Origin of the sequence: Paramaledivibacter caminithermalis DSM 15212, from assembly GCF_900142245.1 — a bacterium.
Classification (GTDB): domain Bacteria; phylum Bacillota; class Clostridia; order Peptostreptococcales; family Caminicellaceae; genus Paramaledivibacter; species Paramaledivibacter caminithermalis.
In genome coordinates this window covers 57672-115342 of sequence record NZ_FRAG01000005.1, presented here as the reverse complement: position 1 = coordinate 115342, position 57671 = coordinate 57672, and the positions used below count along the sequence as shown (strand labels likewise).

General features: G+C 30.1%; 56 protein-coding genes and 1 riboswitch (1 of these 57 only partly in view). Of the genes, 3 read left to right on the top strand and 53 right to left on the bottom strand.

Going from position 1 to position 57671, the window contains the following annotated elements; all coding sequences use genetic code 11:
* Window positions 1–147 precede the first annotated feature (147 nt).
* The 50 genes from hpf to recD2 all read right to left on the bottom strand — a co-directional run bounded on the left by hpf (window position 148) and on the right by recD2 (window position 50040).
* A complete protein-coding gene (hpf, locus tag BUB36_RS03430) occupies window positions 148–675 on the bottom strand; it encodes a ribosome hibernation-promoting factor, HPF/YfiA family (protein ID WP_073147011.1) in 528 nt (175 codons plus the stop codon).
* Window positions 676–1479: 804 nt separating this feature from the next.
* Window positions 1480–1983: a hypothetical protein gene (locus BUB36_RS03425; protein WP_073147009.1), complete on the bottom strand. Its 504-nt coding sequence runs from the start codon at window positions 1981–1983 to the stop codon at window positions 1480–1482.
* Window positions 1984–2063: 80 nt separating this feature from the next.
* Window positions 2064–2555 (bottom strand): hypothetical protein, encoded by a 492-nt coding sequence (locus BUB36_RS03420; protein ID WP_131821205.1) that lies wholly within the window; start codon window positions 2553–2555, stop codon window positions 2064–2066.
* Between the two features lie 53 nt (window positions 2556–2608).
* The gene (locus tag BUB36_RS03415) at window positions 2609–2803 is read right to left on the bottom strand and encodes a putative motility protein (RefSeq protein ID WP_165613017.1); all 195 of its coding nucleotides are present in this window, start codon (window positions 2801–2803) and stop codon (window positions 2609–2611) included.
* 26 nt (window positions 2804–2829) lie between these two features.
* A complete protein-coding gene (locus BUB36_RS03410; protein WP_073147003.1) occupies window positions 2830–3297 on the bottom strand; it encodes a hypothetical protein in 468 nt (155 codons plus the stop codon).
* A gap of 1 nt (window position 3298) precedes the next feature.
* Window positions 3299–3679: a flagellar export chaperone FliS gene (fliS, locus tag BUB36_RS03405; protein ID WP_073147001.1), complete on the bottom strand. Its 381-nt coding sequence runs from the start codon at window positions 3677–3679 to the stop codon at window positions 3299–3301.
* A gap of 32 nt (window positions 3680–3711) precedes the next feature.
* Window positions 3712–5262, bottom strand: coding sequence for a flagellar filament capping protein FliD (fliD, locus tag BUB36_RS03400; RefSeq protein WP_073146999.1), 1551 nt, complete (start codon window positions 5260–5262; stop codon window positions 3712–3714).
* 18 nt (window positions 5263–5280) lie between these two features.
* Window positions 5281–5655: a flagellar protein FlaG gene (locus BUB36_RS03395; RefSeq protein ID WP_073146997.1), complete on the bottom strand. Its 375-nt coding sequence runs from the start codon at window positions 5653–5655 to the stop codon at window positions 5281–5283.
* Between the two features lie 118 nt (window positions 5656–5773).
* Entirely contained in the window at window positions 5774–6892 is a 1119-nt protein-coding gene (gene pseG / locus BUB36_RS03390) for a UDP-2,4-diacetamido-2,4,6-trideoxy-beta-L-altropyranose hydrolase (RefSeq protein ID WP_084111648.1), read from the bottom strand.
* A gap of 5 nt (window positions 6893–6897) precedes the next feature.
* Window positions 6898–7287: a VOC family protein gene (locus BUB36_RS03385; protein WP_073146995.1), complete on the bottom strand. Its 390-nt coding sequence runs from the start codon at window positions 7285–7287 to the stop codon at window positions 6898–6900.
* Window positions 7284–8936: an HAD-IIIC family phosphatase gene (locus tag BUB36_RS03380; RefSeq protein WP_073146993.1), complete on the bottom strand. Its 1653-nt coding sequence runs from the start codon at window positions 8934–8936 to the stop codon at window positions 7284–7286. The genes BUB36_RS03385 and BUB36_RS03380 overlap by 4 nt, the downstream gene beginning before the upstream one ends.
* A 15-nt stretch (window positions 8937–8951) precedes the next feature.
* Window positions 8952–9167 carry an acyl carrier protein gene (locus BUB36_RS03375; protein WP_073146991.1) on the bottom strand — a complete coding sequence of 72 codons (216 nt, stop codon included), beginning with the start codon at window positions 9165–9167 and terminating at the stop codon, window positions 8952–8954.
* Complete coding sequence (pseH, locus tag BUB36_RS03370) at window positions 9167–9760, bottom strand: UDP-4-amino-4,6-dideoxy-N-acetyl-beta-L-altrosamine N-acetyltransferase (protein WP_165613016.1); 594 nt, start codon at window positions 9758–9760, stop codon at window positions 9167–9169. Before pseH ends, BUB36_RS03375 begins: the two co-directional genes overlap by 1 nt.
* Before the next feature lie 71 nt (window positions 9761–9831).
* On the bottom strand, window positions 9832–10893 hold the full coding sequence (gene pseI / locus BUB36_RS03365; protein WP_073146987.1) for a pseudaminic acid synthase: 1062 nt from the start codon (window positions 10891–10893) through the stop codon (window positions 9832–9834).
* A 30-nt stretch (window positions 10894–10923) separates the two neighbouring features.
* Entirely contained in the window at window positions 10924–11871 is a 948-nt protein-coding gene (locus BUB36_RS03360; protein WP_073146985.1) for a dTDP-glucose 4,6-dehydratase, read from the bottom strand.
* Between the two features lie 56 nt (window positions 11872–11927).
* A complete protein-coding gene (pseC, locus tag BUB36_RS03355; RefSeq protein ID WP_073146983.1) occupies window positions 11928–13076 on the bottom strand; it encodes a UDP-4-amino-4,6-dideoxy-N-acetyl-beta-L-altrosamine transaminase in 1149 nt (382 codons plus the stop codon).
* Between the two features lie 36 nt (window positions 13077–13112).
* Window positions 13113–14012, bottom strand: coding sequence for an aldo/keto reductase (locus BUB36_RS03350; protein ID WP_073146981.1), 900 nt, complete (start codon window positions 14010–14012; stop codon window positions 13113–13115).
* On the bottom strand, window positions 14009–14692 hold the full coding sequence (locus BUB36_RS03345; RefSeq protein WP_073146979.1) for a cytidylyltransferase domain-containing protein: 684 nt from the start codon (window positions 14690–14692) through the stop codon (window positions 14009–14011). Before BUB36_RS03345 ends, BUB36_RS03350 begins: the two co-directional genes overlap by 4 nt.
* Window positions 14693–14705: 13 nt before the next feature.
* The gene (locus BUB36_RS03340; RefSeq protein WP_073146977.1) at window positions 14706–15437 is read right to left on the bottom strand and encodes an SDR family oxidoreductase; all 732 of its coding nucleotides are present in this window, start codon (window positions 15435–15437) and stop codon (window positions 14706–14708) included.
* Window positions 15438–15460: 23 nt separating this feature from the next.
* On the bottom strand, window positions 15461–16543 hold the full coding sequence (gene glf / locus BUB36_RS03335; RefSeq protein ID WP_073146975.1) for a UDP-galactopyranose mutase: 1083 nt from the start codon (window positions 16541–16543) through the stop codon (window positions 15461–15463).
* Window positions 16544–16598: 55 nt separating this feature from the next.
* The gene (locus tag BUB36_RS03330) at window positions 16599–17084 is read right to left on the bottom strand and encodes a glycosyltransferase family 9 protein (RefSeq protein ID WP_073146973.1); all 486 of its coding nucleotides are present in this window, start codon (window positions 17082–17084) and stop codon (window positions 16599–16601) included.
* A 22-nt stretch (window positions 17085–17106) separates the two neighbouring features.
* The gene (locus BUB36_RS03325) at window positions 17107–17997 is read right to left on the bottom strand and encodes a glycosyltransferase family 2 protein (protein WP_073146971.1); all 891 of its coding nucleotides are present in this window, start codon (window positions 17995–17997) and stop codon (window positions 17107–17109) included.
* 115 nt (window positions 17998–18112) lie between these two features.
* Complete coding sequence (locus BUB36_RS03320) at window positions 18113–19222, bottom strand: glycosyltransferase (protein ID WP_073146969.1); 1110 nt, start codon at window positions 19220–19222, stop codon at window positions 18113–18115.
* A gap of 2 nt (window positions 19223–19224) precedes the next feature.
* Window positions 19225–21030: a B12-binding domain-containing radical SAM protein gene (locus BUB36_RS03315; protein WP_073146967.1), complete on the bottom strand. Its 1806-nt coding sequence runs from the start codon at window positions 21028–21030 to the stop codon at window positions 19225–19227.
* A 78-nt stretch (window positions 21031–21108) separates the two neighbouring features.
* A complete protein-coding gene (locus BUB36_RS03310) occupies window positions 21109–22752 on the bottom strand; it encodes an FkbM family methyltransferase (RefSeq protein WP_073146966.1) in 1644 nt (547 codons plus the stop codon).
* A gap of 41 nt (window positions 22753–22793) precedes the next feature.
* The gene (gene gmd / locus BUB36_RS03305; protein WP_073146965.1) at window positions 22794–23870 is read right to left on the bottom strand and encodes a GDP-mannose 4,6-dehydratase; all 1077 of its coding nucleotides are present in this window, start codon (window positions 23868–23870) and stop codon (window positions 22794–22796) included.
* Window positions 23871–23902: 32 nt separating this feature from the next.
* Window positions 23903–25849, bottom strand: a complete 1947-nt coding sequence (locus BUB36_RS03300; protein ID WP_073146964.1) for a glycosyltransferase family protein — start codon at window positions 25847–25849, stop codon at window positions 23903–23905.
* Between the two features lie 48 nt (window positions 25850–25897).
* Window positions 25898–26830: an NAD-dependent epimerase/dehydratase family protein gene (locus BUB36_RS03295; protein ID WP_073146963.1), complete on the bottom strand. Its 933-nt coding sequence runs from the start codon at window positions 26828–26830 to the stop codon at window positions 25898–25900.
* Complete coding sequence (locus BUB36_RS03290) at window positions 26814–28622, bottom strand: B12-binding domain-containing radical SAM protein (RefSeq protein WP_073146962.1); 1809 nt, start codon at window positions 28620–28622, stop codon at window positions 26814–26816. Before BUB36_RS03290 ends, BUB36_RS03295 begins: the two co-directional genes overlap by 17 nt.
* A 109-nt stretch (window positions 28623–28731) precedes the next feature.
* Window positions 28732–30558: a hypothetical protein gene (locus BUB36_RS03285; protein WP_073146961.1), complete on the bottom strand. Its 1827-nt coding sequence runs from the start codon at window positions 30556–30558 to the stop codon at window positions 28732–28734.
* A 31-nt stretch (window positions 30559–30589) separates the two neighbouring features.
* The gene (locus tag BUB36_RS03280) at window positions 30590–31570 is read right to left on the bottom strand and encodes a UDP-N-acetylglucosamine 4,6-dehydratase family protein (RefSeq protein ID WP_073146960.1); all 981 of its coding nucleotides are present in this window, start codon (window positions 31568–31570) and stop codon (window positions 30590–30592) included.
* Between the two features lie 62 nt (window positions 31571–31632).
* Window positions 31633–33069 (bottom strand): mannose-1-phosphate guanylyltransferase/mannose-6-phosphate isomerase, encoded by a 1437-nt coding sequence (locus BUB36_RS03275; RefSeq protein ID WP_207550747.1) that lies wholly within the window; start codon window positions 33067–33069, stop codon window positions 31633–31635.
* A 181-nt stretch (window positions 33070–33250) separates the two neighbouring features.
* On the bottom strand, window positions 33251–35122 hold the full coding sequence (locus BUB36_RS03265; RefSeq protein ID WP_073146958.1) for a motility associated factor glycosyltransferase family protein: 1872 nt from the start codon (window positions 35120–35122) through the stop codon (window positions 33251–33253).
* A gap of 18 nt (window positions 35123–35140) precedes the next feature.
* The gene (locus BUB36_RS03260) at window positions 35141–35494 is read right to left on the bottom strand and encodes a hypothetical protein (protein ID WP_073146957.1); all 354 of its coding nucleotides are present in this window, start codon (window positions 35492–35494) and stop codon (window positions 35141–35143) included.
* A gap of 69 nt (window positions 35495–35563) precedes the next feature.
* Complete coding sequence (locus BUB36_RS03255; RefSeq protein ID WP_073146956.1) at window positions 35564–36325, bottom strand: flagellin N-terminal helical domain-containing protein; 762 nt, start codon at window positions 36323–36325, stop codon at window positions 35564–35566.
* 127 nt (window positions 36326–36452) lie between these two features.
* A complete protein-coding gene (csrA, locus tag BUB36_RS03250; RefSeq protein ID WP_073146955.1) occupies window positions 36453–36695 on the bottom strand; it encodes a carbon storage regulator CsrA in 243 nt (80 codons plus the stop codon).
* A 12-nt stretch (window positions 36696–36707) separates the two neighbouring features.
* Window positions 36708–37145, bottom strand: coding sequence for a flagellar assembly protein FliW (gene fliW / locus BUB36_RS03245; protein ID WP_073146954.1), 438 nt, complete (start codon window positions 37143–37145; stop codon window positions 36708–36710).
* A 15-nt stretch (window positions 37146–37160) separates the two neighbouring features.
* On the bottom strand, window positions 37161–37727 hold the full coding sequence (locus BUB36_RS03240) for a DUF6470 family protein (protein ID WP_084111640.1): 567 nt from the start codon (window positions 37725–37727) through the stop codon (window positions 37161–37163).
* A 42-nt stretch (window positions 37728–37769) separates the two neighbouring features.
* Complete coding sequence (gene flgL / locus BUB36_RS03235; RefSeq protein WP_073146953.1) at window positions 37770–38675, bottom strand: flagellar hook-associated protein FlgL; 906 nt, start codon at window positions 38673–38675, stop codon at window positions 37770–37772.
* A gap of 75 nt (window positions 38676–38750) precedes the next feature.
* Entirely contained in the window at window positions 38751–39116 is a 366-nt protein-coding gene (locus BUB36_RS03230) for a four helix bundle protein (RefSeq protein WP_073146952.1), read from the bottom strand.
* Window positions 39117–39157: 41 nt separating this feature from the next.
* Entirely contained in the window at window positions 39158–40798 is a 1641-nt protein-coding gene (gene flgK, locus BUB36_RS03225) for a flagellar hook-associated protein FlgK (RefSeq protein WP_073146951.1), read from the bottom strand.
* Window positions 40799–40812: 14 nt separating this feature from the next.
* The gene (locus tag BUB36_RS03220; RefSeq protein ID WP_073146950.1) at window positions 40813–41310 is read right to left on the bottom strand and encodes a flagellar protein FlgN; all 498 of its coding nucleotides are present in this window, start codon (window positions 41308–41310) and stop codon (window positions 40813–40815) included.
* 233 nt (window positions 41311–41543) lie between these two features.
* The gene (gene flgM / locus BUB36_RS03215; protein ID WP_073146949.1) at window positions 41544–41834 is read right to left on the bottom strand and encodes a flagellar biosynthesis anti-sigma factor FlgM; all 291 of its coding nucleotides are present in this window, start codon (window positions 41832–41834) and stop codon (window positions 41544–41546) included.
* Window positions 41835–41930: 96 nt separating this feature from the next.
* Complete coding sequence (locus BUB36_RS03210) at window positions 41931–42350, bottom strand: hypothetical protein (protein ID WP_073146948.1); 420 nt, start codon at window positions 42348–42350, stop codon at window positions 41931–41933.
* Window positions 42351–42455: 105 nt separating this feature from the next.
* Entirely contained in the window at window positions 42456–43709 is a 1254-nt protein-coding gene (locus tag BUB36_RS03205; RefSeq protein ID WP_073146947.1) for a J domain-containing protein, read from the bottom strand.
* A 13-nt stretch (window positions 43710–43722) separates the two neighbouring features.
* On the bottom strand, window positions 43723–45576 hold the full coding sequence (locus BUB36_RS03200; protein WP_073146946.1) for an Hsp70 family protein: 1854 nt from the start codon (window positions 45574–45576) through the stop codon (window positions 43723–43725).
* Window positions 45557–46264 carry a nucleotide exchange factor GrpE gene (grpE, locus tag BUB36_RS03195; protein WP_073146945.1) on the bottom strand — a complete coding sequence of 236 codons (708 nt, stop codon included), beginning with the start codon at window positions 46262–46264 and terminating at the stop codon, window positions 45557–45559. The genes BUB36_RS03200 and grpE overlap by 20 nt, the downstream gene beginning before the upstream one ends.
* A 156-nt stretch (window positions 46265–46420) precedes the next feature.
* Window positions 46421–46840 carry a MerR family transcriptional regulator gene (locus BUB36_RS03190; protein ID WP_073146944.1) on the bottom strand — a complete coding sequence of 140 codons (420 nt, stop codon included), beginning with the start codon at window positions 46838–46840 and terminating at the stop codon, window positions 46421–46423.
* Between the two features lie 79 nt (window positions 46841–46919).
* Window positions 46920–47666 (bottom strand): ComF family protein, encoded by a 747-nt coding sequence (locus BUB36_RS03185; RefSeq protein WP_073146943.1) that lies wholly within the window; start codon window positions 47664–47666, stop codon window positions 46920–46922.
* A 148-nt stretch (window positions 47667–47814) separates the two neighbouring features.
* Window positions 47815–50040: an SF1B family DNA helicase RecD2 gene (gene recD2 / locus BUB36_RS03180; RefSeq protein WP_073146942.1), complete on the bottom strand. Its 2226-nt coding sequence runs from the start codon at window positions 50038–50040 to the stop codon at window positions 47815–47817.
* 505 nt (window positions 50041–50545) lie between these two features.
* On the opposite strand from recD2, the gene BUB36_RS03175 reads away from it, so the two are divergent.
* Complete coding sequence (locus BUB36_RS03175) at window positions 50546–50764, top strand: DUF378 domain-containing protein (RefSeq protein WP_073146941.1); 219 nt, start codon at window positions 50546–50548, stop codon at window positions 50762–50764.
* 223 nt (window positions 50765–50987) lie between these two features.
* Here the strand turns inward: BUB36_RS03175 and metK are convergent, their stop codons facing one another.
* Complete coding sequence (gene metK, locus BUB36_RS03170) at window positions 50988–52175, bottom strand: methionine adenosyltransferase (protein ID WP_278247801.1); 1188 nt, start codon at window positions 52173–52175, stop codon at window positions 50988–50990.
* A 424-nt stretch (window positions 52176–52599) separates the two neighbouring features.
* A riboswitch (SAM riboswitch) is annotated at window positions 52600–52704 on the bottom strand.
* Window positions 52705–52825: 121 nt separating this feature from the next.
* Window positions 52826–53293 (bottom strand): COG2426 family protein, encoded by a 468-nt coding sequence (locus BUB36_RS03165; RefSeq protein WP_073146939.1) that lies wholly within the window; start codon window positions 53291–53293, stop codon window positions 52826–52828.
* 311 nt (window positions 53294–53604) lie between these two features.
* Here BUB36_RS03165 and BUB36_RS03160 point away from each other — a divergent pair, with 311 nt between their 5' ends.
* Both BUB36_RS03160 and BUB36_RS03155 read left to right on the top strand, forming a co-directional pair.
* Window positions 53605–54324 (top strand): tRNA 2-thiocytidine biosynthesis TtcA family protein, encoded by a 720-nt coding sequence (locus BUB36_RS03160; protein ID WP_106406467.1) that lies wholly within the window; start codon window positions 53605–53607, stop codon window positions 54322–54324.
* Window positions 54325–54358: 34 nt separating this feature from the next.
* The gene (locus tag BUB36_RS03155) at window positions 54359–57184 is read left to right on the top strand and encodes a phosphodiester glycosidase family protein (protein WP_073146937.1); all 2826 of its coding nucleotides are present in this window, start codon (window positions 54359–54361) and stop codon (window positions 57182–57184) included.
* A 43-nt stretch (window positions 57185–57227) separates the two neighbouring features.
* Here the strand turns inward: BUB36_RS03155 and BUB36_RS03150 are convergent, their stop codons facing one another.
* Window positions 57228–57671 carry the 3' portion of a hypothetical protein gene (locus BUB36_RS03150; RefSeq protein ID WP_165613015.1) on the bottom strand. The gene runs 33 nt beyond the window's last position, so only the last 444 of its 477 coding nucleotides appear in the window; the start codon falls outside the window, past its right edge; the stop codon is at window positions 57228–57230.

Sequence of the window (57671 nt, the reverse complement as noted above, 5' to 3'; positions counted from 1 at the left end):
TAATTTATACATGTGCAAATATGCAATGCTTCTGGGCATTTTGGACATGTATAAATTAAAGTCTTTACTTAAATTCCTATAGGTAAAAAAATACAAATACAAAAGACAGCCATAGTGACTGCCTAATTAATCTTTTATATATGTTTTTTAAATATATGGTTCAATTAAACCATAATGTCCGTCTTTTCTTTTATATACAACATTTACATCATCTGTATCTGCATTAGTAAATACGAAGAAGTTATGACCTAATAGGTCCATTTGAAGTACTGCTTCCTGTGGATCCATAGGTTTAATAGCAAATCTTTTTGTTTTAACAATTTTATGTTCCTCTTCTTCTTCCCTCCTGTCTGGTATGTTTTCAAATCTAATAGTATCATGTCCATAATATCTTTTTTGAAGCTTAGTTTTATGCTTTTCCATTTGCTTATATAGCTTATCAACTGCTTTATCAATAGATGTATACATATCTATTGTTGCTTCCTCTGCCCTTAATATACTTCCATTTAATGGTATTGTTATCTCTATGATTTGTCTATTCTTTTCAACACTTAAGGTAGCTTTAGCCTCAATATCATCCTTGAAATATTTTCCAAACCTCTCTAGTTTAGCAATTAAGGTATCCTTTAATGCATCTGTAACCTCCAAATTTCTTCCACTTACTTTTACTCTCATAAGCTTCAGCTCCTTCCAATATATATGTTTAATGGAGTTAAAATTTTTAACTCCTAAATAATTATCTCTAGTATATTATTTACTGGGATTAGATGTTATAGTAAAATAAATTTTAATTTATATTATATGAGGAAATTGCATAATACATTTAAAGAATTTTAGGGTACAAAATGTAGTAGAGAGAGTCAAGAAAGCTATCTACATATTGTATTTCAAAATTATCAGTGTTAATTATGCAAGTTTCTTATATAAATATATAATATTCAATTGTCTTGTAAATTATATCTTGTATAACAATTTTAGCAAATAAAAGCTTGTCTATATATTATATTTTACCCATATAAATTTGTCTAAAACACAATTATCTTTTTCTTTTTCTGCAATTTATTTATTATTTTATCCACATCTTATAATATGCTGTTACATTTATCTTATTTAAAGTCATTTTTAGTAGAAAAATACTATTTAATCTAAAAGCTATGATGTGCCTTGTTTTTATCAGAATTTACAGATTTTAAAGATTTATTCCTTTGTCTACAAGTTTATTAGACAAGCTTATTTTTCCACATGTTTGTCGGTAAAATTTAAATTTTCTGTGGATAATGTGGATAATTTTGTTGATAAGTGCATTTTACTCACATTAGACTGTTAATAATGTGTTAACTTTTTGTGTACAAGCTATATTTTAAAAATTTTGTTTGAATATGCAAATTTTTTGGATAATAATTATGCAGTATTAAATAGTAAAAGGGGGAAAAATCCAAAAAAAAAAAGAAGAATTTTTTTCTCCACAAATAAAAATATTTATCTTGCAAGCCTTAAGTTTTCTTTTAATTTGAATAGTTCCTTCTCATTTTCATACCCTTTTTTCTCCATAAAGCGAATATCACTAGATAGATTCATAATTGCAGCCTCTATTTCTATGAACTTTTCATTAAATTCATATCTTATTTCCTCATCTTTTCTTTCAATAGTTTCTAGTATATTATCATGCCCTTCTGCTAAGAGTTCTAAATTCTTTACCATTTTTTCTTGTAAAACTTCTATTTTAGTTAGTCTTTTTTCCATAGCTTGCTGGTTTTTCTCTAAGCTATCTAACCTGTTTTCTAGGTTATCTAATCTGCTCTCTAGATTGTCAAATCTGTTTTCTAGGTTATCTAACCTGTTCTCTAGATTGTCAAATCTGTTTTCTAGGTTATCTAACCTGTTCTCTAGGTTATCTAACCTGTTCTCTAGGCTATCAAACCTATCTCCCATTTTATTTTGATTTTCTAATATTTGTTTTAATAGATTTTCAATATTCTCCATGCTCTCACCCCTTTTTTATATCATTTTATCATATAATTTAATTTGAGAGAATAGTGAGGAGAAGAATGAAGAATATAATATCACTTTTTCTTATTGAATGATGTTCCTTTGAGAAGATTTTTTTGAGTCTTATAGGCTTTATCAGCATTTGTTCCCTGCTTTATTCCCCTTAATTTATTACTTATTTCACCCTTGTCCTTTTTTATTATTTTAATATTTTGATTCTCAATAATCCTTATTTCTTCATCTAGTTTTAAAATTTCAACAACAATTTTTTTTAATTCTTTTAATTGTGGATATTTTTTTACATCAATTTTATCGATACTATCTATTCCAAGATTAGACTTTAACTTGTTAAAAAGACTATAAAAATCCCTATCAAATCCTTGGACTTTTGACATATATCTATCATTAAGGTCAATTTGTCTCAGGATATTTTGTATTTTTTCTTCCTTAATATATATACTGAGGTTTTTTTGAATACCTAAAATTATATTTAAATATCTGTATTTGTTTTTACTTATTTCAATTAATTTATCTATAAGTTCTTTGCTAGACATTCTATCATCCATTCTTTTTATTATATATGCTAAAAGCAAGTAGGAAGCCCTACTTGCTTTATAGCTTAAAGCTTAATGTCAATACTACCGCCCTTGTGAGGAGTTACTGATCTTTCTAAAGCCTTAGAAATCTGTTCCATATCCTCTACCATTGCAGTCATAGATTGTGCATCTTGCCCTATTGCCATATCTATAGCAGCTATACTCAAGGTACTTTGGAGACTTTGGAGATTTTCTGTTTGAAAAGAACTTATTCCCATAAATGCCATCACTCCAATCAAGGTTTTTAGCTTTTTTTATCAATAAAATATCCTCCAGCTTGTGTTGGTATTTTATAATAACCAGATGTTACTTTTTTGCCCGTTTTACAGCCTTTTAACTGTCTCTTTACTTCATCCATTTTTTTTATTAATATATGCTTATTATTCTGTTCTATTTCATAAATCTTCGCTGCTAATTCCTTAGTTTTATCTTCTTTATCCTTAAGCCTTAAAATTAAATTATCCTTTAAATTTAGTTGGCAAAGTTTTTTCCCAAAATTCTTTTCTAATATATCAGAATACCTAGTATCAATATTTTTTATTTTCTCTATTCTGATTTGCTTACTATTTATAAGACTTAGAAGCTTTTCGATACTATCCTCTTCAATTTTTTCATATTGCAATATTGTAAGATCATATATTTGATTTAAGAGGTCTAATTTATCCTCTAATAATCCATTCATCATTTTAAAGATTTCACAATCTTTATCCATACTATTTTCCTTTCTTAGCTATCTTCATAGCTTCCTCCCAGGTATCCCTAAGCTCTTTATACATATCATATACTTCTTGCAACATCTTAGCTTCCTTTGAAATATTAGCCTGTATTAGCCTATTATACATATAATCATATAGGTTGTATAAATTTTCACCGACTTCATAATTCCTATCTACTGTAGCCATAAATTCCAAGGTTATGTTCTGAACCCTTATTATTGCACTATGGGCTTTTGGTATATCCTTGTTTTCCAAATGCAATATAGCTTGCTTTAAAAATTTCATAGCTCCATTATAAAGTAATAATACCAACTCCTGAGGAGTTGCTGTCATAATAGAATTTTGCTTATATTTCTGATAAGGATTTTGTAATCCCATTATTTTACCCCCTAAAATTTGCACAACATTTTTTACATTTGACCCATAAAGAAGGATGATTGCGAATTCATTTTCGCTAGCGCTTTTTCCATTTTTGCAAACATTGTATAATAATAGTTTTCTTTATCATTTAAATCTTGTAATAATTCTGTTATCCTATCTTCGTATCCCTTAATTTTATCACTTAAAAGGTTGTCCTCAGCCGTCCTATCTCCTTCAATTCCAGCCTTCTCTAGAAGCAGACCTTTTCTACCATAAGAATCGGTTCTAGTGGATATATTGTCTTCAATAACATCATACAGCTTATTTGCTAATCCCTCATCCTCCTTAGAAAATAAATTGGCTACTTGATTAGGCTTATCCTGTATAGCTTTTTTTAGCTTTTCTTCATCAATAATAAGCTTACCTTTATCCTTATAATCGGAACTTGTAGTAATTCCAATGTCATATAAAGCCATGCCATCTACTGAATCATATAATATGCTTCTCATATTTCTAAGCATACTCCCAAGGATGCTGTCATTCTTTAGCAAGCCACTTTTCGCTTTTTCTTCCCATTTCTTCACCTCATCTTCAGTAAGCTCCTTCTTTTGATCCTCTGTTAATGGCTTAAAATCACGATATTTTTTTTCAGTTAATTCCGTATTAATTTTTTCTATCAATTCATTATACTTATTAACAAATCCCTTTATATTATCAACAATACCATCAGCATTAGATGACACACTGAATTCTATGTTTCCTCCAGTTAAATTCTGTTTTAAATCTAAGGTTACTCCATTTACTGTAACAGAATTATTTGAACTAGATACTTCTTTTGAAGCACCACTATCATCTGTTATTTTTACTTTGGCATCTACTCCTGTAATAGGGGCATCGATACCTTTATCAATAACCAATCCTAAGTCAGCAATTAAGTCTCCTGCTCCACCAGTATCCTTTATGTTTGAAAGTGAAGCAGTGCTACCAGTATCATCTGTTTTAATTATCACACTGTTTTTTATCTCATCATAATACATTTCTACATCTAAATCTCTACTGTTCACCTCTGATAGTACATCTCGCAATTTTTTATCCTTCGTAAGGGCTATAGTATCACTCTTTGTCTCTCCAGCGGCATTTGTTGCTTCTATAGTAAACTCAACTCCATCTACATATCCTAGTTCTTCCAATGTTTTATCAAGATCAGAGTTTCCTAATAGAAAGGTATTATTACCTTGTTTAATAGCACTTTCAGATAAGGTTATATCTGTTATGGTATAATTCCCTGTAACAGAAGCTGAAGTAACGCCAACATCTAGGTAATAATTATTACTTTCGTCTTTCATATTTGCTTCATATCCAACAAAAGAGGATGTTGATCTAAAGTTAGTTTCTGGTTTTGTATAGCTAAAATATTCATCCTTAAATGCCCTAATCTCGTTAATAATATCCCTATAGGCTTCCTGCTGCCATTCGGTATATATCTTGTCTTGCTTTATTTTATCTACCTTTATACTTTCAGCTTTTATTAAATCCTTTACTAATTGATCCGTATCAAATCCAGAATACATACCTGTTATTCTAGTTAGATTCATACTCATATAGTATCCCCCCCTAAGCTATCTTCTTTCATCCACAAATAGCCCTGCAAGCTCCATCATCTTTGCAACCATATCCAATATCTTTTCAGATGGTATTTCTCTTACTACTTCATCGGTTTCTTTATTTATTACCTTTACTATTATATCATTAGTCTCATCATTTATGCTAAGTTCAAATTTTCTATCGGCTAATACCAACTTTTTATTGGCTTTATCAACTGCTTCCTTAATTGTTTTTTCTGACAGTGGTATATCTTCTTCTCTCCTGCTGCTTCCATTATTTTCGCTGCTTCTCAATTGTCTGGCACTGTCTACTGCATCTACATTATTCATATCTATAATACTATTTATTGATTGGTTAGCAAAAACACTTGTTATGCCTTCAATTCTCATAATAATACCTCCGTCCTATTAAATGTATTCCTATAATATATATCGGTGGAACAAATAAAAAGTTTAAATATGTATATAAAAAATATCGTAATTTATAGCTAAAAAAACAATATTTCATCTAAGTTAAGGAATTTATAATTTCCTTGGTGATTCTACTGCCACCTAGCCCATCTACAAGAAATTGCCCCCTAGAAGACATATCTTTTCTTGCATCTTTATCTCTGCAAAGTTTATTAAAAACTGAAATTAATTTATTTTTTGTAATTTCATCATACCATCCGATGGATTTTATGTATTTTAACCTACTGAGCTTATCAACTAATTTTTCTTGATTTTCTGCTACTATAAAGGCTATAGTAGGTGTTCCACATGAACACAATTCATATAAGGTTCCACCACCTGCTGATATTGCCACATCACATTCTAGCATTATTTTAGACATATATTTAACATTTTCTTTTAAAACTACATTAGCATATTTTTTACTAAAATCTTTTAGCTTTTCTTTATTCTTAAAGCCTTTTCCCAACACTACATAATACTGCAAATTCCTTGATTTTTCACTTTTTAGCAGTATATCTAATAGCTTTATACTCATATTATAAGGATCAGCTCCACCAGTTGTTATCATAACTTTTCTTACATCATCGTTTACACTTCTCTTAGGTAGATTTTTAAACTCGTCTCTTATCAAATTATATTTTGTTCCTAAAAACAATAATTGATCTTCTCTATATTTCTTATATCCCATGTCATTAGCAGTAATATTTCCATTGATAAGTATGTCAATATGCTTACAAAATTTATTGATATCATCTATATAAGCTAGCCTATTAACATATTTTTTTATTTCTAAAAAATAATTATCTGTTACATTGTAGCTATCCACCAAAAATAAATCTATATAGGAATAATTGTTAAATATTTTCTGTAACTCTTCTAGTTCAGCCTTTAGTTCACTTTCTTCTCCATAGTCATATCCTTTTAAATGTATACCATTCCTTAACTTTATTACATTAAAATCTTCTTCAAGGATTTTTTCTACGCCTTCCTTATATTTAGAAATAAATACTACGTTGCAATTCATTTTTCTAAACTCTTTAGCTATTGTAAGACTTCTCATGACATGCCCCATGCCTATATTAGATGAACCATCTACCCTGAATAAAATATTATACATCGTATATAACAGAGAAAAGGCTTTTCTCCTTTCTCTTTTCTCCTTTCTCTTACTCATATAAACTAAATTTCAACTAGTTCTATGATACCTATATCCTTATTAAATAAAAAAGCTACTATCCTATTTTCTATTGCAATGGCTTTACTTGGCTTTTCAATCAATATATATTTATCTTTCAATAAAATATCTATTTCTTTCTCAATATCATTTGTCTCATAACAAATATGATAAGGCCCACTACCTACTTTTTTTATAATATTGTTTATTGGTGAATCTTTATCTAATGGTGAAATTAACTCTATCATGTAGCTATTATTTTTCATAAATTGAATAATTACTTTTCTATTATCATCTATAACTTTGTCTTTATGCATTTTATATCCTATTTTTTTAAACTGATTGATAGAAAAATCAATATCTTTCACCGCATAACCTATATGATGTATTTTCATAATTCCATCAGCTCTCCATATTTTTTTCTTTCATTATTAATTTTATCTAATAAAAGCTCATAACTTTTATTCCCATATTTATCTTTGTCAACTAAAATATATCCTAAGTCTTCAAATAAGGTCTCTACAGGTTTATTTTTTCTTGTTGGATAATAGTAAGAGATTATTTTCTCATAACCTTTTCTCTTGTATTTATCTTCAATAAAATCTATAATCTGTTCTTCTATAAATCTTCCCATAACTCTACAACTCATTAAAAATGTATCTATCTTGACTGTCTTATCATCATTTTTTTCTATTATAATCAAAGAAACCTTACCATTATCTCCAAATTTATCTTCTATAGAGGCTATATAAACATCGTATTTATCGGAACTAATAAATCTGTCTATGTCAGATTCTAAGTATCTTTTAGTGGTCAAATTAAATTGATTTGTTTTCTGAGTTAATTGTGCTGCTCTCTCAATATCATCTTCCTTTGCCTTCCAAATTTTAATCTTTGTATTAAGATTTTTTAAAAATTCTTCAAAGGAAGCTGTGCTTTTCATTTCCTTTTCCCTATTAAAATTCTGCTTATACATATTCGTTTTTTTCTTATCTTCTTCGGTAGCTTTAATACTTAAAAAATAATCATTATAAATATCTATTATAAATTTCTCAAGTTCAGCCGTATCATCGGGAAACTCTGGAACAACTACCTCTGGTATTTGTGATTTGATGCTTTCCCTTTCAACGGGATTATCATCAATAAATACCAATGAATCCAGTCCAATATTTAACTCTTCAGCTATTTCTCTAATATTCTCTGCCTTTGACTTCCAGTTTATCTTCATCAAAACAAAATCTTCTTCATTTAAAATCATATGCTTATGATTTTTAAATACTTCTAAAGCATCATCATAATTATTTTTAGATACTACCGCTAAAATTACACCTGTGTTCTTTATTTCTTTAAGCCTCTTTTGAAAATCCTTATATCTGGCTCCCTCTTTATGTTCCGATAGGATAATTCTATCCATCCCATCTTCACCTATTATCCCACCCCATAGGGTATTATCTAAATCTAATATTAGACACTTCTTTCTCTGCCCTTTAAAAGCCCCTACACACCTATCAATTTCTTTTTTAATAAGCTTATCGCCTTTGGAAGAAAACTTTATTCCCCCAAGATACCATAATTTTTTAGAATAAAACTCATTTCTACCAATGGACTCAATCAATGTCTTTATATCAAATATATAAAAATTTCCATACTTATTATTTAAATCCCATAGCTTTTCGTACCAATAACTTTGTATTATTCTTTCTACCCTAATATCCTTTATACTTTGTACTTTATTAATAGATAAATCTAAATTATTTACAAATACATGGGTCTTAATATTATTCTTTATATAGTTTTCAATATATCCTATATTAGTATCTATCTCTTTTCTAATGTATACAATATCTAAGTCCTTATTGATAAGCTCATCTCCATCAAGAAGGATAAAAACTATATCAGGATTATAATTATTTAGTCCAGAGTTTTTATTTAACATCTCCTGAACCCAAACCCCATATCCTTCAGGCTTATAAACTTCATAATCCCTTCTTAGTTTTTTTGCAAGTAAATCTATATTTATGTTTGAAAGCAGTGAAATTTTCATATCTATCACTCCAGTTTACTTTCCAATATATTTTAAAAAATCTCCTAATTTATTAATTGTTTCTATCTCTTCAAAGGGAATACTTACTCCAAATTGTTCTTCTATCTCTGCAATAATTTGAATTTGGGCAAGAGAATCCCATTCTTCAATTTCTTCTTTTGTTAGCTCTAAATCATCTTCGTGTATATCTATTTCTAAAATATCTGAAAAAATCTCTAGTAGCTTATCCATTATTTTCCCTCCACCTTTAATATACCAATATCATCTAAAGGAATTATATATTTAATTATCTTTTTAATTTTTGTCCTTTGCTTCTCCCATATCTCGGGATAAATCACCTGCATACACGCATCTAAAGACTTGCCATCTCTTTTGATAATATTTTTTAATGTCTTTTGGACAATAAAACCAAACTTTTTGTGTAAATTAATAACCTTCTTATTATATGTCAATGTCCTACAATATACTTTTTTGACTTTTAAATTATAAAAAGCATGATTTAGTAAAACATATTCCAATACAGCACCCAATCCACTACTTATATGCTTTTCGTCTATCAGATAATACCCAAACTCTAAACTGTCTTCTTCTCTTAAATGATAGTTCAAAACTCCAAATGGTCTATTATCATAAAAGGTTAAAAATACCTTAGTGGAATCATCTTCCTCTAATTTTCTAAGAAATTTTTCATGGTCTTCCTTTGATATAATATCCTGATTAAACATATTTTTTCTTATAAATTCTTGATTTCTCCAATACCTTAATTGCTGCTTTATATCATTATCACTTTTCGTGATATCAATGAATGTTATTTTTTTATTCATAAGCATCACCTTTTTAATTTTTAATCAATCTGCCAAACTAATAAATAAAATTTTCTGTTTTGCAGATCAACTTATTGATTATTATTTAAAATCATATCCCAATCTAAAGGCGTACCCCTTTCAATATCCATTGAAGCATATTTTCCTAGAATATCATCATAATACTTAGGCAATAGCCCTTGAGCAGGTCTTATGACTCTAATATTTTCCTCAGTAAATTTTTCCCCTTTTTTTATATCTTTTACAATAAATATAGATTTTCTATGTTTCCTACTTACCTCTTCATTAGGAGATATATCATAATTAACCTTTCCTATAGCCCTTTCAGCTAATCTAATATTTTTAACCATTTCTTTAAATTCATCTGGTTCCATTGAAAAAGAAGAATCAGGAGTTTTTATTTCTCTACTCAAACAAAAATGTTTTTCAATAACCTTAGCACCTAAAGCTACTGCTGTTACCGCACCAATAAAACCCATGGAATGATCGGAAAGTCCAATAGGTATATTAAAGATTTCTTTTAGATTATTTATGGTTTTTAAATTCATATCGTCAGGAATTGCTGGGTATGCACTGGAACACTTTAATAAACATAGATTATTATTTCCTTGTCCTTTTATAACATTTACTGCCTCTTTTATTTCTTTAAGTGTAGCCATTCCAGTAGACATAATAATTGGCTTGCCCTTTGATGCCACGTATTTAATTAAAGGTATATCTATAACCTCAAAGGAAGCTATTTTATAAAACTCTAATCCTATATCCTCCAAAAAATCTACAGCAGTCTTATCAAAGGGAGTCGATAGGAAATCTATACCTATCCTTTCAGCTTCACTCTTAAGCTCAGCTTGCCACTGCCATGGAGTATATGCCTTTTGATATAATTTATATAAATTTTCTCCAGCCCAAGTTCCTTTTTTTATCTGAAAATACTCCTTATCACAGTCAATAGTTATTGTATCAGCAGTATAGGTCTGCACCTTTATACAATCAGCACCTGCTTCCTTAGCGGCATGTATTATTTCCTTAGCCCTATTGAAATCTCCTCCATGATTTGCTGACATCTCTGCAATTATATAAACAGGCCGTCCATCACCAATAAATTTATTTTTAAGCTTTATAACTTTATTCATAGCAACACCTCGTTTTTGGGATTAAGTATTTTAAACCAACCCCCAATTTTCTTTTATCCATTCCTTCGTTCTTTCTATGCCTTCTTCTAAGCTAACCTTAGGTTCCCATCCAAGTAATCTCTTTGCCTTGGAATAGTTGCATAAAAGCTTTTTTATTTCGCTTTGAGGGTGGATATGAGGAACATGTTTTATTTGCTTCTTTGAATCAGCAATAAGTAATGCAAGGTCATTGATGGTTATATCTTTTCCAAGTCCTGCATTAATAATTTCTCCGTTAATTTTTTTACTATATCCAGCCTCAACAACAAATCTAGCACAATCTTCAACATATAGTAAATCTCTTGTCTGTGTTCCATCTCCATAGATATTTAAGGTTTTACCCTCTAGATTTCTTTTAATAAATATGGCTACTACTCCCCCTTCTCCACCAGTTTTTTGAAAAGGTCCATAGGTATTAAAGGGCCTTATTACCACCGCTGGCAAGCCATAGGTATACCAATAGGATAAAACCATGTTTTCTCCTGATATTTTGCTTCCAGCGTAGGGAGAAGCAGGCTTAGTTGGATGCTTTTCTGCTATTCCCGTTTCATCCTCAGCCTTGTCATAGACCATACAGGTACTCATAAATACTATCTTTGTATTATATTTTCTACATTTCTCCAATACATTAAAGGTTCCCACCACATCATTGTCAAATGTGGTACTAGGATCATCTATACTATCCTGAACATTTATACTAGCTCCTAAATGGTAGCAAATATCAAGTTTATTCTCAAAAAGCTTTTCCAATGTATTTATATCCTTTATGTCTCCATGAACAAACTCGATAAAATTCTCTCTATTTAAAAATTCTTCTATATTTTCTTTTCTTCCATTAGATAAATCATCTATAATCCAAACTTTGTGTCCATCATCTAAAAGCCTCTTTGTTACCCATCTCCCAATAAATCCAGCTCCACCTGTTACTAATATATTCAAATTAATCACTTCCTCTTAAGAAATAGATAGTAAAATAGAGTAGATATTAGTCTACTCTATATATCGACAATTTCCTTTAATGAATTTACTATATACTTTATGTCATCTTTTGTCATCATAGGATATAATGGTAATGTTATTATAGCTTCATAAAGTTTTTCTGCATTAGGACATAACCCTTTGCTATATCCTAAATCTTGATAGTATGGATGATAATATACTGGAATATAATGTACATTAACACCTATATTTCTTTTTCTAAGTTCCTCAAATATTTTTCTTCTCCCAATCTTTATTTTTTCAAGTTCTAGCTTTATAACATATAAATGCCAAGCTGAATTTGTATTTTCCAGCTGATGTGGTATAACTACTCCATCAATACTTCTTAGTTCTTCGTTATATATTTCGGCAATCTCTCTTCTCTTTTTTAAAAAAGCATTTACCTTTTTCATTTGACTAATACCTAGTGTAGCTTGAATATCTGTCATTCTATAATTAAATCCTAAATAATGCTGTTCATAATACCAAGGTGTATCGTCATTTATCAGTTTATCACTATCTCTAGTTATTCCATGAGTTCTAAACATTATAAGTCTTTCATAAAGCTCTTTATTATTGGTAGTTATTGCTCCACCTTCTCCCGTTGTTATATGCTTTACAGGATGAAAGCTAAAGGTAGTCATATCTCCAATGCTTCCGATTTTTTTATCCTTATACTCTCCTCCAAGTGCATGGGCGCCATCTTCTATGACTATTAAACCATTTTCATCTGCTATTTGTAATATTTTATCCATATCACAGGGTTGACCCGTATAGTGAACTGGTATGATTGCCTTTGTTTTGTCAGTTATCTTTCTTTTAATATCCTCTGGGTCAATATTATATGTTTTAGGATTTATATCTGCAAATATCGGTTTTCCTCCACAGTATAAAACTGCATTAGCTGATGCTGCAAAAGTTATAGGACTCGTTATAACCTCATCTCCTTCTTTAATATCAGCAGCAAAGCAAGCAGCATGTAATGCGGCAGTACCGTTGGATATAGCTACAGCATATTTTGCACCAACATAGTTTGCTAGTACATCTTCAAATTCTCTTATCTTAGGTCCTGTAGTTAAAAAATCACTCTTAAGAACATCTATTACGGCATTGATATCTTCTTCATCTATGTATTGTCTGCCATAGGGTATAAATTTATGGCTCATTTTATCAGCTCCAATTCCTTTAATATAGAACTAATATTATACTTTAGCCCATAACCTTGGGTCAATAATAACCTTATCTATATTTTTAAAATTATCAAATGCAAAATTATAAAGTTTCTTTTCTAATTCTATTTTTTGAGAATTAAAGTTCTTAACTCCATTAATTATATGTTCTTGAGTATCACAACCTATGATAATATAATCTATTTCCCCTTGCTGTTTCGCAAACCCCATGGCTGCTTGATCTAATGATATATTATTTACTTCACAAAACTTCTGTAATTTTGTTATATGTCCATATAGCTTTGGATGAATTTTATCGGCTGTTTCTTTGTCACAAAAAATAAGTCCTTGTAAATAAATACTTCTTGCAAATATCATTAATCCAGTTTTTTTGGCTTTATCCAATAAACCACTATTTATCCATCTTAAATCAAATATATTAAAAGGTATCTGAACTATATCTATAAGTCCACTTAAGTTATTTATTATGTAATCTAATTCTTCTGTATCATATATTGATATACCTGCTTTTTTTATTAATCCCTTGTCCTTAAATCTATCTAATATATTAAGAATACTTGGATTTTCAAAAACATCTTTGAAATTATGTAAATAATAATAATCTATTGATGAAACATTTAATCTACGTAAAGAATCTTTAATCTCACTTTCTATTATACTTTCAATATTTTTATGTTTTTTCAAAGGTTTAAGCTTAGTTGCTATTTTAAACCTTCTATTTGTATCTTTCATATACTTACCTATGATTTCTTCTGAATCACCATAGGCTGCAGCAGTATCAAGTATACTAATATCGTTTTGATATGCCATATCTAAAATAGAATAGGCTTCTTCTAATGAAGGCTTTCCTTTTTTATTGTTTATTCCGTAATCTAGCCCTAGTTGTACTGTACCTAAAACTAATTTTTTCATTTTATCATTCCCTTGCTTTCTAAAAAGGTTATAATATCTTCAGTGGTGAAATAGGGATATTTATCAAATAAATTCTCATAAATTTTCGATATAAACTGATAATCTTCTATTGTATCTAGGGTGATTCGTACATTTGAAAGGTCTTTATAATTAGATATTATGTCTTGTTTAAAAATTTCTTTGTGCTTTTTTATATAGGGTGTAACATGTTCTCTATCGTACTGCTTTTCAGCATTTTCAAAGGCCTTTTTCAAGGCTTCAAAAGTAAAGGCTTCTCCGCTACTTCCTATAGGGTATTTATCATTACAGCAATAATCTAGGTTATCTTCTAACAGCTTTTCCACTAATCCATCTAAAAGTCCATAATCAATAAGAGGATTGTCACTGGTAACCCTTAGGATAATATCTGCTTTATTTTCCTTTGCAGCTCTATAAAATCTACCTAAAACATCATCTTCACTACCTCTAAAAAACTTAATATTTTCTTTTTTTAGTAAATCTACTAACTCATCATTTTCCTTTTTTATTGAAGTTGCAACTATTATATCTTCAATGCTTCTACACTGTTTAACCCTATTAACTACATGTATAACAACAGGTATATCACATATTTTCTTTAAAACCTTTCCTGGTAATCTATTAGACCCCATTCTGGCTTGTATTATGGCAACAACCTTCATTATCCTTCTCCCTTCAAATATATTGGCCACAATCTATCTTTATGATTTCTCCTGTTATATTATTAGCTTTATCACTTGCTAAAAAGGCTACCAATTCTGCAACTTCATATGGTTTAGTTAACCTTCTAATACTACATTCATTTAATACTACCTTCTTAACAATCTGACTAGTATTTGCTTGACCATCGGTATCTATATAACCTGGTGCAACTACATTGGCAGTTATATTATAATCTCCAAGTTCCTTTGCAATTGTTTTAGTAAATCCTACTATTGCCGCCTTAGCTGACGAATATCCCACACTTCCTTCTCTGCCCCTAAGACCATTTATAGAACCTATATTTATTATTTTTCCATATCTATTTTTTATCATCTCATTAACAACTGCTCTAGTATAATAAAAGCAAGGATTAAGGGTATGATTCAAGGTGAAATCCCAGCCCTTCTTTTCTAACTTCCATATTGGCTTGTCCTTTGCTAGTCCAACATTATTTACTAGAATATCCACCTTGCCAAATTTCTCTATTGTTTTTTCAACAACCTCAAAGGCTTTATCATAATCACTGGCATCGGCTTTGATGGCAAAAACGTTTCCCTTATATCTTTCACAAAGCTTGTTTGCATCATCTTCACTATTTAAATATGTAAAAACAATTTTACAGCCATTATTTGCAAAATTTTCTACAATAGCTCGTCCTAAACCCTTACTGCCACCTGTAACTATAGCTACTTTTTGTTTGAGCATATTATCGGCTCTCCTTCTTTATATTATTCTATTTCATCAATAAGTTCCATAGCTTCCTTTACAACTACGTCCATATTAGTATATTTGTACTTTCCAAGTCTTCCTATGAAATATACCCCATCAAGTATTTTAGCTTCTCTTTTATATAAATCATATAACTCCTTGTTTTCCTGTGTAGGAATAGGATAATATGGTTCACCCTCTGATTTTGCATACTCTTTCATTATTGTAGTTTTATTACTTTTCTGTCCTGTTAAATGTTTAAATTCTGTTATTCTAGTAAAGTCATAATCATTTGGATAATTTATAGTAGCTACTTTTTGATAATATTCCATATTCAAGGTTTCTTCTTCAAATCTTAATGACCTATAGGGAAGCTTTCCGAAAACAAAATCAAAGAAATAGTCTATAGGTCCTGTATAAATCATCCTGTCATATTTTATTTCATCTTGTATGTCTTTATAATCGGTTTGTAGAAGCACACTGATATTTTCATGGTCAAGCATGTTCTTAATCATTTCTGTATAGCCGTAAAGTGGAATTCCCTGATATTTATCCGAAAAGTATCTGTCATCTCTATTGTATCTTATAGGTATTCTGGCTGTAACCTCTTTATCTAACTCTTCAGGATATAAATCCCACTGCTTTTTTGTATATCCTTTAAAAAACTTTTCGTAAAGTTCTTCTCCAACCTTACTTATAACCATATCCCTTGCATTTTGAATATTTATATCTTTTCTTTTTACTTTATCATAAAAATCATGTATAGTTAAGGAATTATAACCTGTACCGTAGAGTATATTTATAGTGTCAATATTTATAGGCATAGGAACTAATTTCCCATCTATATAGGTTAATACCCTATGCTGATATAATCTCCACTGTGTAAATCTAGAAAGAAAATCCCAAACTTCCTTGAATCTAGTATGAAAGATATGGGGTCCATATTTATGAACTAAAATACCATCATTATTATAAAAATCATATGCATTACCTGCTATATGATTCCTTTTCTCAACAATTAATACCTTTTTTCCTTTTTCAGCTAGAAGCCTAGCACAAGTAACACCAGATAATCCACAACCAACGATTAGATAATTAAACATAAAACTAATACTCTCCTAATTACAATTTTTTATAACTTATATAATAATTACTCCATCACTGTCTTTCAATCTGAATCAATTTCAAAGGTAAAAACAATATTAAAAATAACGTGCTTATCAGAGTTAGTACAAAAGAGAAAAATGAGTAAATCAAGTTCTTTAAACCTAAACTTAAAATACTAAAAGCAGATATCTCTTTAATATCTGAAATAAGATTACATAAATATCTTTTTTTAGCTTTTATAGACAATGAATATAGAAGAACATTATAAAATCCTAACCCACTAATATTATTAACAGGCACTATGACAGCATCAAACACTTCATGTCTTATACTCTCTACTTTATTTCTATATTTAAAGGATTCCTTATAGTCGTATACTATAATTCTATCGATATCTTTATATTTTTCAGCCAAAGAAACACCGTGTTCATGGGTAAGTAAGTAAATTTCGTGATTAGGAAACTTATTTTTAATCTCAATAATATTCATATCCAATTGCTGAAAGCTTATTGAACGAATAATTAAAAGTTTTTTCATAGTCAATCTCCTTATATTCTCTTTATCTATAGAAAGTAAAAGACAAATAGAAAGGAATTCTCAAATTTTCTGCTATCTCCAATCTTACAGGTTTCCTCTTTCCTTTTATTCGGTTAATATCTTTAAAGGCAGAAAACATAGCCTTCAAATATATATTAGTTTTTTGTTCAAGGGAGTAATAGAAACAACTATAGACTAACTTTATTGTTGTTTTTAATGCTAATTTCATAGGATAATTTTTCCATATAAACCAAAAAGCATTTCTAGTATAATAAAAAGGCGCTCTCCATGAAACCCGGTTTTTCGGAGAAAATTTATGATAACTAACTATATCAGAAAAATATTTTATTTTATATCCCAAATCCAATACCTTTATTGCTACATCGGGTTCATTAAAATATAAGAAAAATTCCTCTGGATAAAATCCCACTTTCTCAAATAAATCTTTCCTAATACCTGCTCCTGCACCATTAAAGGACATCAAATACTCTCTTTCTTCTACTCCATTCTTTTCTTCATAATCAGTCTTCTTTATGTCATCATACTTGTAAAAGTTCCTCACATCAAAGGCTACTATTCCTAAACTTTCATCTTTTTCAAATTTTTCTACCATCTTCTTAATAGCGTCTTTCTTAGGAAAAGAATCATCATCTATTATGACTATATATTTACCTTTAGCGTTTTTAAAACCTACATTATAGGCTTCTATTCCCAGGTTTTTATACATTTTTATCAATTTAACCTCTGGAAACTCTCTTTCTATCATTTCAATAGTTCCATCAGTAGAATCATTATCTACTACTATTACCTCTAAATTTTCATATTCTATTTCCCTTATCCTCTTTAGACTCTCATACATATCATCTTTTCTATTCCAACAAAGGGATACTATACTTACTAAAGGATATAACATATTTTTATCTCCTTTACTTTACTATATAGGATTTACATAGTAAAACTTAATTTATACATGTACAAATACGCAACGTTTCTGGGCGTTTTGGATATGTATAAATTAAAGTCTTTACTTAAATTCCTATAAGCTCTTTCCAAGATAAAATTTTAATCTTTTCATGACCTATTAACTCTTTTAATTGATTTATAACTATAATATCGGCATTATTTTCGATGGAAACAATTATTGTATCAACTTTTTTTCTATTTTCTAATATCCACTTTGGTGAATATATTTTTATTCCTTCTATTTCTTTACCTTGCATATTTTCATTATTATCTAAAAATGCAACTACATTAAAACCCTCTTTTTTACAATCACTTAATAAGTATTTGCCTGTATGTCTTGTGCCAAATATAGCTATATTTCTTACTCCATATTCTTTTAAAATACTAGTTATTCCTCTATCCTGCAAAAGGATTTTTTCAAGCCAAGTCTTATAAAACTCTCTAACTGTTTCTCTTTGTACTTCATTTTCAACATCGATTATATTAAAGTTTTTATATAATATATATTTATGTTCCTTTTCTCTTTTAGCAATAGTTTTAGGTGAAGAACTGACCCCTATACCCCACCTATAAACAGCTACTATTTCATCAAAAAAAATATATCTATTCTCCCTGTCATTAAAACACTTTATCATAAAATCCACATCTGGAATTATTTTAAAATTATTATCAAAATTATCATATTTATCAAACAAATGCTTCTTGGCAAAAAATCCTTGATGATGGGTACATTCTCCCCTTTTAAAATCATCCATAGTCATTTTATGACCATTTACAAAGCTAAACCCGCTTTCTTCGTTTATTTCTAATACTTTTCCATGTATAAAATCCAAATCTTTTTCACTAAAGACTTTTGCTACTTTAAAAATTATATCATCCTCATATAGATAATCATCAGCACTTAAGAAATATATTATATCTCCTGTAGCATATTTTAAAGCCTTGTTATAGGCATCGCTTATTCCATCATCTGGTTCCGAAATAATTATATCTATCTTTTCTTTATATCTATTTATAATGTCGATGGTGCCATCAGTAGAAGCACCATCGACTATTATATATTCGATATTTTTATAACTTTGACTTAACACGCTTTTTATTGTTTGTTCTATAGTTTTTTCTCGGTTTAAACATATTGTAATTATTGTAATTTTAGGATATACTCTGTCTAACAACTTTATCTCTCACTTTCAATAATATTTCCATCCTTTGTAACTCTGAGTATTTCAGTATTAAAAGCATTAGCCACTTCATGGACATTATCGTACCCTATACAGTCAGAATTACTATAGGGTATAATAACTTTTTTAAAATTATATAAGGCTTGTAGTTCACTAATTTGCAATCTCATATTTTGAAAATTAAAATTCATTCCCTTTCGAAAAATATGTATTTTATTTTGAGGAATTAGTTGGAAAAACTCTTCACTATATGCTCTATTACTTAAAACATGAATGTCTATATCCATATCCTTAGCTTGTCTAATTATCTCTTTAGTCAAAGAGATAATTGCTGATTGAAATATTATTACCTTATCCTTTTTATTATGCTTGCTAAAGATCAACTTGAATTTTCTCTTGAATTCTGGAGTATTTATATTTTCTATAACATGCTTTTCTTTAGATCGTTGTACAGCAATTTTATAATACTCCTCTAATTCTTTTGCACTTAAATTATCTGTTGAAATTATCGAAGATGCAGAACCATTATATTTATCCCATTCTTTTGTTATTATCCATTTATTTTTATCATAAATTTCATACATCTTACAACCTGGATAAGGAGTAGCAATTGAAAATTGAATAGTATCAAATGGAAGTTTCATAGCTTCATCTATAGTTTTTTCAATAGTTTCCTTAGTATCACCAGGCAATCCTAAGCAAAAAGTAAGATGTACCTTTATTCCTAGTTCCTTAGTTAACCTAATATTTTCTATATTTTTTTGAAGATTCATGTTTTTGCCAATATTTTTCAAAACATTTTCATCAAGGGTTTCTACACCATATTTTATTGCATATAATCCCGCATCCTTTAGAGCCAAAAGCATTTCTCTATCCATTAAATCTGCTCTTCCCATTGTTCCCCATCTTATTTTATCTAATCCATTTTTCTTAAACAATCTACAAAATTCCAAAACGTGATCTTTATTAATATTAAAAGTATCATCATCAATATTTATACTTTTATAAGGAAATTTTTTAAGATTGAACAATATTTCATTTATTACATCCTCTGGCTTTCTTCTTCTATATTGAGATCCTCCATACATAATCTGTGGCCAAGCACAAAATATACAGCCATATGTACATCCTCTACTTGTATGCACTTGTAACTGAGGTGCATCTAGTCCACAAAAAGAATCGGAATACACTTTAGGCAGTTTGCTTCTCTCTGGCCACTGCATTTTATCAATATCAACCAGCTTTCCTCTTTCCTTTTTCTCAATTTTCCCGTTTTCTTTTCTATAAGTAATATTTGTTAAATCCCTGAATCCTGCTTCTTGTTTGATAGCATTTAATAATTTAACTAAGGGATATTCATATTCACCATATACTGTGAAATCCACATCCCCATATTCTTTCAAAAAATTTATGCTCTCAAGCTCATTATGAATTCCACAAAAAATTATTTTCGTTTTTCCATTACTTATTTTTTTTATAGTACTAGCTATTATTAAATCATTATATAGGCTTGGAGTTGATGTCTCCATTACTAAAATATCAGGTTTATATTCCTTAAAGCTATTATAAAACTCATTATATGTTTGTCCAAGTGCTATACTATCGAGTATACTTACATTTAGACCTTCTTTTTTTATCAAAGAATATGCAGTTGCTAGATAAAATGGAAAAGGTAAGTATGGACTTATCATGCTTCCCATATATTCTAAGGTATGGGGCCATCTTGATCCAGCTCTTACTCCAATCCAGCCCGATTCATTTTTTATATCATGCCACGGTGGATTAGATAATAGTATTTTCAAGTTGGTACTCCTTTCTATATTTGGATTCCAATTTTTATAAAAGAAATGGAATATCCTTAATTTCAAGTTTTATTATATTTATAATGTAGCATAGCAAACAGTTTCTGCTGAATATGATGAATAATGTCTTAGATATAATTTGTATTCAGGAACTAATGACTTTAAGTATAATGGAATTTTCCATAAATCATCATCCCTATGATAAACAGATATGGCAAGTTTAGGCTTATATTTTTTAATTATATTTTCAGCACCTCTTAACGCATCCATTTCTGCCCCTTCTATATCCATCTTTATAAGGGTTACTTCTTCATCTTTTAAATAATCATCTAACCTAACGACCTTTATCTCAATATTTCCATCATTATTAATTGCCGACTGAGGGCCTTTATCTCCATTGAATTTTAAAACAGCATTTTTACTGTATAGTCCTAATTTATGTAATACAATTTGGGACTCCAATTTCTTTTTCACAATATTGTCTGCAATACTTAAAACATTGAACGTTTCTAATATTTCATTTTCTTTTTTAGATAAATTTCCACTTATTATACTAGTTATTATTTCAGCACTTTCATTATCTGGTTCAAATATATGGACTTTCTTAAATTTATAATTCACACTATTAATAAAAGAAAGTGTTGTATCTCCCCAGCTTGCACCAACATCAATAAAAGTTTCGTTTTCTGATAATTGTAGTATATTGCTGTAAAAATAACTGTCATTGAATTCTAAATTTTTAAATCTTAAAGATTCTAAATCTAATGCTTCTTTATAAAAACTAAAATCATATGTTAGCCTTGCCTTAATAATATTTGCTAAAACTTTTTTTGATTTTTTATCTACCAATATATCCATCAACGATTCTAAATAACTAGCATTATCATAAAAATATTTAAAATTGAATCTTGCATAATCGCCTGTAAGTAAATCTTTAAAACAAAAAAATTTTCTGCTTTTATATCCATCAATATATTGCTCTAAATTTACAACTACATTAAATTTTTCAATTTTATCTTCACTATTTGGTTCACAAATAATTATAGTTAAATCTTCTCCTAATTTAGTTGCTTCTTCAATTGAAATAATTTTTTTTCCACAAAACTCACTATCCCATCTTTCCTTATGATTATCTATGAAGTACTTTACATCTATGTTCATAGCAGTAAAAAAATCCAAAGCCATTTTTCCTTCTTCATTAACCCCGAAAAGTACAACAGGGGTTTCTCTTAATGTTTGAAAAAAAGAATCTGTATAGTATTTATTTGGATTAATAATGTCAAAAGCAGTAAAATAATCAAAAGCAAATTTTATACTAGATAAATGAGATATTTTATTCAATAAAAAAATATCGTAAACATATATTTTTTTAATATTATGATTACTTAATATTTGATTAGCTATGCTCCAAATGCCATGAAAATTACTACATGCAATAACAATTGTAATTTCTTCTTTAAAACAATTCAAATCATTTGGAGGTATTACTTCCAAACCACAAAATATGTTACCCCACTTGCTATTATCGTTATCTGTAAAATAACTAACTTTTACATTTTTATCTTGTAAGTATTTAAAAGCCTTTTCCCCAGTAGCTGAAGCTCCCATTATAACAATTCTATCATTGTCACTATAATCTAAACTCTTTATGCTAAATATTCTATCATTGTATTCCGAGGAATATGTTTTTACTAAAGTGCTTACAACACTATCTGCCTCCATAATTTTCACTTCCTTTAGATTAAATATCATAGATAATATCTCTATCTCATTTTATAATTGTATTCTTTTTCAACAAATTCCAAATCGTGTTTCATCATAATTTTTACTAATTCTTCAAAGGATGTTTTTGTTGGATTCCACTTTAATTTTTCTTTTGCTTTCGTTGGATCTCCTAAGAGCTGTTCTACCTCTGTCGGTCTAAAATATTTTGGATCTACTTCTACTAAAACCTCACCTGTCTTTTTATTTATTCCCTTTTCATCTACACCCTTTCCCTTCCAGATTAGCTCTAACCCTGCTTCTTTAAATGCTAATGTGCAAAATTCTCTTACGGTATGCATTTCACCTGTAGCAATTACATAATCCTCAGGCTTATTCTGCTGTAGCATCAACCACATACATTCCACATAATCTTTTGCATATCCCCAGTCTCTTTTTGCATCTAAATTTCCAAGATACAATCTTTTCTGATATCCTTTTGCAATTCTAGAGGCTGCAAGAGTAATCTTTCTTGTTACAAAAGTTTCTCCTCTACGTTCAGATTCATGATTGAAAAGTATGCCGTTTACTGCAAACATATTGTAAGCTTCTCTATAATTTTTTATAATCCAAAAACCATATAGCTTAGCTACCCCATATGGACTTCTTGGATAAAAAGGTGTATCTTCGTTCTGTGGAACTTCTTGAACTTTTCCATACAATTCCGATGTTGAAGCCTGATATATCTTTGTTTTCTTTTCCAAGCCTAATATCCTGACAGCTTCTAATATTCTCAGCGTCCCAATAGCATCAACCTCAGCAGTATATTCTGGAAGTTCAAAAGAAACTTTGACATGAGATTGTGCTGATAGATTATAAATTTCATCAGGTGCAATTTGTTGTATTAATTTTATTACATTAGTGGAGTCCGTAATATCTCCATAGTGAAGATAAATTTGTCTCTCAAAATGTAAATCTTCTATTAAGTCTTTTAAATACAAATGTTCTATTCTTCCTGTATTAAAGGATGAACATCTTCTAATCATTCCATGTACTTCATATCCTTTATCCAGTAAAAATTCTGCAAGATAAGAACCATCTTGCCCAGTTATTCCAAAAATTAACGCTTTCTTTTTCAAGTTTTTCTCCTCCTATGCTTGCATGGAAATAATCATATTAATATGCTCCATATAGGATCATTTATATCATATAATGGTAATATAATCGTATTTGTTTCAAGATGCTTAATAATTTCATATATTTTAGGTCCTGAATATGCAGCTGCAATAATGATTATATCAGGTTGGATTACCTTTATATCATCGTAACTATATACATTATAAAATATATCTTCAACTCTTTCATTTTTATCGCTACTATATCTAAGTGTTTTTCCTGCTAAATCTCTATCAATAAATCCAACTATCTTTAAGTGTTGATAATTAGATAAAAGTTTTTGAACTTCTTCAGCCATATGCCCTTTTGCACCATAAATAGCTATTTTATGATTATAATACTTTCTATTATCCAATATTTTTTTTAATTTTTTTATATATAAGCTTTCAACATTTATATCTTTTATCTCTTCTTTTAAGCAAATATCATTTATAATCTTACCTGAATATATACAATCTAATTTATCTAATGAATTAAAATCATTATTTATGTAATATGTTAAAAAATCTTTAGCATATTTAGGTTTAACTAAGTAATTAATTAGAGGTCTAAAATAAGCTTCATTCTTAAAAGCAATTATGTCTTTACCAAAATATTCTTCATAATCTATATGGTCTATTATCGGCTCGCTGTTTTTTAAGCAAATACCTACAATACTTGATGCTCCTCTATGATAATTGGTATGAGCTAAATTTTTTACTTGTACAAAAGTATCTACTGAAATTAATGGTATGTTAAATTCTCTAAGTAAAGGCATAATCGTGCTATAATCTATATTTCTAATATCAAAATCACCTGCTATGAAATGTACTGCATCGTAGTTATTATATTTTTGGGGATTATTGCATAATGAATCCAACTCAAATTTTACCTGACTAAAATCATTTAGATAAACTTGTATAATATTAGGTTTTTTTATTTCTTTCTTTATATCTACAGGATAAAGCTTATTCATTTCATTAAATAACTTTTCAACCCTATGTTCCATAGTACAGCTGTTTTTAGCTATTTCGTACATTTTATCTTCCATTTCTTTTCTTAGCTTTTCATTATTTAAAAATATCTCAATCTTTTCAAATAAATCCTCCTCATTATTGTAAAACGCAATACTACCTTTAAATATTTCTTCAAGTTCTGGGTTATAATTGCAAAGTTGAAACACTCCACTTCCAGCAACTTCAAAATGTCTTAATTTAGTTTGATAAGAAGTTATACTATCATCGGCTGAATATCCTGGATTAAACACAATTTTAGCTTTATTGTATTCTTCTGTCATTTTGTGCTTATCAAGATTTCCTCCGTAGATTTCTTTCAAAATAGGATGTTTGTCCCATCCAAAACCAAATATTCTAAATATCAAATTATTTTTCTTGCAGTATTCATATAATTTCACAAGTATATACTGCCTCGTTTGACCGTCTTCTATATATTTACTATCGATATCTTTATTCCATCCTATATATACAATATCATAGTATTTTTTTTGTCCATCAATTCTATAAAAAAGCTCTTTTTTATATCCCCAAGGTAAATATAGAGCCTTGTCATTAAACCCCAACTGTTTTCTTAAACTAGTACCTCGTTTTGAATGAGATGCTATTAAATCAAAACGATGATCATATTTTTTATTTCTTTGATACCACTTATTAGGTTCATCATCAGCATGGAAAGTTAATATCTTTATACCCTTAGCTCGAACATTTTTATAAAAATCTTCACTTAAATGACCATGTATCCCATCTGAATATACAAAAATATAGTCAAATTTATCTTCTCTTAACACTGAATACACATACTTTTCAATGTACTGAAAATCCCCTTGTTTAACATTTGAAAGCATAGAATGATCAATAAATGTTACATCATACATTTTTTTTATAGTTTCAACCCAATTATCATAAATATATTCAGCAGTGAGATGTCCTAACATTAGTACTTTCATGTCTTTTCCTCTCTTTCAAGAAACATCAATAAACTGTCTGTCTCAGTTTTACATATTCTGTTTATTATTAAACCATTCAATAGTACTCTTTAATCCTTCTTCTATAGTTATAAATTTATAATTCTTAATAATATTACTTAACTTACCATTATCTATAACTTTAATAGGTAATCCAGTTGGTTTGTCTAAAAGCCAATTGATTTTTATATCTTCTAGTTCCATATATTTTCTAATATGAAATACAATTTCTTTTATGGAAGTTCCTTTTCCCGTAGATACATTTACTATTCTTTCTTCCCATTTATTTAGCTTTAAAAATTCACATATAATACTGGTTAGATCATCTATGTAAATAAAATCACGAACTTGAGAACCATCACCCCATACATTAATATAACTTTTCTTTTCACTTTTTGCATTTTCGAACTTCAATATAGTTGCAGGTATAACATGGGACCTTAATTCGTCAAAGTGATCTCCTTCTCCATAGATATTCGCAGGAACTAAATATAACCATTCCATTTTTGATTGCGACATCAAGTGTTCAAGTAATAATAATTTTGCTGTACCATAAGTATTTTCAGGTTTTCCACACCAAAAATGTTCTTCTTTCATTGGAATAGGGGTACTTCTTGAAAATCCACATGTAGACCCAAGAGTAAGAAATTTATTTACTTTAGTCATCAAACAAGTTCTAATTATATTGAAATTTATTAATACATTATCTTCAAAATATTTTAGTGGTCTTTCAGTTAATTCTCCAATCCCTGCCATATTTGCTGCTAAATGAATAACTACTTCTACTTTGCTCTTTTCTAAAAATTTTAAAGTCTCATTAAAATCTCTTAAATCTAACTCTTTTGATGAAGGTGATAATATATCAATATTTGGAAATAAATTTTGTAATTTATTCTTAAGGTTACTTCCTACAAATCCATTTCCACCCGTTAGTAACCATGTAGTTCTATTCATTTTCGTCATAATACACATCTCCCGCTATAGTTATTCCAATAATTGGAATATCAAAATATTTGGCTACTTCCTCTACATTTTCGTATCCAATTCGTTTCTCATTACTATAAGGAAGAATTACCGTTTTATAGTCGTACGTTTCTTTTAATCCTCTTAAATCTTCTTTCATCAATTCAATATCAAAGTGTGCTGCACCATTAAAATCACTTATTCTTTCCTGTGGGATTAATCCTTTGAATTCATCATTAAATTTCTCATGAGTTAAAATATATATTTCACTAGTACATAAACTACTAATTTTTCTAATTATCTCTTTCGTTAAATGAATGTTGGCTGATTGCAAAACTAGAACCTTATCTTTACTGTCTAGCTTTTCTAAATGTTCTTTTATCTTTGCTTCAAATTCATTACTGTTTATATGCTTTGTTACATTCCTCATTCTAGACCTTTCCCAGCCTAATTTATGATAGTATTCTAAATCTTGTGCATTTAAAGTATCAGTTGATATTACTGAATACCTTGACCCATTATATTTTTCCCAATCGTTACTAATAATCCACCCTTTCTTATCATACATTTCGTACATTCTACTTCCAGGATACGGAGTAGCAATAGAAAATTGGGCAAAATCAAAAGGAAGCTTCATAGCTTCATCTATGGTTTTCTCAATAGTTTCTTTAGTATCACCAGGAAGACCTAGACAAAAAGTTAAGTACACTTTTATTCCTAATTCTTTTGTTAATAAAATATTTTCGATATTCTTTTTTATGTTCATATTCTTTCCAGCGTTTTTCAATACTTGTTCATCAAAAGATTCTACTCCATATTTAATAGCATATATTCCAGCATCTTTTAACGCTAAAAGGGTTTCCTTATCTATGATATCTGCTCTTGCCATTGCTGCCCACTGATATTTATCTAAGTTATTTTCTTTAAATAATCTACATAATTCTAATACATGCTCTTTACTAATATTAAATGTATCATCGTCTATAAAAATATTTTTATAAGGGTATTTTTCAAGATTGTATAATATCTCATCTACTACATCTCTAGGATCTCTTTTTCTATATATTCTTTTGCCATACATAATTTGAGGCCAAGCACAGAATAAACAATTAAATACACATCCTCTCGATGTTGTTATTTGTAGCTGTGGCCTTTCATCTCCTGCGATACCATCATGATATGTCTTAGGAAGCTCATCTCTTTCAGGCCATGGTAATTTATTAATATCATACAATACTCCTCTAGGTTTTTTTACAACCTTTCCATTTTTTTCTCTATATGTCACATTAAACAAATCATCAAAGCTTTGATTATTTTTTAATGCTTTCATCAGACATATCAAAGGATATTCATATTCACCATAAACAGTATAATCAATATTTTGATATTTTTCTAAGAACGAAGTCTCTTCAATTTCATTATGAATGCCACAAAAGATAATTATCACATTATTATTAATTTCTTTTATTTTTCTGGCAATTTTTAAATCATTGTTTAAACTTGGAGTAGAAGTTTCAATTACTAGGATATCTGGAGAAAACTTTTTAAACTCATTATAAAATTCTTCATATGTGTGCCCTTGTGCAATACTATCAATTATTTTTGCATCAAAACCTTGTTGTTTAGCAAAGGAAGTAGCTGTCGCCAAGTAAAACGGAAAGGGTAGGTATGGATTTATCATATTACCTGTATAATCCCAAGTATGTGGCCATCTTGATCCAGCCCTAACTCCTAACCATCCTGATTCTTTTTCTATATTATGCCATGGTGGATTTGTTAATAATACTCTCATAAAATCATCTCCTAATGGTCTGTTTTAACATATTTTGCTCAATTCCTATAAGATAAACATGTCTATTAATCTCTTCATCGCTTATATTCCACATAAAAATATTTATATTCTATTGTGTATCTTTAACAATAATCAATTTATAAATCTTATCTTTAGATTTCATTTTTGCTCTTAAGTGTAAAATATCAATATCGTACTTTCCTATTTTTTCAATTTCAATCCATTCTTCGGTATCATTACAGTAAAATTCAATTACTACATTTTTAGTATTGCTATTAATAATTTTTATTTTCTTATCAACATTAACGGGATTAAAGTATATATAACCTCTTTCTTTTCCAACTAATATTTTTCTTATAAGAAGTTCTTCTGATTCCCCTTTTGGTTGTATTGTTAATACTCTAAAATTATTTTTTTTATGATTTAATGATTCTTCTATATTAAAAGTATTAACTTTGATGTTGTTTAACTCATAATAATTGCTACTCTTGTTTATAAAAATGGTATTATATGTCTCTAAATTGTATCTATAAGGGTTTATTAGTGTGAAGTCTTCATTTACACCTGTCCACTTTTTAGTAAATATAAAGTCTTTTGTATGAACTATTTCAAATCTTTTAGAATCAATATCAAGAAGTTTTTCTAACAAATGCTTTTGTGCTTCTAATTGAATTTTATATAAATACTCATATGGCTCTTTATTGTCTATACTGAAACAAACAGCTCCATTTCTTACTTGTTTATAGTTAACATAAAACACTTCATAATCTTCTATATCAAAGTGAATATCTCCCCAGTCATTATTCTCATCAATTAAATTCTTAAAGGGCTTCACCTTTATCAACTCATTTTCTTCAGTTGCATTACCAAATATATTGCTAAAATCCTGTATACCAATTTCCTTTGGCTGACCAATTTTAAATTCTAATACTCCTTTTGTTGAATCGACCTCATACATATCGGATTTTGTTTCATCAATATCATTATTAAAATCAAAAATTTTTATCTTTTCCCATTGCTTTTCTAATTCTTGTTTTGATTTTAGAAAAAATACTCCGTACAAAGTATCTCCTAAGGTCATTTTAATTCTCATTTTCAATTCATTATTGGCTTTAATTATTTTTTGTGTATGTTTTATCCACTTGTCTCTTTTAAAATCATAATATTCAAGATGACAACTTCCTTTAAATAACATAGCAATTTCTATATTTTTCAATAAACTATCAGTTAATTTGCTAAAATAAAAATATCCTTCCCTTTCAGTACATATTTTTATATTATTTTTAATATGTTCGTCTGATAGTCCATTAGAAACAAGCAAAATCTCTTGACCGTATTTCATAGGTAAATAAATTCGCTTTTTTTCACCATTAGTATTAATTAATATCAATTGACTATTTTCTAAATCAAACATTACAAATTCTATTGAACTATCTTCATATAAATTTGTTTCATAGGTTCTAAGACTATCTTTACTTTTTATCACTATATCCGTATCAAATATTTTAAATAAAGTTCCATAAATATTTGAATCAAATATTTTCTCTAATTCAAATTTGTCATCTTCGTTAAGTTCAAAAATCTGATTTTCTAGCTGTTCTAGATATTCTTTGTTACAAATTAGCAAATGAAAATCATTATATATATCTAAGGCATCTATACATAACAATCTACTGTTTCTAAATTTAATTTTTGTAAAATTTATCATGCCTATTTTATCATCATTGATTATTTTTTTTATATCTTTTTTATTAGATTCCTTTTGAACTTTCCCATAAAATCTAATATATCCATCATTGCTAATATGATAATTCATATCTCCCGTCTTCTCTTTATCTATATCTTTTTCAAAATCTATTTGACTAATTAAGTAGTTATCTTTAAGTGTTTCCTTCCAAAAATTTTCTATTTGTTTTTTTATTAGATTTTTATTCATATATTCTTCACTTCCTACAATAATACATAATTTACAATGACTCTAAAATTTGCATAATTTCCTTTTTAGATATTGGATTTATATTATGTGAATTATAACCCTGATTATGCTTTCCATTATCATCCTTAGATTCATATAAAGGCTGCATAATAAACATATCATCAAGTTCTACTACATTTAATGCCTCATCTTCTGTCATTAATTCTTCATACATTTTTTCTCCTGCCCTTGTACCTATAACTTCTATGCCTATATTATCTTTCTCTAATCTATGTTTACTACACACTTTTTCAATAACTACATTAGCCAAATCAGAAAGTTTTATTACTGGCATCTTAAGGACAAAGGTTTCTCCACCCTTTGCTATTTCCGTTGCCTTTAATGTAAGATTTACTGCTTCATCTATCGACATCATAAATCTAGTCATATCTAGATTTGTTATAGTTATTTTTCTTTTCTCTATTATTTGTTTTTCCCATAGAGGTACTACAGAACCCCTAGACCCTATAACATTACCAAATCTTACAGAAGCAAACACAGTTTTCCTACTTCCTTTTGTATTATTAGCTGCTGCCATTAACCTTTCTGCCAAAAGTTTTGTAGCTCCCATAGTATTTGTAGGGGATACTGCTTTATCACTGCTTGTATATATTACTTTTTCAACATTATTTTCTATGGCACATTCTATTACATTCTGAGTTCCTATGACGTTTGTCTTTACTGCTTCAAAGGGATTGTATTCACAAGCAGGAACATGTTTAAGTGCTGCTAGATTAAATACTATATCCACATCCTGCATAGCTCTACTTAACCTGTATTTATCACGAACATCTCCTAAAAAATACCTTATATTTTTATAATCTCTTAGCTCCTCTTGCATAATGTATTGCTTATACTCATCTCTACCTAAAACTCTCACTACTTTAGCATTTAATGTAAGTAATTTTTTTACTAATGCTTTTCCTATAGTTCCTGTTCCACCTATGACTAATATAGTTTTATTTTTAAACATTTTATCACCTATTTTTTTGTGTTATCATACATGCTCTATAGTTAAATTTTTTATATTTTTAATTAACTACTCCTTCTTCCATATACATCATCAAATCTTACTATATCATCCTCTTCTAGATATAATCCACATTGCACTTCTATAATCTCTAGTGACATTGATCCTGGATTTTCAAGACGATGCACTGTTGCTTTTGGAATATATGTAGATTGATTCTCATGAATAATAATTTCTTTATCTCCATTTGTTATTTTTGCTGAACCTCTTACCACAATCCAGTGTTCACTTCTATGATAGTGCATTTGCATACTCAGTTTTTCACCTGGTTCAACGACAATTTTCTTGATTTTATACCCTAATCCCTCCTCCATAACAGTATATTTACCCCATGGACGTTTTACTGTTTTATGTTCTATATGGGTCTTGCTATTCTCGATCTTCAGCTTTTCAACTATTTCCTTCACCCGCTGAGTTTGATCTAAAGGGCAAATCATCAAGGCATCAGGAGTATCAATTACTGTCATATCTTCTATCCCAACGGTAGCGATTAATCTTTCCTGTCCATATACAAAGCTATTTTTTGTATCAATATTAATATGATTTCCTGTTATAACATTACCATTTTCATCCTTATCACTTATATCAAAAAAGCTCTTCCAAGTGCCAACATCGTTCCATCCAAAGGATGCTGGTATCACTAAAGCTTTATCTGTTTTTTCCATAACTGCATAGTCAATAGAATTAGCTTCTGCCTTCATATAAGAGTTATTAATTTGTGATGAATTAAATGGATCAGATTCATTAAAGGGTTTTGAAATGTTAGGACATAGATTTAAACCTTCCTTTATCAAGGTACCAACATGAAATGCGAACATACCACTGTTCCATAGGTAGTTTCCTTCTTCAATATATTTTTGTGCCCTTTCATAATTTGGCTTCTCTACAAAGTTCAACACTTTATAGGGTGTTTTTGATTTTATTTTATTATTTTCTATTTTTATGTATCCGTATCCAGTTTCAGGATGTGAAGGTTTTATGCCATATGTAACCAAAAAACCTTCCTTAGCCTTTTCTATACCTGCCTTTAACGTATCTATAAATTCATTTTCTCCAACTATCAAATGATCCGAAGGCATTACAAGTAGTATAGAATCTTCCCCATATATATGTCGACATCTTTGAGCAGCCCAAAATATAGCTGGAGCTGTATTTTTACCTATTGGTTCTTGCATCACAGTAATGTATTCTTCTTCTGATTTGTCTTGATGAAATTCTTCTCTTAAAAGTCTAATATGATGCTTAACAGAGTCGTAAAGTTCTTTACTTGTAATAATCCACTGTTTATCGGGTGTAACTACAGTCCACAACCGTCTACACGTTTCTTGTATCAATGTTCTGTTGCCCGTAAGGGCTAATAACTGTTTTGGTGTATTTTTTCGACTAAGGGGCCATAATCTTGTACCTGTTCCTCCTGCCAATATCAAAGCAATAATATTCATAGTATTTAACCTTCTTTCCTACTTTGTAGAAAATATACTTTCATCTGTTTTTTTCTTTCTAATATATATATCGACATAATGACTAAAATTTTTACTTCTTCTTCTATTTTAATTCTGGTAAATATGCAAAAATAATCTAACACAAAAAAATCAGCATTAGCTGATTTCAATAATAAATTTATCAATGTATGTTCACACTAAAAACAAGTTTTTTTATTTCCTTCTCTTGATATTCTTCTAAAAAATTTTCAACTAAATAGTAGATATATTCTGCAGATTCTTTTATATAATAATATAGTTTTTTACTATTTTCAATTTGCCTAATAGTTTTATCAATCCCATCATCACACTCGTTGTCCATTAAGTTTATATATGGCATAGCTATAGGTTCTATGGTTAATAGTCCTTGTTTTTTATTTTTTATCTCTTTCTCTAGATTATTTATCCTTCTCCATAGTTTATTGATTTCATATTCATTGCCTACTTGGTCTACTATATACAAATCCCTAATTTTGTCATAAATCCCAAACATTTTTATGCATAAAGCCCTTATTTCATCTAGCTCAAATCTTATTGCCCTTAAATCTTTTATAACTTCATTAAGTTCTATACTATTCCTACCTTCTGTAATGATTTCCTCAAATTTTTTTCTAACTTCAATATTTTCAATGCAATATTTACTTATGGCTTCTTCAAAGGTCATTATCTCAGTTCCTTGTATCTTAGCTCCACCCTCTGTGGCATCTATATATATTCTATCTACATCTTCCTTATCTTTTCTTATACTATTTTCTATCCAAATTAAAAATTGACGCCATTCTATTTTTGTATTGACTTTTCTTCCATATATTCCTTCAATTTCTACCACATTTTCTTCATCTATCTTTTCATTTTCATAAACTGTTCCTTCGGCATGGGTCCTATTATCTTCATAGGCTAAGTCTTGTCCAATAAATATTATGGGATCTGCCCCTATCTTCTGAGCAAAACCTAGTGCATTATGGGCAACAGAGCCTCCACTATATAAAACTTCTATTTCCTCATAAAAGCTATTTATAGTTTTTCCTCCATAAGCCTCATAATCATTAAATACTATTTTATCTCCCTTATGTTTTTTTAATATAGCTGAAAAGACCTTAGGAGAATATAAAAGAGGTATATCATCATATTGTATATTCCTAAAATGGTTGTAATTATGGTGCTTTGCATCCATAGCTACAACAATATCTGGCTTTATATTTTTCTTTAATAGGGCTTTAAGGGCAGTCCCTACACAAATAATTACAGCTTTATCCTCAATTTTCTTTAACAAATGTACATTCTTACTTAAAGAAGGACCTGCCGATATGATTACAGCTGGCTTGCCTTTGAATTTACCTATAAAACTTTTTAAATTAACACTGCCACATATAAAGGGTATATTATTCATAAAGTTGGTATACCACATAAGCCCCTGCTTAAGTATGGTATTTTGATTAAGCCTTTCATCGGTTAGCTTATTTTTAATTAAATCTATATAACCATCTATGGTTTGGTTGAATATATTAAGATAGTTAGGCATTATGATAGTTGATATGTTATTTAAATTATAGCTATTTATATATCTAGCCATAGTCTCTCTAATATTTTCAATATCTTCATTAACTAATAGCAACAATCTGTTATTCAAAAATATATCACTACAATCTATGTTCTTTATAGCTTCGGTAAATACTTTTAAACTGGGTTCTAATACTATTAAAAAACTTTTACTAGTTAATCGGCTTATAAGCTCCTTTATTCGATATCCAAGACCAAAGCCTATTAAAACAATTTTCGATTTCTCTTTTATAGCTATACTACCCGACCACTTTCGAGCTTCATCTAATGGTTTATATCTACTGTTTATATACATTTTTTTGTTTTGGCTATTTATGATCATGTATTTATTTCCATCTTTTGATTCATCTACTGTTACATCTATCTTACTTTCTTTTTCATTAATAATCCTTTCATAGATATGTGGATATTTTGTCTTTAATATTTCGAGATTCTTTTTATAGATTTCATTCATAATCTATAACTCCTTATTCTACAAAATAGTCTTTATATCCTTACTCCATTCTTCTAATATTTCAGTTACTTCATATTCTAATAAATCTGCTATGAGTACATTGTCATTATTTTGAAAAGCTTCAAAAAGCTCTCTAATAATATCTGCTAGCCTATTTTCATCAATTCTTATATCCTTGCTACTTAAATAACCCTTTGTATTTTTTAACACATCTACACACCATTGTAGCCCATCTAAACATTGCAACAAAATATCTGTATTTATTGTGTTTTCTTCTTTTCTTAATTCATTAGAAGCATTTATAACTCCTTTAGATAGTTTATCTCCGTAATCTATAAAGGATTTCAATATTTCTATTATCTGATTTTCCATAATGCCACCTCATCTATATTAAATAAGACCAACCAAAAGGTTGGTCTTATTTTTAAATTTTAGTTTAAATTATCCTAATAACTGAAGTACACCTTGTGGTGCCATATTAGCCTGTGCAAGCATTGACTGAGCAGCTTGCTGTAGAATATTGAACTTAGTAAAGTTCATCATTTCCTTAGCCATGTCAGTATCTCTTACACGAGATTCAGCTGCTTGTAGGTTTTCATATGTAGTTCCTAGGTTGTTTACTGTATGCTCAAGTCTGTTTTGAAGAGCACCAAGTTTAGCACGTGAAGTAGTAATTGTTTCAATTTTTGATGATATATCTGATACCTTAGCTGTTCCGCCTGGAGCAGTTATATCATCTACAGATACAGTTATAGTACCGCCTGAGTGAGTTATAGCTATATCAAAGTCTTTACCAAATAAAGCCTTTCCATTGAACTTAGTTGTATCAGTGATATTCTCAATCTCTGCATTTAATGCAGATATTTCTTGATTGATGTTATCAACATCACTAGCGCTGTATGTATCACTTTCTTTTTGAACTGCAAGCTCCTTCATACGAACAAGCATATCACTAACTTCATTTAATGCACCTTCAGCTGTCTGTATAAGTGAAATACCATCTTGAGCATTTCTTTGAGCTTGAGCTAAACCTCTAAGCTGTCCTCTCATTTTCTCAGATACCGCAAGACCTGCTGCATCATCGGCTGCTCTGTTGATTCTAAAACCAGAGCTTAACTTCTCAATAGATTTTCCTTGCTTAAAATTATTGATTCTAAGCTGATTGTGGGCGTTTGTTGCCATAATGTTGTTATTAATTCTCATTTACAATCTCCTCCTTGATTTTAAAATTTAGCATCCTTGCCATAATTTCAAATTAATAAAATTATATAATTTTATTTTCAATAATAATATCGGTCCATAGAAAAAAATACTTTAGATTTTTTTAAAATTATTTTTGTAATTTTTCATTAATTTTAAATAGACCCTGCAATTTCTCATATTCTATATCTATATCACTTGCTTTTTTATTTTCATTAACTATCATGTCATATACTTCTTTTCTATGAATATCTATATTCTTAGGAGCCGAAATGCCAATTCTTACCTTGCCCTCTTCTATCTTTATTACCTTTATTTCTATATTGTCTCCTATCATTAGGCTTTCGTTTAATTTCCTAGTTAGTATAAGCATACAAGCCCTCCTTTAGAGTGCTGTTTTTTTAAATATCTTGTATTTTATTTCATATTTATCCGTATCTAATACTAATTGTTTCCCTTTTTTAGTTTTAGTATTAATTATAATTGGCGCTTTTAAGTTCATTGTAGTATTAATCATTTCTTGTGGTATAGTTACTATTGAACATATAAGCACGTCTTGTATATTTTCAATACATAACTCCTCAATGGTACTCTGTGGAATATCAAACTCGTAATCCTCTTTAAACAAAAATGGATTCACTATAACGAAGGCTAGGCTTGGTTCATCTACTCCTTGAAGCCAGTTAAAAGGAAGTTCTGGATTTGGATTCTTAAGCATCACATATTTTTTTACATACCCAAATCCTGGTATGCCGTCTTCAAAGGTTATTATTCCATCTTCATTTATTTCTATTTCACCAAAATATTTAGTCTTTATCTTCATAAAGAAGACCTCCAATTATATTTTAATATCAAGTTTATTGCCTATATATTCTATATCTATAAATGGTTTTTGTTTTAAATATATCTCTACCTTTCCTAAAGTATAATCTAAATTCACTTCCTGAGGTTTATTTTCTATATTTACTTCTCCTTTTTTAAAATTAATTTTAACAGTTCCTTCTTCTAAACTTATTTCTGGTCTGCTTTTTGGTATAAAATCTACATTTACTTCCTTTTTATATTGATCAAAGGCATTGTACTCGGATTGTCTTGGTATAGCTGTATTTCCTGCCTCAATCATAGCTAGTTCATTTCCCTGCTGCACTATTCTAGATATTCCTTGCAGACAAACCTGCTTACCCTTTTCAACATTCGTCTTAATAAAATCAGTAATTTTTTTAAGTCCTATTTCCCCTAGAGGTTTAGTTTGATCTATATTAACCTTAGGTTGAGTTATTTCCATATTTATCTTGGGATTTTTAGTTTGCATATGGAAATTTGATTTGCCATAATCAATATTCATTTTTCCTTGGCTAATATTCATGCCAATTAAACCATTTATAATATTAATCTTTAAATCCATAATTACCTCCATATAAATTTAGATTTTATTAGGTACAATTATCTACCTAATAAAATCTAAAAGAGTAGGTTGAATAACTCTTGCCCCAGCAGATAGAGATGCCCTATATACGCTTTCCTCCATTTTTAAGTGCATTATAGTCTCTGCCATATCCACATCTTCGTTTTCGCTAAGCAATTCTTTAAAGTTTAATTGTTCTTTATCTAATCTATTTTGTACCAGCTCTAATCTGTTGGTTTCTGCACCAATTTCTGCCCTTACAGATAAGGCATTATTTAAATGCTTATCAAGTATTTTTGAATAACCACTAATGCCACTGGTATCATCAGTATCTAAATAGTTGATTAATTGATTGAAATCTTCGATAATTTCACTTGTTGCCCCTGGAGCTCCTCCAGTTCCACCAAATAGCTTAGTTCCAAATACTCCTGCCTCTATTTCTTCTCCAATTCCTATTTGATATTTTATAGTCTGTGGATTAGTAGTATCTATATTATAGGTTCCATCATCCTTAAACAGCTCTTTATCTGTTTGAAATCCTGAAAAAATAAACCTTCCAGCATATGAAGTATTTCCTATCTGTATGATATGATCCCTTAGTTGTTCTATTTCAGCCTTAACCTTTTGTCTATCTTCCTTAGAAAAAGTTTCCGATGAAGCCTGCACAGTAAGCTCCTTTGCTCTATGAATTACATCTTGTAAATTATCTATAGCAGATTCTGTTATATCAAGCCACGACAAAGCATCCTTTGTATTCCTTTGATACTGATCTATCTCCGATACATCAGCCCTCAGCTTTAAAGCTTTAGCAGTGCTAACAGGATCATCGGAAGGACGATTAATCCTTTTTCCCGTAGAAAGCTGAGTATTTCTCTTATCCATTCGTGCAAGATTTCTATTTAAATTGTATAATGTATTACTAATTATCATGTTGTTAGTGACTCTCATACTTTAAGGACCTCCTTTACGGTCTTGAAATATGTTGAATGTTGTATGTTTTAATGTTAAAAGACTCTCTAGCTATCACTTCTTTATTAAATAATTTATCAATCCCAGTAACGTTTTAGATATATATGAAGTTTTCTTATACAGTTTATTAAATGTCTTTTCATCTATATATCCTATATCTAAAAGAACATATAACTGACTTTTCACTTCTGCACTAGAACCTCGTGCAATGTTTAAAAACCTAATAAACTCTTTTCTACTATTTCTTTCAAAACCTTCTGCTATGTTTGACATAATAGAAACAGAAGATCGTTGGATTTGATCTTTTAATCCATAATCTTTATGGAGTTCTGTAGTTCTTGAAATGTAGTATATTTCTCTAACTAACTCACGAGCAAGATTCCAACTATCAAGTTCTTGAAAACTTCTAAAAGTAGCCATATTTTTTTCTCCTTAAACATTCAACATTTAAACATTTTTCATTACCTTCCTACTAACCCCATCCTACTAATAATCGTCTCTATCATTTCGTCCATTGCCGTTATCATTCTGGAGTTGGCATTGAAGGAGTGTTGAAATCTGATCATGTTGCTCATTTCTTCGTCTATTGAAACTCCTGATATAGATTGCCTATTGGTTTCTACTTGTTTTAGTAGCACTATCTGATTATCCCTCATCCTTTCTGCTGACTGGGTATCCACACCGAGATTAGATATTAAGGATTTTACAAAATCCTCGGGACTACCCCATTCAAAAAGATCTACATCATGTCTTACGTCCACCATAGCTAAGGCATTATCTCCATTTCCAGGTAGCTCAGGATTATCTTCAGTAGATGCTGCTATTTTATTTAAACCCTTTTCACTATCTTGTATATCTCCTGAAACTGTAAGCTCACTAGCTGATATTCTATCTACTATGTAAAATTTACCATCTATTTCTTTAACTGTTTTATATCTATATTTCGCTGGATCTGCACTAATTTTGCTTTGCAAGCTTGTTTTTGCATCATTCATATTTGTGACCCCTACTATTTCTTCCGCTGGCCCTCCATCTAGTCCTTTATTTAATAGATAATCTTTATAATCGGCTGTTGACATACCATTAATTGTAAATAGATAAATATCAGTATCTCCTTCTAAACCATACCCTGCCTTATGAATTGTATTTAACACCTCAGCAAATCCATCTGCAAATTCATTGAGCTTCTCCATATAGTATGGTATACCCTTATTATCTCCCGATATATTGTCCCTCATATCCATAAGACCCTTTATCTTTCCACTTGTCGGATTAAAGGTAGAACCATCCTCCCATTTTATGTCATGGAGTTTTGTCACATCACATGATGGATTTAACTTATTTTCCCTTTCTTCATATTTTAGTTTATTGTTTCTAAAATGGGATACTAAAGTCTTTCCATTAATAAGTACATGGAATCTATTCTGATTATCTTCATAATAATCTACATTCACTAGCTTTGAAAGCTTGTCAACAAGAAGATTTCTTTGATCTCTTAGGTCATTTGCTTTGCTTCCATCGAGTTCTGCATTATATATCAATTTATTAAGCTTTGTTATTTGTTCTGAATATCCGTTTATCTCATCGGCTGTAGTTCTTATCTCAAAATCCGTATCGCTTTGAAGCTTTTCAAATTGCCCTGCCATATGGTTAAGACTCGTTGTAAGAGCTATGGCCCTTTCTCTAACTAAAGCCCTAGTCGTAAGGTTTTCAGGAGTTTTACTTAGTTCATGTAATGAGCTGAAAAATTGATCTAACACAGTCTGAATTCCAGAATCAGAAGGCTCATTAAATATTCCTTGTATATTATCTAATGTATTAAACTTAGCCTCCCATTCACCAAAAGTCTTGTTTTCTCCCCTGTATTTAAAATCCAAAAATTCATGTCTTATCTGCGTAACATTTTCAGTCATTACTCCAGTACCAAGCATTCCCTGGCCGTTGGGCAAAAGCATAGGAGTTGTTTGTTTTATATCTAGCCTTTGCCTACAATACCCCTCTGTATTGACATTAGCAATATTGTGTGACGTTATATTCAAAGCCCTTTGGCTTGCAAAAAGCCCTGAACGAGCTATATTAAATCCAAAAAATGTAGAAGACATTTATCTTTTCACCCCTATATTCTTACATCAAATAAGTTGCTCTTTGATTTAATATCTTTTTCATCTGCATCAGAGCCATAAGTGCTACCTTCATTTTCTAAGCTCGTAAGCAAATTCTTATTAAATTCTATATATTCAAGAGATTGCTTTATAAGTTTACTATTTAGGTCATTTTCATTCTTAATATTTTTCAATATATCATCGAATTTATCCCTTATGTCAAATATTTCTTTTTTTGACTCATCATCTAAATGCTCAGAAAGCTCCGATATATTTTGTACTTCATTGGTATCAAACTCATTAGCTATATTTTTCAATATAGATTGTCTAATATTCTCAAGCTTACCTATACTAATTATCATAGCTTGTTCCTTACTAGTAATACCGTCTAAATCCTTTATTCTACCTTCAATTATTATTCTTCTCTTTTGTTTTGCTATTTCCAGCACCTTTTTATATATCTCATATTCCTTATTAAGGGCTAGTATTAGCTGCTTTACGGATTTGCTCATTAAATCAACCTCCGCCTTAGATAAAAGCATATATTAATGCTTTCTTAGTTATATAAGAAACTTGCATAATTAACATTAATAATTTTGAAAAACGAAATGTAGACAGCTTTCTTGACTCTCTCCACTACATTTGGTATTGAAAAATCCTTTAAATGTATTATGCAATTTCCTCATACATCTTAACTTTCTAGGTTTTCTTTATAGAGTTTTAAAAGAAATTTTAATATTATTGCTTATATTTTTTTATCGAAGCTTACTCTTTCAAACATCTTATCAATTATTTCTTCAGCTGACGGGTTATAGGTTCCAGAAGCTATAGCCTTTTTTATATCTGCTACCTTTTCTTCTCTAACATCTGGAAGATTTTTAAATGCATTCATTGCTACTTGAAAATCTTTAGCCTTAGATGAAATTTCAATTTTATCCTTTGCTTCATATGTTTTGTTATTTTGACAGGCTTTTGTTGTCTTGCTCTTATAGGAAGCCATAACCTTTTGTATATTAGAATTGCTGAATATTTTCATTAAAAACACCTCATCTCTACCGATATTACTACTTATATTATCGGCAGAGATAAGGTGTTTATTAATAATATTTTTTAAAAGAAATTTTAGATATGTTTATTTAGCAATTTTTAAACTTTCTTTTAACTTAAAAATACTTTCCTCATTTTGGAATTCTTTATGCTTTATAAACTTAACATCTTCCCCTAAATTCGTAACAGCAGCTTCAACTTCATCTAATCGGTCACTAAATTCTTTTCTTATATCATCAAATTTTCTATTCATGCTTTCAAGGATATTTTGATGTCCTTCTACTAATAATTCTATATCTCTCTGCATTTTTTCTTGTAATACTGCAAACTTAATCATTTCATTTTTAATATTATTTTGTCCTTCTTCTAGATTTGTTAGCCTTTGTTCAGTTCTCTTTTGTCCTTCTTCTAGATTCGTTATCTTGTCTTCAATATTTGATAGCCTGTTATCAAATCTGTCTTGATTTTCTAAAATTTTACCTAGCAGCCCTTCTATTTTTTCCATCTCATTACCCCCATTGAGATCTGTTTTTAACTATTATATCACAGTTTTAAAACCCTCTATAGATTATTTTATGTTAAAATATAGAGTTACCAGTAATATTTTCTATTATAGCTTACCCCTTCTTATTAACCTTCTCATTTCTCTATTAAATCCCTCAGTATGCTCTTTAAACATATTTTCCCATTCATCTTTAAACTCTTTATAAACAAGTTGATACTTCTTCTTTACTCTCATTATGCCAAATGCAATATCTTCATTCATTTCTTCCATATCATTGATAAAATCATAAGGCAATTCCTCCATCAAATGATCATATGCTTCTCCGTCCATGTACTCTTCAGCAAAAAATTGGATAGCTCTAAAATACATAAGTGGAAATAGTTCTTTATCATTAGCCATACGGTCAATTTCTTTTTGCAGTTTTGCTACGTACTTTATTTTTTTCCTTTCTTCTTTAACATCTGGCTTCCTAGAATCAAGCTTATACAATAAATCAATATATATTTCAGCTGCACGGAATCCTGCTACATACTTATATGACATATATTCCTCAAATAAAATTTTCTCTACAACAAATCTGTCATCTTCATTTTCTATTGTCTTCAACAATTTATTTATGCTGTTTTTAATCTTGGAAATTTCACTCCACTTTTCAAGTTCAATAGCAGTATTAAGCCAATCTATAAATATATCCATATCTTCAAAGGATTCAGTTTGCATTTCCTTTATTTGTTCTTGTATTAGTATCCATAATTCATCATATCTTCTTAATTCCTTATATATATCTATTCTTAGCTTCCTTAATATAATCTCACTTTTAATATATCCTTTAATTTTATTTAATTCTTCTAAAGCTTCCTCAGCAAAATCGTGGAACAACATCCTACTAATCTTTAAGGCAAGTATAATTTCTTTTTCATCTTCTTTAGCATAGTCCAAGGCAATATTAAATTGTTCGTTAAACTTATTTAAGTCCTCATCGAAAAGAGCTATCTCTGCTAAAAACATATATACTTGTACATTATTTGGCTGTATTTCTTTCACCTTATTAAATAGCTTCTCTGCTTTTTTGATATCATTGAAAAGCATACACTCTAAAGCTTGATCCATAAGTTTTTCAATCTTACCACCATATTTACGCATCAAATCATATTCGCTTCGTTTAATAGGGTCGCGGAGTATTTCATAAGCCTGTCTAATTTTTTGAAATTCTTCTGGGTGAGTCTCTGGAGGAAATTCCTTCACCTTCTCTATGTACTTTTCCTTAATCCTCTTAGGTCCAGCTTTTGCAGTGGTACCTAACACCTTATAATAGTTTTCTATATTATTTTTTTTATTTCTATGTGAATTTTTAAACATTGATTTTATCCTCCTAAAGCTCTATATCAATTAATTCATCAGTTGCTCTATCAATTGCATCTTCCAATTTTTCTTTATTCCTACGTAAAACAGCTTTTTTCAATTTTCGAATGATATTGTCTATCCTTTTAAGCTTTTCACCTTCAGATATTTTTTCCAAATCCTTCGCCCTATCAATCAGTTCCTCTGCTTCTTCTAGCAGATCGTCCAAATCTCTATCCTCCTCTAATTCACTCACCATATCATTTGCAATCTCATCAATCATTTGACTATATAAACCTTCGTCTAAATCATCCTCTTCTTTATTTTCAAAAAGAGTGTTTAGTTTATCGATGCTATCTTCATAAGCTTCCTGTGATTCACGTTCCAATGCATCCTGTACTGTAACGCTCATTTCTTTTCCAGTGGCTTCACATTTAGCTGTTACTTCTAAAATACCATTTAGATTATATTTAAAAGTTACTTGGATTTTTTCTCTGCCTGCTTCATTTGGTGGAATACCATCAAGTAAAAATTCTCCTAATTTATGATTATACTTTACCCAGTCGTTTTCTCCTTGAAAAATCTCAATAGCTACTTTAGTTTGTCCATCATAAACAGTTGTAAATTCCTCGGTTCGTGTTACTGGTATTGTAGTATTTCGTGGTATTATAACATGATAACCTCCAGGTCGAACTGCGATGTTTTTCCATTCTTTTAATACCGCTATTCCCATAGAAAATGGTGCAACATCTGTAACAATCATGCCACTCTTTGCCAATACTCCAGATTTTATGCCAGCTTGTACAGCTGCACCCAAGGCAACAGCTTCATCGGGATTTATATCATTACGAGGCTTTTTCTTGAAAAAGTCACTAATCAATTCGTGTACCAGAGGGATTCTGGTTGAGCCTCCAACTAATAAAATATCATCTATATCTTTAGCTGTAAGTGATGTTTCCTTTAGCACAGTTTCCACATGCTCCATGGTTTCCATTAATAAATCCTTGATTAGTTCCTCAAATTCTTTACGAGTTATCTCTACAGAAAGACTAATGGGCTGATTATTTTTCACTGTAACAATTGGTAAGGATATTTCAACTTTATTCTCTGTTGATAGCTGTTTTTTTGTCCTTTCAGCTTCATCCTTTAATAGAGCCTTTGCTCTAATGTCTTTTCTAGGGTCAACCCCATGTTCTTTTATTATTTTTTCAGCAAACCAATCTACCAATCTCCAATCGAAGTCTTCGCCACCCAAAAAATTATTTCCTGTGGATGCTTTGACCTCAAGTATACCGCTCATCATCTCTACAATTGAAACATCAAAGGTTCCACCACCTAAGTCATAGACTAATATATGTCGATCTTCTTTTAAGTTATTTAATCCATATGCCATTGCCGCAGCAGTTGGTTCATTTATGATTCTCTCAACTACAAAGCCAGCTAATTCTCCTGCCTTTTTTGTTGCACGACGTTGCTTATCGGTAAAATATGCTGGGACAGTTATAACCGCTTCTTTTTCACCTTCACCTAATAAATCGTCTACATATTTTTTTAGTTCCTTCAGAATTAAAGCAGCTACTTCTTCAGGAAGTAATACCTTATCTGCAATCTGTATGCCTTCATTAGAACCCATCTTTCTCTTAACTGCTGCAACTGTTCTGTCTGGCATAGCAACCATTGAATCACGGGCATCCTTTCCAATAACAACATTTCCATTAAGATCTATTAATACCACTGAAGGTATTATTTTTTCACCCTTTGGCGACGTTATTATCTTAGGTTTTTTACGATATATGTATGCCACAGCAGAATTTGTAGTTCCTAAATCGATACCTACAATAGGTCTAAAAGTATCTTTGATATTTTTATCCTTTATTTTTTTCATAACCCCTCTCCTCTTTTATAGTAATAACCTTTGCCTTTCTAAGCAGGCTTCCATCAGATAACATAAAACCTCTTCTAACAACTTTCACAACTTCAAAGGGAAGATATTTATCCTTTTGAAGAAATATTCCATCAGAACTTCTTATTTCCTCTAGCGTCATTGTATCTATAGCTTCAGACAATAGTGGATCAAAGGTAGTTCCCAATACCTCGATCTCTTTGATTCCTATATTATCAAATGTTTCCATTATTTGTATTTCCCACATTTTATGCAATCTATACCAGTTATCTTCATCATTATTTATCTCTTTATCACAAGCTATATCTATATCGTCTAACATTTTTAATAACACTTGTACAAGCAGCTGTATATTTCCCACTAAGTTTTCTTTTTGTTTTAACTCAAACTCGTATTTGGTTTGGAAATCCCATTTTTCCTTTATACTATAATCCAGTTTTTTAATTTTCCCTATAATATCATTGGCAGTTTTATATTGCAAGCGTGATCCCCTATCAATTTTTTCGCTACTTTGAGATAATTGCTCTCCAAGCTTATATATTTCTTCATCTATCTTCTCAAGTCCATTAGTAATGGTCATATGTTCTTCTTCTAAACGAATTATTTTTCTTTCTAATTCTTCTATCATCTGGTTTTTAAATTTTTTTTTAAACCAAGATTTCCAAAACAATAAAAGCACCTCCGTTGAATTGCTGAGATTTTTAATTCTTTAATCTTATAAGTATCCACTGTCCCTATAATTAGTAACAATTTCAAAAAAAACTCATCTCTAACAGCATTATTTGTATTATGGTCAAAGATGAGAATTTTATTAACAAATGTATATCTATTTTTTCTTCTTCTTTAGCTGAGCTATATGCATTTTTTCCTTAGAACTTGTTCGTATTGTTTTTTTATTTTCCCTCTTTTCAAAGCCTGATTTAAATCCTCTCTCCATATCATAAGCACATTTCTCACAATATCTTCCTGTCCTTATGGCCTTTCCGCAAATTTCACAATCCAATAGTATACCTGGATTTTCTCCAACTATCTCTAGTTTACCTTCCCTAAGATAACGTAAAATTTTATCTTCTGAAACACCTGTTTCTTCGGATACAACTGTTATAGTTTCCTTTGGATTTTCATACAAAAATTCTTTGACTAATATAAAGTCTTCCTCATCTTTTTTTCTACATTTATAACATAATTTACTGATTCCATCATATTGAAATAATTTACCGCATTCCTTACAATTTCTTATATTCAATTGTCAACGCCCTCCTTTTATACCTCATTATATTAAAATATTATATCACAAAATAAATATTTTAGATTAATTATCTTTCTTACATATTTCTTCCCGTAGCTAAAGTAGCCACATACACCCTTTTGGCTCCATTTTCAAGCAATATTTTACTGCATCTATTTACAGTTGCACCCGTTGTAAAAACATCATCTACAAGCAATATGTTCTTATGGTTTATATTATCCTTATTGACTACCTTGAAGGCCCCCTCTAGGTTTGTCATTCTTTCTTCTTTAGTCAATTTGTTTTGTGTTACTGTATTTTTCACCCGCAAAAGGGCTTTATTATCTACTTCTATTTCAGTCATTTTACTTATATATTTACCTATAAGATATGCCTGATTAAAGGATCTCTCCCTTTCCTTGGCTTCATGGAGGGGTACTGGTATGATTATATCAAAGCAGCTAATATTTTCCTCTTTGAGTCTATCATATATAATTTCTGCTATATGGTATGAAATATATCTTTTTTTATGATACTTTAAATCATAAATTATTTTTTTTGATAAATCGTCATATTCAAGGCATGAAACTGCCTTGGTGAAAAAGTATGTATTATCTACACAGTCATTGCATTTATTTATTAAATATAAATCATTTAAGGGCTTTCCACATTTTTCACAGGTCTTGCCATATATAAATTTTAGTTTCCTTTTACACTCATAGCAAATCGAATACTCTTCATCCCTATCTATTGAAGCACTACATAATATGCAGTATATATTTCTTGGATATATAAAATTTAAAAAAACATCTATATATTCATATAATAATTTTACATATTTCATGATTTATACCTCTTTATATATTAGATGGTGATGCTTTGTATTTCTAAGTTGCAGGTTCCAAGTTGCAAGTTTTAGAGCTTTGCTAATGGGTCTTTTTAAAAAATAGTTGCATTACAACATTTTACTGGTGATAGTTTGAATTTTACAACTAAAAACTCAACAGTTCTTCATCCATAATCCTTTTAAGTCTAAATCCAAGTCCTGAGTTTCTATTGAGACTCCCTTCATTTTTTATCATCATGGATAAATATTTCTCCATGCCAACCAAGACTACCAGCTCCCTTGCACGGGTTACAGCAGTATATAATAGATTTTTATTTAAAAGCATAGGAGGTCCCCAGCAAAGTGGTATAATAACTACTGGAAACTCGCTTCCTTGACTCTTATGAATGGTAATAGAGTAAGCAAGCTCTATCTCATCAAGACTAGAAAAGTCATAATCTACATATTTTTCATCATCGAAGCAAACAGATAAAAGCTTTTCTTCTTCATCTATAGCTGTAATATATCCAATATCTCCATTAAATACGCCTTCACCATCCCTGAGACCATCCTTACTCTTCCATTTTATATTATAGTTATTCTTTATCTGCATTATTTTATCCCCAACTCTAAAAAGCTTGTCCCCTACCTTTTTTTCTTCCTTTTCCTTACTCTGGGGATTCAATATGCTTTGAAGCTCCTTGTTCATATTTATGGTGCCGATCTTGCTATTTTTCATAGGAGTTAATACTTGAATATCTTTACTTGGATCATAATTATTAAATTCAGGGAGTCTCCTTATACACAGCTCCTTTATGGTATCAAGTATATTATCTTGGTTTTTCTTTTGTAAGAAGAAAAAATCTTTATCCTTTATGTTAACCTGAGGTTTAAGTCCTTTATTAATTCTATGGGCATTAACGACTATCATGCTTTCCCTTGCTTGTCTGAATATTTCCGTTAACCTTACAACATTTACTATCCCGCTTTCAATTATGTCCTTAAGTACATTCCCAGCTCCTACAGATGGCAGCTGGTCTACATCTCCAACTAGTATAACCCTAGTTCCAGGTATAATAGCCTTAAGTAAATGATACATTAAAAGAATATCAACCATTGAGACCTCATCAATAATGATTACATCAAAGCTTAAGGGGTCTTCTCCATTCTTCATAAATGCCATTCCTGTACCATCATCGGAAAAGGAATATTCCAAAAGTCTATGAATAGTTTTAGCTTCTCTTCCAGTAGTTTCAGTAAGACGCTTTGCAGCCCTGCCTGTAGGAGCAGCTAACCCTATCTTTAAATTTTGGCCTTCAAACAACTTTATAATACTGTTTACAATGGTGGTTTTTCCTGTTCCAGGGCCACCTGTTATGACTGTAATACTGTTTTTAAAGGCTTGCTTAATTGCTTCTTTTTGATTTTCAGCCAAATCAATATCTTCATTGCTTTCAATTTTTTTTATTTCCTCTTCTATATCTAGATTGGAGCTGTCAAAGCTTGTGGCAGAAAGCTCTATAAGCTTTTTGCATACTCCAGTTTCAGCATAAAAGAATGGCATTGGGAATATAGCTATATTTCCATTAATATTTTCCTGATGCAGCTGTCCATTTATGGTTAAAGTAATGATTCCATCCTCTACCATGCTCTTATCTACTCCTAATATTTTGGAGGTTCTATCAATAAACTCTTCTCTAATGGCGTAGGTATGACCCTCTAAGTTATATTGAGTCAAAGAATATTTTATGCCACACATTATTCTATAGGGGGACTTAGGATCTATCCCCATTCTTTTTGCAATCGTATCTGCCATCTTAAATCCTATTCCAGCAATGTCATCGGCTAATCTATAGGGGTTTTCCCTTAAAAATTCTATGGTTTTGTCACCATATTTTTTAAATATTTTTACTGCATATGCTGTAGAAACGCCAAACTGACTTAAAAATATCATTACTTCCTTTATCTCTCTCTGCTGTTCATAGGTCTCAGCAATATCCTTAGCTTTCTTAGGTCCTATGCCGCTAACCTCTGTTAAGCGATCAGGATTATACCTAATAATATCTAAGGAATCCATACCAAACTTTTCTACGATTTTTTCCGCCATCTTAGGTCCTATTCCCTTTATCAAACCCGATGACAGATATTTTACAATTCCTTCTAAGCTTACTGGTATAACCTGTTTACTGCTTACAACCTGTAATTGCTCACCATATATTGGATGAACAGTGGTTCTGCCTTCAAAAGACATAGTTTCACCTACATTTATAATGGGTATATAGCCTACTACAACTACATCCTCTTCTCCTGTATCTACCTCGGCTACTACATAGCCATTTTCCTCATTCTGAAATATAATTTCCTTTACAATACCTTGTACTATCTTAGACATAAAATCACCACGGAATTAGTTAATATTTGATTATCACACATTTACATAGTAAAACTTAATTTATACATATCAAAATATCTAGAGTTTTTAAGGATTTTTGATGTGTAGATGTGTATAAATTAATTATTTTACTGGAATATCTATATTATAACATAAATCAAAATTACCCCTTTATTCTAGTAAATAAAATTTTCTGTTTCGTAGAATAACTTAGGGAGTTTTAGTATTTCCTTTCAGTAATTTTTATAAACCTGTTTTCCCCTTCAAACTCATATAAAAAAACAGGTCTACTACATGAACGAAAAGGAAATATTAAAAACTCCTGCAGATAGTAAATATATCACAATGAGCAAAGCAAATATATGCTGTCCATAATCTCAATAATTATAAAAACTAAAATTATTTTTTCCATTTTATTCATTAATAGTTATATTTATATATGTTTTTTTATATCAAAAATTGGAATAATAATACTTGAAACAAGTTAAATAGAAAGGATGATCTTATGGATAGAATAGCTCTTGTATTAGTCATAATTGGTGCTCTTAATTGGTTATTAGTTGGTCTTTTTGGTTACGACTTGGTGGCAGCTTTATTAGGAGGTTCAGGAGCTATATCTGCTGGTCAAGCATCTGGAATTAGTAGAGTGGTTTATGCTTTAGTAGGTATAGCTGGAGCATATGCAGTAAGCTTTTTATTTAGAAATAGAGAAGTAAGGGACTAAAAAAGCAGCATATGCTGCTTTTTTTAGTTCCAAGTTACATGTTCCAAGTTGCAAGTTTTTCGGAACGTTCTTTAAGGTAGCAAACTCGTTTAGCTTACGCTAAACATCGAGGCTTCATATGAAGAGTCTACTCCACTTGAAACAAAAATGGAATCCTACATTTATATATATAAGTGAAGCACTTGAAATTTTAGATAAAAATGATATTCATAGTCTTGATTTTTTATTCTCCAAAACCTTCTTTTCTAAGTATTTCAGCTTTATCTGTTCTTTCCCATGATAGGTCTATATCTGTTCTTCCAAAGTGACCATATGCTGCTGTTTGTCTGAAAATAGGTCTTCTTAAATCTAAATCTCTTATAATTGCAGCTGGTCTTAAATCAAAGTGCTTCTTAACAAGTTGTACCAATTTCTCTTCAGATACTTTTCCCGTTCCAAAGGTTTCAACCAATATAGAAACTGGCTGAGCAACACCTATAGCATAAGCAAGCTCTATTTCGCATTTTTCAGCAAGACCTGCGGCAACTATATTTTTCGCCACGTATCTTGCAGCATAGGCGGCTGATCTGTCTACCTTTGTTGGGTCTTTTCCAGAAAAAGCTCCACCGCCATGTCTTGAATATCCTCCATATGTGTCAACTATGATTTTTCTTCCTGTTAAACCTGCATCACCCTGAGGTCCCCCTATCACAAATCTGCCAGTAGGGTTTATTAAGTATCTTGTATTTTCATCCAATAAATCAGGAGGTACTATTTTATTTACTACATGTTCAATCATGTCCTTCTCAATCTGATCACGGCTAACCTCTGGACCATGTTGAGTAGAAATAACGATGGTATCTATTCTTACAGGTTTATCACCTTCATATTCTACTGTAACCTGGGTTTTACCGTCTGGGCGAAGATACTCTAAAGTTCCATTCTTTCTTACTTCTGAAAGTCTTCTTGCAAGCTTATGTGCAAGAGAAATAGGAAGAGGCATTAATTCCTCAGTCTCATTGCAGGCAAAACCAAACATAATACCTTGATCTCCTGCACCTATAGCTTCTATTTCATCTCCCATATCACCTTTTTTACGTTCTAATGCTTCATCTACACCCATAGCTATATCTGGAGATTGTTCATCTATGGAAGTGAGTACAGCACAGGTATCACAATCAAATCCATACTTTGCTCTTGTATAGCCTATTTCTTCAATAGTTTTCCTAACTATTTTAGGTATATCTACATAGCATTTAGTAGAAATCTCCCCTGTTACTAATACTAGTCCCGTAGTAACAGTAGTCTCACACGCAACACGAGCATTTGGGTCATTTACAAATATCGCATCTAAAATAGCATCTGACACTTGATCACATATCTTATCTGGATGTCCCTCTGTAACAGATTCTGATGTAAATAATCTTCTCAACTCCATTTCCTCCTTATTATTCATATGGACAAAGGCGTCTTGCGACGCATTTGTAGTTGCAAGTTCTAGGTTCCAAGTTGTAAATATTAGGATGCTTCTAGTAAGTTTTTAAAAAAACTCATTCCAATATTCCACTGCTATTAGTTTGAATTTTACTTCTATATAGAACGCACAAAGGATTTTTCAGTTTAAATTTTGTGCGCTTGTGTTACCTTAATGTTTATTGCGAAAATTTAATTCGTTTCATGTAAAATCATTTTTGCGATTTATATAGGTTAACAATTTTATAATCATACTATCAGGTTTTAAAATCAAGTCTTAGACTGTATGATTTTAATATTATTATAACCTTAATTTATTTTTTTACATAAGAATTTAACTACTTAAAAACCTCTTCCACAAGGAAGAGGTTTTAGGCATTGAAACCTCATCTTCCAGAATACATTATTCTGTAGGACTTAGCACCGTATACCTTGTACCGGTTGCTGGACTTCACAGGGCCTATTCCCTCCGTCACTCTTGATAAGGTGAAACAGATTATTAAATTTAACATAAAAATAGTAACATATAAATATATTCTAGTCAATATTTTTTTATATTGTTTTCCGAAAAAAACTTCCCAAGTCCTATTTCCTAATACAAAGGTCTATCTATATATTAAGTATAGCCAAATGACTTAGAACCGTTAATAAAAGGGCAGCAATAATATTTCCTAAAAATATTGCAAAAAATGCATACTTGATGGGTAAATTTAAAAATGCAGCAGCCATAGCCCCAGTCCAAACTCCTGTTGAAGGTAAGGGTATAGCCACAAAAAAAACAAGCCCTAATATACTATATTTCTTTATATTTTTTGCCTTTCTCTCAGTTCTTTTTATTAACCATTTTTCAAATTTTCTTATCATAGAAATACTTCTTAATCTCATAAAAAAAGGTTTCAAAAAAAACAATATAAAAGGAACAGGAATCATACTCCCAGCTACGCACAAAAAAGCTGCATGGATTGGATTCATTCCCATTGCTATTCCATAGGGAATAGCGCCCCTGAGTTCTATTACTGGTAAAGTTGCAAGAAGAAAAACCTTAAGCTCCCTTGATAAAAAATCCACTAAGCTCATATTGCTCACCTACTAGCTATCATAATTTTGGATAATACCACTATAATCAAATAATATACTTAACAGTATTGATTTATGTCCTTAAAATTATTCTTTTAATATCACAACCTAAAACTAATGCTTAGTTATAATCAGAATTCAATTAAAGTATATATTTATAACCATTATTTGTCAATCAATTGAATATTCTAATTTCTCTTATTTCTTATCCCCTTTATCCCATGACTAAAGCCCTAGATATATTTTGTAATACTTTTTTAATTACAATAAATATTGCCATTAAAGTATAATTGATTATGGGAGGGATTGAGTTGAAGCTAATTCTTGGATGTATTAGAAAAGCTGTAGAAGATTTTGATATGATAAAAGATGGAGATATAGTAGGCGTTGGTGTATCTGGTGGAAAAGACAGCGTAGCACTTCTATATGGGCTTAAGCTTTTTCAAAATTTTTCACCAGTCAAATATAAACTCAAGGCCCTATCTTTAACCCTTGGATTTGATGATTTTGATTTATCACCTATACAAAGCTTATGCAATAAACTTGGAATAGAATATATAATACAACCAACTCAAATTGGAAGAATAGTCTTTGAAGAAAGAAAGGAAAAAAATCCATGTTCATTATGCTCAAGATTTAAAAGAGGTGCTTTGCACGATCTTTGTAAGGAAAACTCTATCACAAAATTGGCCTTGGGACATCATAGAGATGATGCCATTGAAACCTTATTCCTAAGTATGTTCTATGAAGGCAGAATCAATACCTTTAACCCTGTAACATATCTTAGCAGAAAGGATTTAACGATGATTAGACCAATGATTTATGTTGAAGAAAGGGAAATAGCTGGAGCCGTTAAAAGACATAATTTACCCATTGTGAAAAGCCCTTGTCCTGCCGACGGAAATACGAAAAGGGAATATATGAAAAAAGCTCTTTTGAAATTCTATAAAGATATACCTTATTCCAAGCAAAATCTTTTAAGGGCTTTAATGAATACTGAGCAGCTAAATATTTGGGAAAAGAAAAAGTAAAAGTAAAAAATCCATAAATGATTGGAGGATAAATATGTTAAAAAGAAGGAAATTGTTTACGGGTCTATTGACTACAGTCTTAGCCTTCAATACCTTTATTACCTTTTCTGGCGCTGAATTTATAGATATATATCAGGAAAAATATTCTGAGAACTTGTCTAAGGGAGTAATACATGAAAGGACATTGAGATTTACCGATAAGGGTTGGTTAAACATAAATGTAATTAAAATCAATGTTAAGGATAAACATACCTCTTTACAGGTTCTTACTAGTGAAAAAGGTGTATCCCAGAGGGATTCATTGACCAAGATGGTTTCAAGCAGTAAAGAAGCCGATAAAATAATAGGCGCTATTAATGGTGATTTTTTTGATACAAAAGCCTTTGCAACTATAGGCCCTATAGTTAAAGATGGCGAGATTATAACATCATCAAAAAATAATCCCAATTTTGCTACATTCAATATTGATAATGAGAACAACCCCTTTATTAAATACTGGGAAATAACTAGTATCAAGCTGATGAATTATGAAAACAATTCAATACTTGATATAGCCTATAAAAACAAACCAAATATAGACAATGGAGCTATTCTTCTCGACAAGCATTGGGGCGAATTTTCCTTTGGTAATCAAAAACATAATGACATAGTTGAGATGATCATAGTTGATAACGAGGTTCAAGAAATCCGCAACAATTTGGAAGCTGTAGAAATTCCCCACAATGGCTTCATAATTGCTGCTACAGGTGAAAAAAAAGAATATATATTAAATAACTTTTCATATAATGATGAGGTTGTACTAGATATAGTGACTCAGCCAAACTTTGAGAAGCTTTCTTTAGCTATGGGGGGAGGAGCTGTAATAGTAAAGGATGGTATTATACCCGATGATTTCTCCCTTAAGGTTTCTGGTAAACACCCAAGAACTGGACTTGGTATTAATAGGGATAGAGATGAGATTATTATGGTAACCATTGATGGTAGAACCTCCTCTTATCCTGGTGTAACCCAAAGAGAACTGGCTGAAATTCTAATTGAACTTGGTGCTTATAATGCAATTAACCTTGATGGTGGAGGATCAACTGAAATGGTGGTAAAGCACCTAGGTGATAATATTGCCTCAATAGCCAATAATCCATCGGGGGGCTACGAAAGAAAAATTATGAATGGTCTTGCAGTATTAAATAACAGTCCTAAAACCACCCTAAAGGGTATCAAGATAGAGTGTGATGATAGTAATATTTTTACTGAAACATCAAGGGAACTAAGACTAAAAGGTTATGACAAAAATTACAATCCTGTGGAAATAGACATTGAAGATGCCCAGTGGAGTGTTAGCGGTATAGAGGGAAGCTTTATTGGAAATAACTTTATTCCCAAAACTACTGGCAAAGGGACTATTAATGTTTCTTATAAAAATAAAACTTCTTCCATAGACATAAGGAGCATAGGCAATCCAATCAAGCTTAATGTCTCTCCGTCAAAAATATTTGCAGAAGCAGAAAAAAGAGTACCTTTATATATAGAAGCCGTAAATGATGAAGGCTATAAAGCAAAGATAGATTCAAAGGATTTAGTATGGTCTATTCCTAATAAAATTGGTAACATAGAAGATAATACCTTCATAGCCTCCGATGAAGTAAGCAATGACATCATAAAGGCTTCATTAGATAATATTGATGCCTATATTCAAATATCAACCAATTATCTAAATGCTATTTTAGAAGATTTTGAAAGCCCAAACGCAAGCTTTCTACCATATCCCAATGAAGTTAGAGGAAGCTTTGAATTATCATCTAAAGAAAAAAATGGAAATTTTTCTGGTAAGCTAAGCTATGATTTTAACAACGTCAATGGTTCTAAGGCTGCCTATATAGTATTTGATAATGAAGGTCTGCATATGGAAGAAAGACCTGAAAAGTTGGGACTTTGGGTATATGGTAATGAAGGTAACGGCCACTGGCTTAGAGGAAAGTTAAAGGATTCAGCTGGAAATTCCTTTAATATTACCTTTGAAAGAAATGTTGATTGGGACGGGTGGAAATTTGTTGAAGCTGTTATTCCTAATAATGCAGTGGCTCCTCTAAAGCTTGAAAGATTATATTTAGTTGAAATAGAGCCATCTTACATGGATTCTGGATATATTTATATTGATGAACTAACAGCCTTTTATAAGCCTAATTTCGAGAAGAAAATTCCGAAAAACACTGCTGTTTATATTGATGAAAGAAATGTTTTCAGTGAACTTAAAAATGAAAATTCCTTTAGATTCTTAGCCCATGGAAGTATTGGCACCATAGATACATTGCTGGATAAATGGTTTGTAAACAAACTTTCTTATGTTACTGAAGCTGTGGACCTAAACATTTTTACAAATCATATTAATAGTAAGCTGGAAGAAAAGCTATCCGACAACTATTTAGTTGGTGCTTCAGGATATTCCCATACTAAATTTAAAAACAGCTCCTTTATTAGATTAGATAATACCAACGGTGGACTCAGGGCTACCGATTACAATCAATGGATATGGTTATTGAATACTGTCAATAATTTACAATCCGACAGTCTCTTTGTTATTTTACCAAAACCATTAAACTTTACAGATAAGCTTGAAGAAAAATTATTCTTTGACACCCTTGAAAAACTTAAAGAAGAAAAGAATATGGATGTATGGATATTGACAGGTGGAAATAACAAGGATTTTGAAATCCAAGTCATAAGGGGAATACGCTTAGTCAAGTTGAAATCCTTCCCTAGAGACGATGAAATCAATCTTAATAATGACTTTAAATATATGATCTTTACTGTAAATGATGGATATGTAACATATGAGATAAAAAATTGGTTCAAGAAGCAATAATTATGCTAAAGCGCCCATTATTACCCATGGGCGCTTTTCTAATTTAACCTTCCAAGCTAGTTTCTATCGGGGGGAGTTTTAACATTTCATTTAAAAGCATTAAATCTTTATCAAATAGGTTTTCATTTAAAAGCTCATGAATCTTCTCTTTATCTGGATGTGGTTCCTTTTGGAGAAGCTTCTTTAGTTTTATTGTATTATAGCTTCCCATGGTCTCCAGTATGTATTTTATTTCTTCTTTTTCATATATTTCTAAATCTTCTATGCTTTTATTACTATAAAGCTTTATAAAACCATTTAATACTTCTCCATCTATCATACAATCATCTTGGCTTTTATCTGGAGTCTTGTTCTTTATACCAGCTATAAAATTTGATAAACCATAGTACTTTTCTTTAGCTAATGTATCATTTTTAGTTGGCTGAAAATGCATTATAGTATATGTTGTAATGAAGGTTAGTATAATTATTGATATAATATATATTTT

Coding starts and splice junctions, on each gene's coding strand:
- hpf (WP_073147011.1), bottom strand. CDS start 675: ATGAGAGTAAAAGTAAGTGGAAGAAATTTGGAGGTTACAGATGCATTA.
- BUB36_RS03425 (WP_073147009.1), bottom strand. CDS start 1,983: ATGGAGAATATTGAAAATCTATTAAAACAAATATTAGAAAATCAAAAT.
- BUB36_RS03420 (WP_131821205.1), bottom strand. CDS start 2,555: ATGGATGATAGAATGTCTAGCAAAGAACTTATAGATAAATTAATTGAA.
- BUB36_RS03415 (WP_165613017.1), bottom strand. CDS start 2,803: ATGGGAATAAGTTCTTTTCAAACAGAAAATCTCCAAAGTCTCCAAAGT.
- BUB36_RS03410 (WP_073147003.1), bottom strand. CDS start 3,297: ATGGATAAAGATTGTGAAATCTTTAAAATGATGAATGGATTATTAGAG.
- fliS (WP_073147001.1), bottom strand. CDS start 3,679: ATGGGATTACAAAATCCTTATCAGAAATATAAGCAAAATTCTATTATG.
- fliD (WP_073146999.1), bottom strand. CDS start 5,262: ATGAGTATGAATCTAACTAGAATAACAGGTATGTATTCTGGATTTGAT.
- BUB36_RS03395 (WP_073146997.1), bottom strand. CDS start 5,655: ATGAGAATTGAAGGCATAACAAGTGTTTTTGCTAACCAATCAATAAAT.
- pseG (WP_084111648.1), bottom strand. CDS start 6,892: ATGAGTAAGAGAAAGGAGAAAAGAGAAAGGAGAAAAGCCTTTTCTCTG.
- BUB36_RS03385 (WP_073146995.1), bottom strand. CDS start 7,287: ATGAAAATACATCATATAGGTTATGCGGTGAAAGATATTGATTTTTCT.
- BUB36_RS03380 (WP_073146993.1), bottom strand. CDS start 8,936: ATGAAAATTTCACTGCTTTCAAACATAAATATAGATTTACTTGCAAAA.
- BUB36_RS03375 (WP_073146991.1), bottom strand. CDS start 9,167: ATGGATAAGCTACTAGAGATTTTTTCAGATATTTTAGAAATAGATATA.
- pseH (WP_165613016.1), bottom strand. CDS start 9,760: ATGAATAAAAAAATAACATTCATTGATATCACGAAAAGTGATAATGAT.
- pseI (WP_073146987.1), bottom strand. CDS start 10,893: ATGAATAAAGTTATAAAGCTTAAAAATAAATTTATTGGTGATGGACGG.
- pseC (WP_073146983.1), bottom strand. CDS start 13,076: ATGAGCCATAAATTTATACCCTATGGCAGACAATACATAGATGAAGAA.
- BUB36_RS03350 (WP_073146981.1), bottom strand. CDS start 14,012: ATGAAAAAATTAGTTTTAGGTACAGTACAACTAGGGCTAGATTACGGA.
- BUB36_RS03345 (WP_073146979.1), bottom strand. CDS start 14,692: ATGAAGGTTGTTGCCATAATACAAGCCAGAATGGGGTCTAATAGATTA.
- BUB36_RS03340 (WP_073146977.1), bottom strand. CDS start 15,437: ATGCTCAAACAAAAAGTAGCTATAGTTACAGGTGGCAGTAAGGGTTTA.
- glf (WP_073146975.1), bottom strand. CDS start 16,543: ATGTTTAATTATCTAATCGTTGGTTGTGGATTATCTGGTGTTACTTGT.
- BUB36_RS03330 (WP_073146973.1), bottom strand. CDS start 17,084: ATGAAAAAACTTTTAATTATTCGTTCAATAAGCTTTCAGCAATTGGAT.
- BUB36_RS03325 (WP_073146971.1), bottom strand. CDS start 17,997: ATGTTATATCCTTTAGTAAGTATAGTATCCCTTTGTTGGAATAGAAAA.
- BUB36_RS03310 (WP_073146966.1), bottom strand. CDS start 22,752: ATGGAGGCAGATAGTGTTGTAAGCACTTTAGTAAAAACATATTCCTCG.
- BUB36_RS03300 (WP_073146964.1), bottom strand. CDS start 25,849: ATGAAAGTACTAATGTTAGGACATCTCACTGCTGAATATATTTATGAT.
- BUB36_RS03295 (WP_073146963.1), bottom strand. CDS start 26,830: ATGACGAAAATGAATAGAACTACATGGTTACTAACGGGTGGAAATGGA.
- BUB36_RS03290 (WP_073146962.1), bottom strand. CDS start 28,622: ATGAGAGTATTATTAACAAATCCACCATGGCATAATATAGAAAAAGAA.
- BUB36_RS03285 (WP_073146961.1), bottom strand. CDS start 30,558: ATGAATAAAAATCTAATAAAAAAACAAATAGAAAATTTTTGGAAGGAA.
- BUB36_RS03280 (WP_073146960.1), bottom strand. CDS start 31,570: ATGTTTAAAAATAAAACTATATTAGTCATAGGTGGAACAGGAACTATA.
- BUB36_RS03275 (WP_207550747.1), bottom strand. CDS start 33,069: ATGAATATTATTGCTTTGATATTGGCAGGAGGAACAGGTACAAGATTA.
- BUB36_RS03265 (WP_073146958.1), bottom strand. CDS start 35,122: ATGAATGAAATCTATAAAAAGAATCTCGAAATATTAAAGACAAAATAT.
- BUB36_RS03260 (WP_073146957.1), bottom strand. CDS start 35,494: ATGGAAAATCAGATAATAGAAATATTGAAATCCTTTATAGATTACGGA.
- BUB36_RS03255 (WP_073146956.1), bottom strand. CDS start 36,325: ATGAGAATTAATAACAACATTATGGCAACAAACGCCCACAATCAGCTT.
- csrA (WP_073146955.1), bottom strand. CDS start 36,695: ATGCTTATACTAACTAGGAAATTAAACGAAAGCCTAATGATAGGAGAC.
- fliW (WP_073146954.1), bottom strand. CDS start 37,145: ATGAAGATAAAGACTAAATATTTTGGTGAAATAGAAATAAATGAAGAT.
- BUB36_RS03240 (WP_084111640.1), bottom strand. CDS start 37,727: ATGGATTTAAAGATTAATATTATAAATGGTTTAATTGGCATGAATATT.
- flgL (WP_073146953.1), bottom strand. CDS start 38,675: ATGAGAGTCACTAACAACATGATAATTAGTAATACATTATACAATTTA.
- BUB36_RS03230 (WP_073146952.1), bottom strand. CDS start 39,116: ATGGCTACTTTTAGAAGTTTTCAAGAACTTGATAGTTGGAATCTTGCT.
- flgK (WP_073146951.1), bottom strand. CDS start 40,798: ATGTCTTCTACATTTTTTGGATTTAATATAGCTCGTTCAGGGCTTTTT.
- BUB36_RS03220 (WP_073146950.1), bottom strand. CDS start 41,310: ATGAGCAAATCCGTAAAGCAGCTAATACTAGCCCTTAATAAGGAATAT.
- flgM (WP_073146949.1), bottom strand. CDS start 41,834: ATGAAAATATTCAGCAATTCTAATATACAAAAGGTTATGGCTTCCTAT.
- BUB36_RS03210 (WP_073146948.1), bottom strand. CDS start 42,350: ATGGAAAAAATAGAAGGGCTGCTAGGTAAAATTTTAGAAAATCAAGAC.
- BUB36_RS03205 (WP_073146947.1), bottom strand. CDS start 43,709: ATGTTTAAAAATTCACATAGAAATAAAAAAAATAATATAGAAAACTAT.
- BUB36_RS03200 (WP_073146946.1), bottom strand. CDS start 45,576: ATGAAAAAAATAAAGGATAAAAATATCAAAGATACTTTTAGACCTATT.
- BUB36_RS03185 (WP_073146943.1), bottom strand. CDS start 47,666: ATGAAATATGTAAAATTATTATATGAATATATAGATGTTTTTTTAAAT.
- recD2 (WP_073146942.1), bottom strand. CDS start 50,040: ATGTCTAAGATAGTACAAGGTATTGTAAAGGAAATTATATTTCAGAAT.
- BUB36_RS03175 (WP_073146941.1), top strand. CDS start 50,546: ATGGATAGAATAGCTCTTGTATTAGTCATAATTGGTGCTCTTAATTGG.
- BUB36_RS03165 (WP_073146939.1), bottom strand. CDS start 53,293: ATGAGCTTAGTGGATTTTTTATCAAGGGAGCTTAAGGTTTTTCTTCTT.
- BUB36_RS03155 (WP_073146937.1), top strand. CDS start 54,359: ATGTTAAAAAGAAGGAAATTGTTTACGGGTCTATTGACTACAGTCTTA.